The 57671-nt window shown below is 42.3% G+C and carries 50 protein-coding genes, 1 tRNA gene and 2 pseudogenes (2 of these 53 running past the window's edge); 26 read left to right on the top strand and 27 right to left on the bottom strand.

Annotation, left to right across the window (positions count from 1 at the left end; all coding sequences use genetic code 11):
• The 6 genes and pseudogenes from BROSI_RS14130 to gpmA form a co-directional block, all read left to right on the top strand.
• Nucleotides 1-1657 carry the 3' portion of a vWA domain-containing protein gene (locus BROSI_RS14130; protein WP_052564443.1) on the top strand. 473 nt of this gene lie to the left of the window's left edge, so the window shows 1657 of its 2130 coding nt (coding positions 474-2130); its start codon lies off the left edge, out of view; its stop codon occupies nucleotides 1655-1657.
• 417 nt (nucleotides 1658-2074) lie between these two features.
• A complete protein-coding gene (locus BROSI_RS14140) occupies nucleotides 2075-2407 on the top strand; it encodes a carboxypeptidase regulatory-like domain-containing protein (RefSeq protein WP_052564445.1) in 333 nt (110 codons plus the stop codon).
• Nucleotides 2408-2442: 35 nt separating this feature from the next.
• Nucleotides 2443-3030: a Crp/Fnr family transcriptional regulator gene (locus BROSI_RS14145; RefSeq protein WP_052564446.1), complete on the top strand. Its 588-nt coding sequence runs from the start codon at nucleotides 2443-2445 to the stop codon at nucleotides 3028-3030.
• 224 nt (nucleotides 3031-3254) lie between these two features.
• Nucleotides 3255-4112 (top strand): adenylate/guanylate cyclase domain-containing protein, encoded by an 858-nt coding sequence (locus BROSI_RS14150; protein ID WP_052564447.1) that lies wholly within the window; start codon nucleotides 3255-3257, stop codon nucleotides 4110-4112.
• Nucleotides 4113-4126: 14 nt separating this feature from the next.
• Nucleotides 4127-5101: a B12-binding domain-containing radical SAM protein gene (locus BROSI_RS14155; RefSeq protein ID WP_230400695.1), complete on the top strand. Its 975-nt coding sequence runs from the start codon at nucleotides 4127-4129 to the stop codon at nucleotides 5099-5101.
• 154 nt (nucleotides 5102-5255) lie between these two features.
• Nucleotides 5256-5977: pseudogene (gpmA, locus tag BROSI_RS14160) on the top strand (2,3-diphosphoglycerate-dependent phosphoglycerate mutase).
• A 239-nt stretch (nucleotides 5978-6216) separates the two neighbouring features.
• Here gpmA and ispD read toward each other — a convergent pair.
• From ispD to BROSI_RS14190, 6 genes are all read right to left on the bottom strand, one after another.
• Complete coding sequence (ispD, locus tag BROSI_RS14165; protein WP_052564449.1) at nucleotides 6217-6897, bottom strand: 2-C-methyl-D-erythritol 4-phosphate cytidylyltransferase; 681 nt, start codon at nucleotides 6895-6897, stop codon at nucleotides 6217-6219.
• Between the two features lie 44 nt (nucleotides 6898-6941).
• The gene (locus BROSI_RS14170) at nucleotides 6942-7418 is read right to left on the bottom strand and encodes an HIT family protein (protein WP_052564450.1); all 477 of its coding nucleotides are present in this window, start codon (nucleotides 7416-7418) and stop codon (nucleotides 6942-6944) included.
• 72 nt (nucleotides 7419-7490) lie between these two features.
• The gene (locus BROSI_RS14175; RefSeq protein WP_082059220.1) at nucleotides 7491-7721 is read right to left on the bottom strand and encodes an FmdB family zinc ribbon protein; all 231 of its coding nucleotides are present in this window, start codon (nucleotides 7719-7721) and stop codon (nucleotides 7491-7493) included.
• A 78-nt stretch (nucleotides 7722-7799) separates the two neighbouring features.
• Nucleotides 7800-8453 carry a LysM peptidoglycan-binding domain-containing protein gene (locus BROSI_RS14180; RefSeq protein ID WP_162183245.1) on the bottom strand — a complete coding sequence of 218 codons (654 nt, stop codon included), beginning with the start codon at nucleotides 8451-8453 and terminating at the stop codon, nucleotides 7800-7802.
• Nucleotides 8454-9049: 596 nt separating this feature from the next.
• Nucleotides 9050-9562, bottom strand: coding sequence for a nitroreductase family protein (locus BROSI_RS14185; RefSeq protein WP_052564453.1), 513 nt, complete (start codon nucleotides 9560-9562; stop codon nucleotides 9050-9052).
• Between the two features lie 52 nt (nucleotides 9563-9614).
• Nucleotides 9615-10049 (bottom strand): PPC domain-containing DNA-binding protein, encoded by a 435-nt coding sequence (locus BROSI_RS14190; protein WP_052565860.1) that lies wholly within the window; start codon nucleotides 10047-10049, stop codon nucleotides 9615-9617.
• A 138-nt stretch (nucleotides 10050-10187) separates the two neighbouring features.
• Between BROSI_RS14190 and BROSI_RS14195 the strand changes: the two genes are divergently transcribed.
• From BROSI_RS14195 to BROSI_RS14215, 5 genes are all read left to right on the top strand, one after another.
• Nucleotides 10188-11816, top strand: a complete 1629-nt coding sequence (locus tag BROSI_RS14195) for a phosphohexomutase domain-containing protein (RefSeq protein ID WP_052564454.1) — start codon at nucleotides 10188-10190, stop codon at nucleotides 11814-11816.
• Nucleotides 11817-11941: 125 nt separating this feature from the next.
• Nucleotides 11942-12205 carry a Na+ dependent nucleoside transporter N-terminal domain-containing protein gene (locus tag BROSI_RS14200; protein WP_052564455.1) on the top strand — a complete coding sequence of 88 codons (264 nt, stop codon included), beginning with the start codon at nucleotides 11942-11944 and terminating at the stop codon, nucleotides 12203-12205.
• 564 nt (nucleotides 12206-12769) lie between these two features.
• Nucleotides 12770-13300: a hypothetical protein gene (locus BROSI_RS14205; protein ID WP_052564456.1), complete on the top strand. Its 531-nt coding sequence runs from the start codon at nucleotides 12770-12772 to the stop codon at nucleotides 13298-13300.
• A 628-nt stretch (nucleotides 13301-13928) separates the two neighbouring features.
• Entirely contained in the window at nucleotides 13929-14339 is a 411-nt protein-coding gene (locus BROSI_RS14210; protein ID WP_157842548.1) for a cytochrome c, read from the top strand.
• 56 nt (nucleotides 14340-14395) lie between these two features.
• Entirely contained in the window at nucleotides 14396-14776 is a 381-nt protein-coding gene (locus BROSI_RS14215) for a c-type cytochrome (RefSeq protein ID WP_052564458.1), read from the top strand.
• Nucleotides 14777-14897: 121 nt separating this feature from the next.
• On the opposite strand, the gene BROSI_RS14220 is transcribed toward BROSI_RS14215, so the two are convergent.
• The 5 genes from BROSI_RS14220 to mqnE all read right to left on the bottom strand — a co-directional run bounded on the left by BROSI_RS14220 (nucleotide 14898) and on the right by mqnE (nucleotide 20909).
• Nucleotides 14898-15440 (bottom strand): cysteine hydrolase family protein, encoded by a 543-nt coding sequence (locus BROSI_RS14220; RefSeq protein ID WP_052564459.1) that lies wholly within the window; start codon nucleotides 15438-15440, stop codon nucleotides 14898-14900.
• Between the two features lie 31 nt (nucleotides 15441-15471).
• Nucleotides 15472-16239: an MBL fold metallo-hydrolase gene (locus tag BROSI_RS14225; protein ID WP_052564460.1), complete on the bottom strand. Its 768-nt coding sequence runs from the start codon at nucleotides 16237-16239 to the stop codon at nucleotides 15472-15474.
• On the bottom strand, nucleotides 16230-17558 hold the full coding sequence (locus tag BROSI_RS14230; RefSeq protein ID WP_052564461.1) for an alkaline phosphatase family protein: 1329 nt from the start codon (nucleotides 17556-17558) through the stop codon (nucleotides 16230-16232). The genes BROSI_RS14225 and BROSI_RS14230 overlap by 10 nt, the downstream gene beginning before the upstream one ends.
• Before the next feature lie 15 nt (nucleotides 17559-17573).
• Nucleotides 17574-19499: an FAD-dependent oxidoreductase gene (locus tag BROSI_RS14235; protein ID WP_052564462.1), complete on the bottom strand. Its 1926-nt coding sequence runs from the start codon at nucleotides 19497-19499 to the stop codon at nucleotides 17574-17576.
• 282 nt (nucleotides 19500-19781) lie between these two features.
• Complete coding sequence (mqnE, locus tag BROSI_RS14240; protein ID WP_200891755.1) at nucleotides 19782-20909, bottom strand: aminofutalosine synthase MqnE; 1128 nt, start codon at nucleotides 20907-20909, stop codon at nucleotides 19782-19784.
• Between the two features lie 284 nt (nucleotides 20910-21193).
• Between mqnE and BROSI_RS14245 the strand changes: the two genes are divergently transcribed.
• The gene (locus BROSI_RS14245; protein ID WP_052564463.1) at nucleotides 21194-21754 is read left to right on the top strand and encodes an OsmC family protein; all 561 of its coding nucleotides are present in this window, start codon (nucleotides 21194-21196) and stop codon (nucleotides 21752-21754) included.
• A gap of 313 nt (nucleotides 21755-22067) precedes the next feature.
• Nucleotides 22068-23162 (top strand): DUF362 domain-containing protein, encoded by a 1095-nt coding sequence (locus BROSI_RS14250; RefSeq protein ID WP_052564464.1) that lies wholly within the window; start codon nucleotides 22068-22070, stop codon nucleotides 23160-23162.
• Nucleotides 23163-23699: 537 nt separating this feature from the next.
• Here BROSI_RS14250 and metK read toward each other — a convergent pair.
• From metK to BROSI_RS14275, 4 genes are all read right to left on the bottom strand, one after another.
• A complete protein-coding gene (gene metK / locus BROSI_RS14260; RefSeq protein ID WP_052564466.1) occupies nucleotides 23700-24866 on the bottom strand; it encodes a methionine adenosyltransferase in 1167 nt (388 codons plus the stop codon).
• Nucleotides 24863-26116: a 3-deoxy-D-manno-octulosonic acid transferase gene (locus tag BROSI_RS14265; RefSeq protein WP_082059222.1), complete on the bottom strand. Its 1254-nt coding sequence runs from the start codon at nucleotides 26114-26116 to the stop codon at nucleotides 24863-24865. The genes metK and BROSI_RS14265 overlap by 4 nt, the downstream gene beginning before the upstream one ends.
• Nucleotides 26117-26250: 134 nt before the next feature.
• Nucleotides 26251-28866, bottom strand: coding sequence for a preprotein translocase subunit SecA (gene secA, locus BROSI_RS14270; RefSeq protein ID WP_052564468.1), 2616 nt, complete (start codon nucleotides 28864-28866; stop codon nucleotides 26251-26253).
• A 397-nt stretch (nucleotides 28867-29263) separates the two neighbouring features.
• The gene (locus BROSI_RS14275; protein WP_052564469.1) at nucleotides 29264-31027 is read right to left on the bottom strand and encodes a formate--tetrahydrofolate ligase; all 1764 of its coding nucleotides are present in this window, start codon (nucleotides 31025-31027) and stop codon (nucleotides 29264-29266) included.
• A 686-nt stretch (nucleotides 31028-31713) separates the two neighbouring features.
• On the opposite strand from BROSI_RS14275, the gene BROSI_RS14280 reads away from it, so the two are divergent.
• A complete protein-coding gene (locus BROSI_RS14280; RefSeq protein ID WP_052564470.1) occupies nucleotides 31714-32931 on the top strand; it encodes a porin in 1218 nt (405 codons plus the stop codon).
• A gap of 180 nt (nucleotides 32932-33111) precedes the next feature.
• Complete coding sequence (locus BROSI_RS14285) at nucleotides 33112-35268, top strand: tetratricopeptide repeat protein (RefSeq protein WP_052564471.1); 2157 nt, start codon at nucleotides 33112-33114, stop codon at nucleotides 35266-35268.
• Nucleotides 35269-35283: 15 nt separating this feature from the next.
• Here BROSI_RS14285 and BROSI_RS14290 read toward each other — a convergent pair.
• Together BROSI_RS14290 and BROSI_RS19230 are read right to left on the bottom strand one after the other, a co-directional pair.
• Nucleotides 35284-35357: transfer RNA gene (locus BROSI_RS14290), tRNA-Ile, on the bottom strand.
• Nucleotides 35358-35513: 156 nt separating this feature from the next.
• Nucleotides 35514-35636, bottom strand: a pseudogene (locus tag BROSI_RS19230) (ParA family protein); the annotation flags it as partial.
• Between the two features lie 579 nt (nucleotides 35637-36215).
• On the opposite strand from BROSI_RS19230, the gene BROSI_RS14295 reads away from it, so the two are divergent.
• The gene (locus BROSI_RS14295) at nucleotides 36216-37073 is read left to right on the top strand and encodes a sulfurtransferase (protein ID WP_052565863.1); all 858 of its coding nucleotides are present in this window, start codon (nucleotides 36216-36218) and stop codon (nucleotides 37071-37073) included.
• Between the two features lie 1144 nt (nucleotides 37074-38217).
• On the opposite strand, the gene BROSI_RS14305 is transcribed toward BROSI_RS14295, so the two are convergent.
• Nucleotides 38218-39699: an RNA polymerase sigma factor RpoD/SigA gene (locus BROSI_RS14305; protein WP_052564473.1), complete on the bottom strand. Its 1482-nt coding sequence runs from the start codon at nucleotides 39697-39699 to the stop codon at nucleotides 38218-38220.
• A gap of 511 nt (nucleotides 39700-40210) precedes the next feature.
• Here BROSI_RS14305 and BROSI_RS14310 point away from each other — a divergent pair.
• A complete protein-coding gene (locus BROSI_RS14310; protein ID WP_052564474.1) occupies nucleotides 40211-40627 on the top strand; it encodes a Fur family transcriptional regulator in 417 nt (138 codons plus the stop codon).
• A 29-nt stretch (nucleotides 40628-40656) separates the two neighbouring features.
• On the opposite strand, the gene BROSI_RS14315 is transcribed toward BROSI_RS14310, so the two are convergent.
• The 3 genes from BROSI_RS14315 to hslV all read right to left on the bottom strand — a co-directional run bounded on the left by BROSI_RS14315 (nucleotide 40657) and on the right by hslV (nucleotide 43541).
• Nucleotides 40657-41388, bottom strand: a complete 732-nt coding sequence (locus BROSI_RS14315) for a gamma-glutamyl-gamma-aminobutyrate hydrolase family protein (protein ID WP_052564475.1) — start codon at nucleotides 41386-41388, stop codon at nucleotides 40657-40659.
• A gap of 279 nt (nucleotides 41389-41667) precedes the next feature.
• On the bottom strand, nucleotides 41668-43002 hold the full coding sequence (hslU, locus tag BROSI_RS14320; RefSeq protein WP_052564476.1) for an ATP-dependent protease ATPase subunit HslU: 1335 nt from the start codon (nucleotides 43000-43002) through the stop codon (nucleotides 41668-41670).
• On the bottom strand, nucleotides 43002-43541 hold the full coding sequence (hslV, locus tag BROSI_RS14325; RefSeq protein ID WP_052564477.1) for an ATP-dependent protease subunit HslV: 540 nt from the start codon (nucleotides 43539-43541) through the stop codon (nucleotides 43002-43004). The genes hslU and hslV overlap by 1 nt, the downstream gene beginning before the upstream one ends.
• 260 nt (nucleotides 43542-43801) lie before the next feature.
• Here hslV and BROSI_RS14330 point away from each other — a divergent pair, with 260 nt between their 5' ends.
• The 7 genes from BROSI_RS14330 to BROSI_RS14360 all read left to right on the top strand — a co-directional run bounded on the left by BROSI_RS14330 (nucleotide 43802) and on the right by BROSI_RS14360 (nucleotide 49241).
• Nucleotides 43802-44200: a CBS domain-containing protein gene (locus tag BROSI_RS14330; RefSeq protein WP_052564478.1), complete on the top strand. Its 399-nt coding sequence runs from the start codon at nucleotides 43802-43804 to the stop codon at nucleotides 44198-44200.
• 185 nt (nucleotides 44201-44385) lie between these two features.
• Nucleotides 44386-45063, top strand: coding sequence for a hemerythrin domain-containing protein (locus BROSI_RS14335; RefSeq protein ID WP_052564479.1), 678 nt, complete (start codon nucleotides 44386-44388; stop codon nucleotides 45061-45063).
• A 204-nt stretch (nucleotides 45064-45267) separates the two neighbouring features.
• Nucleotides 45268-45855 (top strand): cyclic nucleotide-binding domain-containing protein, encoded by a 588-nt coding sequence (locus BROSI_RS14340; RefSeq protein ID WP_052564480.1) that lies wholly within the window; start codon nucleotides 45268-45270, stop codon nucleotides 45853-45855.
• A gap of 23 nt (nucleotides 45856-45878) precedes the next feature.
• On the top strand, nucleotides 45879-46997 hold the full coding sequence (locus BROSI_RS14345) for an AI-2E family transporter (protein ID WP_052564481.1): 1119 nt from the start codon (nucleotides 45879-45881) through the stop codon (nucleotides 46995-46997).
• A gap of 283 nt (nucleotides 46998-47280) precedes the next feature.
• Nucleotides 47281-47535 carry a 4Fe-4S dicluster domain-containing protein gene (locus BROSI_RS14350; RefSeq protein ID WP_052564482.1) on the top strand — a complete coding sequence of 85 codons (255 nt, stop codon included), beginning with the start codon at nucleotides 47281-47283 and terminating at the stop codon, nucleotides 47533-47535.
• Entirely contained in the window at nucleotides 47486-48502 is a 1017-nt protein-coding gene (locus BROSI_RS14355; protein WP_082059224.1) for a hypothetical protein, read from the top strand. Before BROSI_RS14350 ends, BROSI_RS14355 begins: the two co-directional genes overlap by 50 nt.
• Nucleotides 48489-49241: a thiamine pyrophosphate-dependent enzyme gene (locus BROSI_RS14360; RefSeq protein WP_052564484.1), complete on the top strand. Its 753-nt coding sequence runs from the start codon at nucleotides 48489-48491 to the stop codon at nucleotides 49239-49241. Before BROSI_RS14355 ends, BROSI_RS14360 begins: the two co-directional genes overlap by 14 nt.
• 288 nt (nucleotides 49242-49529) lie before the next feature.
• Here the strand turns inward: BROSI_RS14360 and BROSI_RS14365 are convergent, their stop codons facing one another.
• Entirely contained in the window at nucleotides 49530-50522 is a 993-nt protein-coding gene (locus tag BROSI_RS14365) for a DUF362 domain-containing protein (RefSeq protein ID WP_052564485.1), read from the bottom strand.
• Nucleotides 50523-50915: 393 nt separating this feature from the next.
• Nucleotides 50916-51350, bottom strand: coding sequence for a group II intron maturase-specific domain-containing protein (locus tag BROSI_RS20565; protein ID WP_052564486.1), 435 nt, complete (start codon nucleotides 51348-51350; stop codon nucleotides 50916-50918).
• A 315-nt stretch (nucleotides 51351-51665) separates the two neighbouring features.
• On the opposite strand from BROSI_RS20565, the gene ltrA reads away from it, so the two are divergent.
• Nucleotides 51666-52967, top strand: a complete 1302-nt coding sequence (gene ltrA / locus BROSI_RS14375; protein ID WP_052564487.1) for a group II intron reverse transcriptase/maturase — start codon at nucleotides 51666-51668, stop codon at nucleotides 52965-52967.
• Between the two features lie 113 nt (nucleotides 52968-53080).
• On the opposite strand, the gene BROSI_RS21555 is transcribed toward ltrA, so the two are convergent.
• The 3 genes from BROSI_RS21555 to BROSI_RS14390 form a co-directional block, all read right to left on the bottom strand.
• On the bottom strand, nucleotides 53081-53674 hold the full coding sequence (locus BROSI_RS21555; protein WP_052564488.1) for a reverse transcriptase domain-containing protein: 594 nt from the start codon (nucleotides 53672-53674) through the stop codon (nucleotides 53081-53083).
• A complete protein-coding gene (locus tag BROSI_RS21560) occupies nucleotides 53659-54087 on the bottom strand; it encodes a reverse transcriptase family protein (RefSeq protein ID WP_052564489.1) in 429 nt (142 codons plus the stop codon). Before BROSI_RS21560 ends, BROSI_RS21555 begins: the two co-directional genes overlap by 16 nt.
• 783 nt (nucleotides 54088-54870) lie before the next feature.
• On the bottom strand, nucleotides 54871-55134 hold the full coding sequence (locus tag BROSI_RS14390; RefSeq protein ID WP_052564490.1) for a LexA family protein: 264 nt from the start codon (nucleotides 55132-55134) through the stop codon (nucleotides 54871-54873).
• Between the two features lie 722 nt (nucleotides 55135-55856).
• Here BROSI_RS14390 and serS point away from each other — a divergent pair.
• Nucleotides 55857-57134 (top strand): serine--tRNA ligase, encoded by a 1278-nt coding sequence (gene serS, locus BROSI_RS14395; protein WP_052564491.1) that lies wholly within the window; start codon nucleotides 55857-55859, stop codon nucleotides 57132-57134.
• Between the two features lie 45 nt (nucleotides 57135-57179).
• Here the strand turns inward: serS and BROSI_RS14400 are convergent, their stop codons facing one another.
• Nucleotides 57180-57671: the 3' portion of a hypothetical protein gene (locus tag BROSI_RS14400; protein WP_052564492.1), read on the bottom strand. Its footprint extends 51 nt past the window's final position; only the last 492 of its 543 coding nucleotides appear in the window; its start codon lies off the right edge, out of view; its stop codon occupies nucleotides 57180-57182.

The following is a 57671-nucleotide window of genomic DNA, read 5'->3' on the forward strand; positions in this document are numbered from 1 at the left end:
AGACTTCCTAGAGCAATCACAACCCAGTTATACAGTCACCCAGATTGCACCTGCATTGGATGCGGCAGTTGAAATTTTAGCAACTGCCAGGACATCAGTGAAACGGATATTTCTGCTTACTGATATGACACGAAATGGCTGGGACCCTGCCTGGTTCAAGGGTGGACAAGAAAAATTGAAAAGACATGTATCCAGGATTCATATCGTGGATATATCAGAAGGCAGAAAACTCAAAAACATAGCCATTACTCAAGTTGAACCCAAACTAACCATGTTAGAAAGAATTTCAGAAGGCCGTATCAAAGCAACCGTATCTAATTTTTCACCTGCACAGGCCAAAGATCTTTTAGCACAAGTGTTCGTTGGCGGGGAAAAAGTAACGCAGGGCTTTTTTAATATCGAAGCCAGTGCATCAGACACGAAGGAATTTTTCTTTACCGTAGAAAAAGGGAAGGTTCATCAGGGTTGGATTGAAATTGCCGCGGACAATTTAAGCGTGGACAACAAACGATATTTCACGATAAATACAACACACAAACTGGATACATTGTTGATTGATGGCGATCCCAAAACAAATATCTACGAAAGTGAAACCTTCTATCTTGAGAAGGCATTAAACCCGGGACGTGAGCACGTATCTCCCATCAAACCAGTAATATGTTCAATACACGAAGTCAATAACATTACCTTTGCCAATTTTAATATTATCTTTTTGTGTAATGTTGAAACCCTACCATCTGACAAAATCCGCGAGCTTGAAAAGTTTGTAAAAGAAGGCGGATCGGTTGTTTTTACCCTTGGCAATAAGGTAGATGCCGATTATTATAATAATTCATTTAGCGCCCTTCTGCCCCATCGACTCTACACTACAAGAACTTTTTCCAGTAGCAGCCCGCTATCGGAAGAACAGCCACTTAGCCTGAAGGCTGCAGAACCCATACACCCTATTATACGCATCCTTCCCGAAACCCAAATGAATACATTGTCTTCGGCAAAGTTTTACCGGATATTTTATGTTGACCCAACACCGCAAGGAACTTGTAAAACAGTACTTTCCTTTTCCGACAATACCCCGGCTCTTATTGAACGGCAGGTCGAGCGGGGAAAGGCGGCGCTTTTTACGTCGTCGATAGATCGGGATTGGACGGATTTACCCGTAAGACCATTTTTCCTTCCGCTCATACAGCAACTGTGCAGATTTGTATCGGGAAATGTCTTCGAAGAGGTACAAAATGAAATCCTGGTCAGACACGATTGGCAATCCCCCTGTCCCGGAGATATGAACGCTATAGAAATAACCAATCCTGAAGGGGCAAAAACCGTCCTGCAACCAGGCATCGTGAATAACGAAAAATCCTTTTCATACAACGAGACAAATATGCCAGGGGTTTATGCTGTTACCGTGGATGGGAAGCCGCATCCGCAATTCCCCGCGTATTTTCCTGTGAATATAGATACTACCGAATCTAACTTGGACAAAATAGATCAAAAAGAAATTACGGCCTTTATGGGTGGTACAAACCTCACCATAACAACCTCACATATCGGCGAAGCACACGACGTACTCCTCGGAGAAGCCAAAAAGACCCTTTGGGGCCTCATCCTCTTTCTCACCCTATGCATCCTCTTCATCGAATCATTTGTTTCCAGAAAATAATTTAGCCACAAAGATTATCTCCTTATGCCGTTTTTCGTCGTGTTGATGACCCGCAAAATTTAATTCTTGCCTGTTGTTACTAATCTTGATGTATTTTTCAGTTTGGATCCAATTTAAATTGGATTTATGTTGACTTGAAAGCTGATTGCCTTGATAATATATACATTCCGCTGAGATATCAAAAATTGCCAACCTCTAAAACGACAATTAAAAAGCGAAGAAGATAGCAAGACACCCCAAGAGAGTTATTGAATATCCTGCGTGTTTAAACAGGCAAAGCAAGGTCTTGATAAGACAAAGCTTATTTTGCTTACCTTCCTTTGGTAGCTTCAAATGAAAAGCATTTCTACGAATGATTAAGAATCACGGTCTTATAGTTTTGGCGTGAGGGACAATTTTACAAAAGGAGAACAATCCATGAGGAAATTGATTGTGTTAATGGTTTTGAGTTTATTTACGTGTGGTGTTACAAAAGCAACAGTTGCAGGCGATATTTGTGGGTATGTGTACGATACTAATAATAAAGGTTTGCCTGGAGTTAAGATATCTAGTAAAGACGATTATAAAGTTTATAGTGAAAAAACGTCTGCTAGTGGCAGTTATTACCTTTCTTTAAGTGTTGGAAGTTATACGCTCACATATGAAAAAGAAGGTTACCAAACACAAAGTAGTGATGTAAGTTTATTAAAGGATGAAAAAAAATATTTAGAGATGGTTGTTATGGTCGCAAACCCAATTCCGACTAATTAAAGGCATTTTATTTCAAAATAATTGAAAGGAGTCTTATGGAGCAGTTCATTAGCAGAACGGAGAAGATAAAGGATGGTAGTATCATCCTGGAAGAAGGCAGTTGGGCTTATTACGCTTACGTTTTACAATCCGGTAGGGCCAAGGTCTGGAAAAACATCAATAACAAACCGGCGCTTGTTGGCACGTTAAAGGAAGGGGATATTTTTGGGGAAATGAGTTTCTTTGGTATGGCGAAAAGAACCGCCTCTGTGACAGCAGATGGCGATGTAATAGTAGGCATGATCACCAAAGACACCTTTATGGACGCTGTTAATAAACTCCCGAAAGAATCGCGTGTCAAACTCGACAAAATGACGCAAGACCTCTTATACCTTAACGATGCCTATAACCGTTTGACGAATTGTATACGTGAGATATCGGATATCAAAGGGCGGATGATTGATCCCAAGCTTTTTGAGAAAGAGGTCGAAAACATGCCAGATCTCTTGCGCGAAGTAGTGGGCCGGGCGAGTAAACGTTTTATTTCAGCTATAGACGGAAGTATAAAACTCATGACGCAACTGGAAGAAGCCTCCAGGACTATCGATTCATTATCTACGACACTGATTCAAAGATGTGAATAAACATGCATGAAGCAAAAGCAATTCAAGTGTCAGATATCAGGTAATGTAGTGGATGTTAAAGGTAAATCCGATTGAAGCGGCACGGTTAAGCCTCAAAAAACTTGAAGCAGTAAGCAAAACAGGCTGTCTGGGAATACCAATAAAACACTTATTCTTGGACAGCCTTTTGTTTTGTTATGCCATAGATTGAGAGAGGGTATAAACTCAAATTTAGGAAAAAGGGAATGGAAAACAATACTATTAAATTTCCAACTGAAAAGGCGAAGCGGATTGTTCTGTTTTGCGACCTCAGGAATTCAACAGATATATTGATGGATTTCGAACATGGTATCTACTGTGGCATTGAAAGTTCAGGAGTAAAACCCTTTACCTATGCAGAATTTATTATGGACGTCCATGAAACGTCCTATAAAGAACTCTATTTAGGGCATGAAAACACCTATGCAGAAATATATGGTGATGGTGTGATGGGAATATTTCCGGAAGATAATGCAAAGTACATTTTAGAAAATATTTATAGGCTTACAAAACGCATGCGCATTTATAATGATTCCCAAAGCGAGGGTGTCTTTAAACCCAGAATCGATATCGGTTTTGGCATTACGGTAGGAGGGGTTTCGTTTGTTTATTACCCACTGGATAAACGCCATCATCCGGTAGGACGATGTATTCATGAGGCTGCCAGAATTGAAGGACTATCGAGATTATATGATGCCAGGGTTTTGATTTCTGACCGGTTTTTTAAATTTGCTGAAGGTTACATTCATACTGACCAGAGGTTCTCTTATCGTTTCATTGACCGGATTATACTAAAGGGCTTCAGGGAACCCGTTACCCTATTTGAACTTCTTATTGACAATGACCCCAGATTTGAGATTAAAAAAAACTCCATGAAAGAATATTCGGAGGCGTACTCGAGGTATTGCAGAAGAGAATGGGGAACAGCAGCGGAACTCTTTCAGAAAATCTACCAGGAATATGGATTAGGTATAGGATCGGTTATGGCAAAAAGATGTAATATCCTTTCAAAGAGCCCCTCCAATACAGATTGGAATGGAATATGGAATATGAAGGATAAATAGTAAGCGTTCACAATTTGAACTGGAACGATAAAATATTGTCATGGTACAATATTATTCCTCAATATCCGTTAATTTCATTTAAGTCAGAATTATTGCCCGCACTTATCGAATGGCAACGAGGCAAAGGGCAAACAACATTCAATTGTCAGGTCTCTATAAACCTTGCGGATGATGAGCAGTTGATGAGAATGATGATTGATACCGGATTTGATATCGTTTTTATTGGAATTGAGACGCCGAATGAAGACACTCTGATCGAATGCGGCAAAAAACACAACAAAAACCGCAACTTAATTGAAGACGTAAAACGCATACACCGGGCAGGATTGCAGGTAGAAGGAGGTTTTATTGTTGGGTTTGATAACGATATGCACTCCGTCTTCCAGCAACAAATTGATTTTATTCAGAAAAGTGGGATTGTAATGGCTGTTGTTGGGATGCTTCAAGCGCTGCCTGGCACGAAACTTCCCAAACGTCTGAGACAGGAAAATCGTGTGCTAGGTCAAATATCCTGGAACAGTATAGACGGTGGAACAAATATTATCCCTGCGATGAGCCTTGATGTCCTACGGGAGGGATACAAAAATATCCTGCATCACATTTATTCTCCAAAACACTACTATCACCGCCTCAAGACCTTCTTCCGGGAATATAACCCTCAAAAAACTGAAACCCCACAGAACTTCGGGTACATCCTGGCATTGTTTCGTTCAATCTACCACGTGGGAATCATAGGCAAGGAACGATTCCATTATTGGAACTTCTTGTTATGGACATGCCTTAACTATCCAAAGTTGTTCCCGCTAGCCATCAGACTTGCAATTTACGGTCACCATTTCCATAAAGTCTGCGAACTACACATCTTTAAGAACTCGTCATTGCCAACCAAATACCTGAAAAATAATTCCGGGATAATTCACGATTATACGGACAGGTTGTTTGAAAGACCTCAGGTAGTTACTCAAAACAGGATACAAAATGGTGATTAAAAAAGCCGGGAACTACGTCTCAATACGAATTATATTTAGCGATTTTTAATGAACAAAAACTTCTAAAACGAAGTCGTCGGGAGAATGATTCTGGTATTAAAACGCCCGAAAAACGGTGATGAAATCATTAAAACGGGAGAAAGCCTTTTAATATATGATAAAGCTGATAGTAGTAAGGCATGGAGAAAGTATATGGAATTACGAAAATATATTCACAGGATGGACGGATATTGATTTATCAGCTCGTGGAGTTGCAGAGGCAAAACAAGCAGGGAAAATTTTAAAAAAGAGGGATATGTTTTTGATATAGCCTTCACTTCCATACTTAAAAGAGCAATTAAGACTTTGTGGTATATTTTAGATGAAATGGATTTAACGTGGATACCTGTATACAAAACATGGAGATTGAATGAAAGGCACTATGGCGCATTGCAAGGTTTAAACAAAGCAGAGGTGGCTAAAAAATACGGAGAAGAACAAGTCCTTATATGGAGGAGAAGTTATAATGTGCCTCCTCCTTCCCTTATGTTAACAGACGAACGTTATCCTGGCAATGATATAAAATATCAGGATATTGATAAAAAAGAAATACCTTTAACAGAGAGTTTAAGAGATACGATTTTTAGGTTTTTACCTTACTGGAATGAGGCAATATTACCTGCTATCCATGAGGGAAAAAGGGCTATCATTGTAGCTCACGGAAATAGTTTAAGGGCTTTGGTCAAATATCTCGATAATATACCAGACGACAAAATCACGGAGTTAAACATCCCTACAGGTATACCCCTCGTGTACGAACTTGATGAGAGATTAAAACCAACCTCGAAATATTATCTTGGAAATTTAGAAAAGATCATTCAAGCAAAAGAAGCGTAGGATAGTCATGAATTTCCTCCTGAAAGTAAACACGATACCAATCAAGTGTTTATCAAATTACCGTTTGTATTGTTGCTCCCGTGATTCGTCAATTGATTAAGTTAGTAGGGCGGAGAGGCTCTTCGTCCTACAGTTACAATTCAAAATTCCACGTCGGGCATGGACGTACTACCTTGCGTTTGCTGGTTTCGTGCCTCAATCCAACACAAACTTTGGTCCACGGTAGCTTACAACCCCACTTATTTAAGCAATGCTTCAGCGATGCGCATATCTTCTGGTGTGGTAATTTTAATATTTTCATCTGTACCAGGCACAATATACACGGGGTACCCTGCCTTTTCCACCATTTGCGCATCGTCCGTAAATTCTCTATCCACGTCCTGAAATTGATCGAAGACTTTTAGGATGAGTTCCCTTTTGAATCCTTGCGGTGTCTGGGCCATCCAGAGATTATTTCTTGGGACGGTCCGCTGGATGCGCAAATCACTTCCTGCCTCTTTAACGGTAGCCTTCATAGGTGCGGCAAGGATAGCGGCGTGGGATTCTCTTACCTTGTTTATAACCGCTTCGATGTGTTCTTTTCGTACAAGGGGTCTGACAATATCGTGGATCAATACGATTTCGGCATCAGCCCTCGTCTGGCAAAGCCCATTATAAACACTATTCTGACGTTTTTTGCCACCGGCAACGATTTTTTTTACCTTGCAGGCATCCAGGACATCCTGCCATTGTTCACGAAGGAATTGTATCTCAGCCTCACCAACAACAAGGATGATTTCACCGATCACGTCAGTTTGAGAAAACCGTTCAATCGTGTGGAGAAATATGGGTTTGCCATGAATCGGCAGGAAGGGTTTTTTGACAGACCCACCCATACGTAAGCCAAGACCCGCTCCAACTAAAACAACTGATACTGCCATTTTATATTCATTCGTACCATTTATGCTACTTCGTGGTTAAGGCATTACAAACGTTTTTTAAATTCTTTATACAGGTCTTCCAGAGACTGTGGAATAATCTTCACATCAGAGATAATAGGCATAAAGTTTGTGTCTCCATTCCATCGTGGCACAATATGGAGGTGGAAATGACCAACAAGCCCCGCGCCGGCAGACCTTCCCAAATTGATGCCAAGATTAAAACCCTCGGGTTCCATCATGGCCATAAGAAGCTCTTTCATGTCTCGTGTCAGCTTCATAATCTCCAGCATTTCCTGATCGGTGAGGTCCGAAATATCCGGCTTGTGCTTGTTCGGTACAATCATGAGATGGCCGCTATTATATGGATATTTGTTCAGGATACAGAAACACTCTTTGCCCCGATAAACAATGAGATGTTTTTCGTCCTGATTACTCTGAAAAGAGTTACAGAGGAAACAACCGCTTTCTTTCGGTTGTTCCTGAATATATGCGATACGCCATGGCGCCCAGAGATTTTTCATAGGATAATAGCCTGGATAAACCAGGATCAAAAAGGTTAAAAATCATAAATCAGGGTTTAGGAAATAAGGTTACTATCCACACCCGGCACAGGTAGAGGCTGTGCAACTTCCACAACCACCTGAACCGCCATCAGGAGTACCACTGCCACTTCCTCCCACAGATACCCCAAATACCGAAAATATCTTTTGAACATTACCACTCTGGCAGGACGGACAAAACAGTTTTTTCCGCTCTGATGCACTCCTGAAATATTCGTCAAATTTTGTATTGCATTGGTTACATTGGAAGTCATATATTGGCATAGTAAATTACTCCACAACTTGATATTTAAAGATTTCTATTTTATCTGAGATTCCAAAAACAAGATTTCGGCCTTGGTTTCATGGCAAATAAGACATGGGATTAACAGGCTTGTCTTTAACATAGATCTTAAAATTGACTTCTTGTGATTTGCCTGTACCCCCCGGATTCGCATTTGCTATGGGCTGTCCCTGCTCCACATAACTGCCTTCCCCCACAACCGGATTACAACAGCATCCGTATATGGTGCGGACTCCTCCCTCGTGTTTAATCACGATGGCACGCATGCCGTCATCCGCATCGGTGACGGCCTCGACGGTACCCTTTTTAGCGGCCACAACCTTTTGGCCTGGTTGTGGCAATATATAGATACCTGAATTTTTCACTCCATTCCTCGTTTCACCGAATTGCGACACAATTTGTCCTTTTACAGGCCAGATAAAACCACGGGCAGACACACCACCAGTAACATTACTTGTTGTTGATGCACAACTTGAGTGCGATGCAAACGATGTATAAGATTTTCCAGCGGTGGGGATGATAAGCTTCTGCCCCACTTTCAAGTCTTTTGTATTACCGATATGATTGGCCCGAAGAATTGTATCAACGGATACTCCGTAGTTTTTCGAAATGCGCCACAAGGTATCCCCTTTTTTAACTACATAGGTCGTCTTTTCGCCTGAAATGGAGGGTTGATAAGAAGCCCCTGACTTTTGACCTTCGATGGATCTCATTTCGCTCTCCAGAGGCGTCGGTACCTTTGACTTTTTGGGTTGTGAGGCACAGCCTCCGATGAAAGGCGATAAAAACGCAGCACATATGACAACAAAGTGTAGAAGATGATATTTTTTCATAGTGTATGGCAAATCAAATTTGGTTCTTTTTCGGTATTTTTCGGAAACTATACGCTTTGGAGCATGCCCTTTTGCGCAGATTCAAAAGTTGAAAAACCTGCATACTATTTTACAGACATGCATAACTAGTGAATTTTATCAGTGGTCATAGGCAAATTCAAGTGATATTAGTGAACAGAAAACCGGTTTGTTACCTTTGTCAATGAAGAACCTCCCTATTTTCAAAGCAAATCGACAGACAATTGGACTTACGCAAAACAGCGCCGTCACTGGGATGAAAAAAGTGTGGCAGGTCTTGCAGGTTGTAAAGCATAAAGATTGAATGATGCAGCGCTGCATCACTCAGTAACATCTTCAAGGTCATCCAGATTTATGTATAGGAATTGCCAGGCTGCGGGTAGAGAGCGAAGGGTCTCTTTGCTCTCCATCGGGAGAGTAACGAAGTTCTGATTTTATCACTATCCTGGAACATTTGATTATCGAAACTCCACTGCCTCATGTTTTGATACCCGCGGAGGAGGTGGCGGAGTCACGAGGGGATAGCCAACAGGTACTATGGCAACAGGACGGAGATTTTCAGGTAAATTCAGGAGATTGAATACCTCTTCCTCATCAAATGCGCCCACCCATACCGTGCCGAGCCCGTTTTCATGCGCTACCAGCATCATGCCCATAATACTGGCTGCGACGTCCTGAATGGAGTAAAGATATACACCCCTCTCTCCATATCTGCCAGAGATCCTGCTATCTGTGCAACCAACGATTACAAGGGGCGCTTCGGCAATAAAACTTTGGCCCAAAGCAGATGAGACAATTCCCTTTTTGAGTTTTGCATCTTTCACAAAAAGGAACTTTCTTGCCTGCAGATTCCCTGCACTCGGCGCCCATATCAGGGCATCTATGAGTTTATCAACAATTTCCCCGGAAATGTCCTTTTTCTGGAAACTCCTTATGCTCCTTCTCTCCTTAATTGCTTTTAAAATCTCCATAACCTTTTCCAGGTTAAAATTACATTTATATTCAGGATGGAAAAAACCCTTGTTAAAGCTTCAAAATGTTTAATCCTGACACAGGATCAAGCTCCCTTGCCGCATTGATTCCGCAGAGTTCGATAATTACAGCCTCAAGGACGAGAAATGTGCTAGAATTTTCCCTGAGGCATCCGACCTTTACCGCATCCTTTTTGCCGAATGCTGCATGTAAATGGACCTTTGGCTCGTTGTTCTGGTTAAATATGGTTCCGAATCCGACGACTTCGTGGCTTTCGCCAAGATCTCTCCACACGGGGGCAGGGGGAATCTCATCTTTTTCAGGCCCTACCACAATCTTCCCTTCACGCATGCCGCCTACCAGATAAAATGCAGCAGCGCTTATACCCTCTTTTTTTGCTATGCTACTGAGATTTCCAAGAACATCCTCTTTGTCTTCAAATCTTGCGACGACAACCCTTCCTGTCTTACCTACCTGATATTTCATCCCCAAAACCTCCATGCATAACTTTTTATCACCTCGATGCCCGCTCATCTGTTTTTCTGAACGTTAGCTTAAATAAATAACTTGAAAGCCCCGAAAATGCAAGTAAAATCAATAACAAAAAAGATCCGGAGGTGTATTATGAAAATAAATGATTTTAAAGATGCAATATCCTGCTGGAAGTTTATACTTTCAGACGTAAAACGAAACGCAGGTCTTCTCAAAGAAATTAGAAGATTTGCAACAGAAAATACTGCGCCTGTTGAAATCGTTTTTGGTACATCAGGCTGGAGGGGTGAAACGGGCACCGATTTTACCTTTCATAACGTGCGCATAGTAACTACTGCGATTCTGGAAATGTTCAAGGCTGGCGGGCAGGAGGTGATGGAATCACTTGGAGTAAAGAATTTTGATGAGGTTAAAAGGCGGGGTGTGATTGTAGGCCATGACAACCGGTTTTTAGGGCCTGAATTCGCAACAGCCGTAATGGGATTGCTTGCGAGAGAAGGAATAAAGGTCTACTATGCAGGTGAGGCCACTACTCCGGAATTTTCCGCTGCCATTGATATGTTACATGCCGCCTGTTCTATAAACCTTACCCCTTCGCACAATCCGGCGAATTATTCAGGATTTAAATTTAATCCATCTGATGGAGGGCCCGCCGGTTCAGAGATAACAAAGGTTATCGAAAAAAATGCAAACAGGATGATGGCTGAGAAGACGATGATACAAGAACCAAAGGGAGGGGATTTCCACAAAATTGATACGATAAAACTCTATGAGGGCTTTCTGAAAAAACGTGGCACCCTAGACCTTGAGAGGATAAGGCGTTTTATAAGAGAGGCGGACTGTTTTGTTTGTATCGACCATGTCCATGGCGCTACGAGGAGAAGGCCGAATATACTCCTGGGTGAAAGTCCGAAAATAAGATATTTAAGGGCGGATGATGACTATCTCTTTGGAGGCATACCACCAGAACCTTCAGGAAAGAATATGAAGTTGGTTATGGAGGTATTAGGAGAGAAAGAAAACAGATTTAAGTTGGGCGCCATAATGGATCCGGATGGTGACAGGATACGATTCACGGATGGGGAAACAGACATTACTATGAACCACTTTGGAGCCATGGCGTTACATTTTTTGCATACATACAAGCATATTCCGGGTGTCCTGGTAAAGTCTGTAGCCACGAGCAACTTTGGAAATGCTATTGCCGGAAAACTCGGCGTTCCTATAAAAGAGACGGCAGTTGGTTTTAAAAATTTCAGACCCTATATGCTTCAGGACGCAAAAGAGAGGGCTATCGTCTCATATGAGGAAAGCGACGGTATATCAGGCTATAATAATACGCTTGAAAAGGATGCCTTATTCGGGCTTTTGCTTGCAATTGAAATGATGGCAGTTACCGGGAAAAATATTGGTGAGTATCTCTGTGAACTTGAGAAGAAATTTGGGGCTTATTTTCCCGAAAGGGCCGGTGTGGAGGTTGACCGTTCTTTGGCAGGTGCGCCACTTCTTGAGAAGCTTTCGAGACTTCAGACAAAACTGACTGTCGGAAGCAAAATAACGGTTGGCAAAAATAGTAAAAATATCAAAACAATAATAAATAGAGACGGAATAAAGGTTGTATTCGATGATGATTCGTGGTTTTTGATAAGGCCGTCAGGCACTGAGCCGAAGGTAAGATTTTATGTGGAGACACGGTCTTCAGAGGATCTGAGAGATATGATCGGGGCAGCTGAAAGGCTGACGAGAGAAGCACTTGCATAGGGGGGATACATGATACTGCGTCTGCTCCTTCTGCCGATCTATGTTCAACAGATTGCAGATTGTTGCCGTGTCATCTGGTGCATCATGATGAAGAGTACGTTCTCTAAAAATAAGGGTAAGGGAAAATGATTATTCAAGGTGTCCTTGGAATACTGGCTTTGATCACTATAGCCTGGTCCATGAGTGAAAACGAATGGAAGGTTAACTTGTACAATGTCATGGTACGGCTTGCAATACAATTCATACTGGCTGCGGTTATGCTGAAACTTCCCGTGTTCAAAGAGATCTTTCAGGTGATGAGCAAAGTTGCTGTGTCTCTGGAAGAAGCTACGAAGGCGGGGGGCTTCTTCTGTGTTTGGCTATCTTGGCGGAGGTTCACTTCCCTTTGATGAAAAATCACCGGGTTCGAGATTTGTCCTATGAGATAGTCTCTTTGTGGGTTAAGTCCATTATAGCCGGAACCCTTGCTACCTGCATGACCGGCGCAACCGTGGGAATTTTTGCGATTAATGTTTAAGTTTGTGTTGTAAAAATACCGGTTCATTTCGTTATCGGCTAGGAGACTATTCTCACGGATAAGAAGCGTCGTTTCTGCCCTTGAACAGGTTATGGTTCTCAGGTAATGACCTGAATTAATATTTGACATATGGAATATTTTTTTATAATAACCTCTCTTTTGTTTTTCCTGTAAATTTTGGTACATGTTTCTCGCTTGGTGGTTAATTTAAACCAATGATTTCCTTTTAAATAGTTCATGTATTTTATGCGTGATGTAATAACTCATTGATTTTGGAGAGGTTGCCTCTTTTGTTTGTTTTGGTACGATATATGCTCTGCTGTACGTGACAAAAATGGTTAAGGTAACCGTTTGAGTTGACACGCCGGCGATAAACAGGCAGCAGTTCGTATTGATAACAGTATAAACTTTGGTTCATTGGCGGAGGTTAAAGAAGTTGATAAGAAAGAGTTTTTTTGCAGGACTTGTTGTTGTCGGATGCATTATAGCAACTCAGGGGTTTGCCGATGAGGCGCCGAAGGGTGAAAAAGAAAAAAGTGAATTAGCAAAGATTATGGGTGAAATAGACAAACACTATAAGGCCGTTGAACAAATATCTGGTTATTACAAATATACCAGTAATGATTGGAAGGTTATATCCGAGGCGAGTGCAAACATTACCCAACTGACTAAGACAATTATCAGTAAATTTCCTCGTCCTGATGATAAAAAATACCAGGACTTGAACAAGATAATGTTGTCAGAGGCAGAAAAGATGTTAGAAGTTGTAAACCATAAGGACGAGAAAGGGGCACTGGAAGATGCCCAATGGCAAGTAAGACGGTTAAGGCAAACGTGTGCTTTATGCCATAAACATTTAGGAATTCATATTTACCCGCAATTGTATCCTGGTAAAAAAGAGGAATTACAACCTGGACAACAAGAAATACCCGCACCAAAGGAAACGGGCGTTCCAAAAGATTGGTAGAGATTTTCTCCAGGGAGCATCGTTGTTAATACGGCAAGAAATCAGATTTTTACCGTTTCTTGCTTAATCGACCATAAAATTTTTCCTTGACTCATTTTGTCTTCAATGATATATTGCCGGGAATCGGGGTTTTAAAATCAATCTCGCTGTGGTCTCGTCAGATTTTTGGTAGCAGCGACAGAGAAACTGGCTACTACCCGCTATGCCCCTTTTCCCATACGTTTTTTCTGCTTCAAGTACATAAAGAGTCTTGGTTCCTAAAATAATCTTGATCTCCCGGACGTTCTTCCTTATATAAGAAGAAAGAACGGTATGGTTTCGCGCAGTTTGCAAGGTACATGCCGTTGGGAAATGCAAGGGTTGTTGTGTTTTTATATGCCGGGTAGATTGTTTATATTACGACATTTGCACTATGCATTCAATGTTTTTTAGTTATGAAGGGAGGTGAAGTGAAAGTTTGAAGTTTAGGGGCTGGTTGCTAAGTTCGAGGGATGCCGATTAAGGAATAAAAGCCCTTTTATGCTAAGGCGTTTTCTTGTTTATCAGGAGCAGATGTTTTGTTGTAATTCCATAAGTGGTATGTACGTTTATAAAGTTATTTAGAAAAAAGGAAAGTGAGGAGGGGAAAATGAGGCTAAAAAAAGGTATTTTCGCCGGAACGATTACATTATTCATTGCTGCGGTGTCATCAGTGAGTTATGGACAGGCAAGCCAGGGCGAGTTATGTAAAAAAATGTGGGATAACTTTCAGACAATGAGAGCTATGACCGGGCTTTCCGCTGCAGATGATAGTCAATTTGCGAAATTTTCGGCAGCTGCAAAGGCAATTAACGCAGATACTGAGACTTCCAAGGGCAAATTTGCAACCGATAAGAATTATAACGTTTTGAATGACGAGGTTCTCTATCATTCAACCGAGATTGATAAGGCAGCATCAAACAAGGATCTCGAAGAAATTCAGGTGCAGTTCAGAAGGCTAACGATTGCCTGCAGGAATTGTCATAAGATTTATAGATCAGAGCTAAAGCTCGTTCCGTAATAAAATACATTAGACATCCTACATACATTATAAAATAAATGAGGAGGAATTGAATCATGAAATTGTTGCGTTTATCATACATAATACCCACCGTTGTAGGTCTGGGGTTATCTATAACCAGTTCAGCATGGGCATTGACTCATCACACCCCTGGCGATACGACAAAGAGTCCATATACGATTTTCGCTGGTCTTGGTTTTGCTGTACAAGAGAGCTGTTATTTTTGCCACGGAAATGGTGGTAAGGGTACCGCTAAGGGGCACGAGTACGGAGTTCCTGATTTTACCGATCCAGCTTTCCAATCGTCAAAAACAGATGAACAGCTGGTAAAGCACATCAACGCGGGTAAGGGAAAATGCCCTGGTTATCAGGGAAAGATGTCACCTGAAATGATCGAGAAGATGGTAGAAATTGTGAGAAATTTTGGTACAAAATAACCATAGCAGTTATTTTCGCAATCTCAAGATCAAAATAAAGAGTGAAAAATAGAAAAAGGGGGTATATAAAATATACTGTTTTATATACCCCTTTTGCGTTTTTGCGAGGAGTTCAGAGATTTTACAGTATCTCCGCATGGAAAAGCCGCTTTATTTGCTGCAAGGCAAATTGGTGTTCACTTTCGGTAAGCGCAGCAACGCAATCCTGAGGGATAATAATTTTATAGCCTCTCATATAGGCATCTGCTGCAGTATATAAAACACAAATGTTTGTTACTACTCCGGTAATTATGAAATGCGTTATGCCTAATCTTTTGAGCAATTTATCCAGAGAGGTTTTATAAAAGCAGGAGTAGCTTTTTTTTGCCACCACAAAATCTTCTTTCTGTGGTTTCAGTTGTTTGATAACGTCCGCACCTTCGGTTCCTTTTACGGCATGCCTTGGCCATAGCTGAAATTCTGGGTCTTTCTCTTTATGTGTATCGCAGCAGTAAATAATGGGAATATGCTTCTTCCTTGCCTTTTTTATTTCTTTCCTGATGTTACCGATTATCGCTCTTGCGGTGGGAACTTCGAGAGAAGCTCCTTTATTAACAAAATCGTTTAACATATCAGCGATGAGAAGGGCATACTTTTCTTTGCCGGGTTGTTTTGCATTTTCCATATTTTAATCTCTCGTGAGAGATGTATACCGGTTAAAGGGTAAATCTTGCAAAATCCTCTGCAAAAATGACCTCACCATGATAAATATTTTTCAGTTCCCCTGGTAAGCAGGTATTCTTCTTTATGCTGAAATCACAGACTGGATAAAAGTGCGACAATAGTAATCTGTCGCATTGTGATTCCTTCGCAATTTGAGCGCAAAGTCTGGGGGTAAGATGGCCTTCAACCTTTTGGCCATCTGGAAAAGAGCATTCAAGAATCAGGGTATTAACTTTTCTGGCTAAACGCAGGATGCCTTCACAATAATCCGTATCACCTGAGTACGTCAGAGTTTTACCCTCTAAGGATTCTATGCGGAAGCCGATACTATGCATTGAATGTTGTGTGGGCTCTACGATAACCTTCCAATCACAATAGACTATTTCCCCTTTGTCGATTTCTTTTAGATGCAGATCAAAGGTTTTGGGTTTTATCGTTTCTCCAAATACCCATAACAAGCCTTCATGAAATGCCTTTAAACCCGTGGGACCTGTAATAGAAAGAGGCTTGGTTCTTTTCGGCTCATTATATCGCATTGCAAAAAGGAATGAAACAAGGTCCAGCGAGTGGTCTGGGTGGAAATGGGAATAGTAGATGTGGTCAATATCCAAATAGGTAATACCTGCAAGGAATAGTTGCCTTAAAGAGCCGGGGCCGGTGTCAAAAATAAGATGTTTGTCTCTTATCTTTAAGAGGGTACATGGATATGCCCTTTTCTCCGATGGCATGCCTGTGCCAGAACCGATAATCGTTAGTTCCATTTTACAAAATTTACACCGTCCATATCACCAGGTAGCGGAATATCCAGCGAATGTAAGATAGTTGCTGTAACATCGGTAATCGCTAAAGAATGCTGGGTGATATTTTTGTGATTCACATACACAAAAGCATTGTCGTAGGTATGCATACCGCTAAAAACTCCCTTACCCAAGAGCGCTTCCTTATAGATAGCCCCTTTTAAATCGTAGCCATGCTTGGGTTCTATCACCAGGTCAGGCGCTCTGTCGAAATATTTTCCATGATATATTTCTTCCCGTTTGTGGATTTTATCAATTATGGTTGTTTTTGTGACAGGGTCTTTCAACCCAGTAAGTTTGGATATGAGCATGTTCCTCAATTGTTCATAATCATTGCCTGCCTCTACACATCCATGTGGTTCCCGTCCTTTCAGATTGATATAAATTCTTCCGGGGTCAAGACAGTAAGCCCTTGATCCCTCGCCCATATCAGCTAAGGATTTAGGCGGAGTCGTTTTGAAATGTAAAAAACCCTCCTCCTTTAACCAGTGATTAATATATACCTCCTGTTGTAAAGCACAAAATCCGTGGTCAGACAGAAGAATAAGCGTGGTGTCGTTGTCAATATTTTCCATAATTTTGCCGATAGCGGCGTCTATTTTTTTATAATAGTCCAGAAATAAAGGGCTGTATTTGGGGTCGTTTCTTTCCGTAAATTCCCAGAAGAAGTGGTGCAGTCTATCTGTCTCTGTAAATATTCCAATAAAAAGGTCCCAGACTTCATTCTTCATGAAATGGAGAATTGCCCTGGTTCTCTTTTCCAATGTCAGAAATAAATCGTCAAACAACTTGTCCTTTGACTCATGAATGAGTTGTGTTTCAACATCGATTTTGTATCCCATTTCCTTCAAAGCGGGCACAATTGAAGCTGGAAACGATGCCCGACCAAGGTCTATTGCAACGAATCCCGCTATAAGGATACCATTCATTTCTGAGGCAGGGTACGTCGATGGCACGTTAATCACGACAGACCGCTTGTTATAATTGCTGAGGATATCCCAGATCGGTTTACCCTGTATATGTTTTGAATTAGGGTAGTACATATCGTAGGTGTTGGGAATTCTGTCCATGAAGCCAAAAACGCCGTGTTTGGCCGGGTTTTTCCCTGTCATAAATGACGTCCATGCTACTGATGATACTGCAGGGTGTGTGGACTTCATCTCCCGGAGTGAACCCGCGGAGAGTAATTTGGATAAATTTGGGCAGATACCTTGTTGTGTTAATTTATGAACGAGGCTGTAAGGAGTTCCATCCAGGCCAATGACAATCGTTTTTTTCCCCATGCGATTTCTCGTCCTTTATATTTTTATCCCGATTTCTACACCTTCAGCAACGGCTTCAAGCGCTGTACGGCCTGCCACTGCATCACCGGCAGTATAAACCTCAGGAACAAAGGTTTGAATAGATGCTGCAAGGGTACTGTTGGGTTGATGAAGCGTGGGAATAACGATCGTATCAAACCCATCAAGTTTCTGATCTGCTTCTCTTCGGCGGCTGATGACGAGGTAATTGTGCCCAATCTCAGTGACCTTTGCGTTGATATGTAATTGAGCGCCCATTTTTTTCAGACGTTCGCAAACATGATAGCGGGGATGCGCAACCAAACCTAATCCAAGGACACGCCGCATTTCTATAAGGGTAATTTTTTTGCCCCGGGATGCGAGGAAGTCGGCAAGTTCGCAACCCTCCGGGCCCCCGCCAACAATGGCTATGTTATTTCCCATGGTATCAGCAGACAGGAAGGCTTTCGTAACATTCAGTACGCCGTTGTTTTGTGTGCCATTGATTTCAACGGGAACGTTTCTGGCTCCATGCGCAAGAACGACTGCATCGGCCGAAAATTGTTTGATAGATTCAGCAGTTGCTTCTTTGTTGAGCAGAATCGTAGTATTTGTCTTTTTAACCTGGCTTATTAAATAATCGAGAAATTTTCCCAAGGACTCTTTCCTGGGCGCCAGGGATGCATAACGAAAACTTCCGCCAAGCTGTGACTCCTTTTCCCACAAAGTAACATTATGTCCACGGCTGGATAGTAAATGAGCAGCAGAGAGCCCGGCAGGTCCACCCCCAATGATAAGTATTTTCTTTGGTTGTGTGGTTTTTGTTGTGCAGGAAATGCCTTCTTTGCCAATGTAAGGGTTAACCGTGCATACAAGCTTTTTCTCGGAGATACTTTCGATACACCGGTTACAGCTTATGCAGGTTCTTACCTCATCAAGCCGGCCTTCTTTTACCTTGTTGGGGAAGTATGGGTCAGCAATAAGGGTGCGCCCCAATACAATGAGGTCGGCCTTGTTTTCTTGCAGTACGTTTTCGGCCATCGTGGGATTAACAATCCTGCCAACAGCTAATACGGGTATTTTTACAACAGACTTGATCCCTTCTGCAAGATGGATAAAACAGCCTTCTTCTAAATAATAACAGGGTATATTAAAAAAGGCGGATGCGTAGTTGCATGCAGAAACGTGAATGGCGCTGGCGCCAGCCTTTTCAAGTATCCTGGCTATCTCTTTACTTTCCTCCAGTTTGAGTCCAGAATTGGTGTACTCGTCTGCGCTGATACGGCATATTACCGGATAGTCTTCGGGTACATGTTTTCTGATGGTTTCGACAATCTCCCTGGCAAATCGTGAACGGCGGGCTGTGTCTCCCCCGTAATCGTCTGTTCGTATATTCGATTCCGGGGAAAGGAATTGATTCGCCAGATATCCATGCGCCATGTGGATTTCGACACCATCGAATCCTGACTTTATGGCACGGATGGCACCATCGGCGAATTTATTGATTATAGCCTTGATTTCTTCACCCGTTAATTCCTTGGGCATTTCCTTGGTTAAAGGGCTCGGAATGGCAGAAGGGGCTACTGGTTTCAGACCGGTAAAATAGGACAACGCCTCTTTGCCTGCATGGCTTAATTGTATAACAATCTTTCCGCCTACTGTGTGGATGCTGTCCGTTAGTTTTTTTAAACCCGGAATAAATTTGTTATCATGTATGCATAGCATACCGTCATTAACCCTGCCAACGGGATCAATAGCAGTATTTTCCAGGGTAATGTATCCCACTCCTCCCAAAGCACGCTCTCTGTAGTAAGCGATAATCTCCTCTGTTACAAAGCCCTCTTTATCGCATAAATGGGTTTCCATAGGGGACATCACCATACGGTTCTTTACGCTGAGTGAACCTATCTTAAATGGGCTGAAGAGTTTCGGAAAAGCAGTCATTAATTATAAATACCTCCTAACCTGGACAAGCTAAAATAAAAATATTTTAAATTTACGAATTATGATTTGGGATTTGAAATCATAATTCGCGAATCGTGATTTGTAATTTCTCTTCAAAAATGGTAATTAACAACAAATTAGGCATAGACAACACCCTTTAATCGCTTGACTGATCTCGCACGAAATTCCCCTTAATAAAAGGGGACCGAGGGGGGGCTCATGCCGCTGTTAACTTCGAAATTCCTCATCGTCAAATATAAGGTACTGACTTCCATCGTGTACTTATGCCTTTTGAAGCATGACATCCCGTTGTTTTCTTCTTACCGGATTATAAAGTGTGTCCCTCTCGACGGGTTCGCGGCCAGCCTCTTTGATCAGCTTGATGATTTCGCGGACGGATAATGCCTCCGGCGTTTCTGCACCAGCAGCATGGGTTATTTTTTCTTCCTGTACGGTTCCATCAATATCGTCCACGCCGAAGCTGAGAGAAACCTGGGACAGCTTGATTCCCAGCATAATCCAGAATGCCTTTATGTGGTCAAAGTTGTCGAGCATCAACCGGCTTATTGAAATGACCTTTAAATCCAGCATGGCTGTAGTACTGGAACGGTTTGATAGTTCAGTGTTTTTCGGATGGAATGCCAGCGGGATAAAAGACATAAATCCGCCCGTTTCGTCTTGAAGTTCTCTCAACTTTATGAGATGGTTAATCCTGTCCTCATGAGTTTCCACATGACCATAGAGCATTGTTGCATTGCTCCGTAATCCCAGGGTATGGGCCTCACGCATTACCTGTAACCACCCATCGCCGCTGAGTTTTTCCGGACATAATTGCTCCCGAATCTTTGGAGAAAATACCTCCGCGCCACCTCCCGGCAATGAGCCCAGCCCGGCCTCTTTAAGTTCCTTCAACGTTTGATGTACGGAAAGTCTTGCTATCTGAGACAGGTGTTCGATTTCTACTGCGGTAAATGCCTGGATATGTATATCAGGACAGCTTTCGTGAATTTCACGGAGCATCTTTATATAAAAACCGAATGGAATATCCGGATGCAATCCGCCGACGATATGGAGTTCCGTTGCACCTTCTTCAACCGCAGCTACGGCCTTTTCGAGGATTTCCCCCATATCCATCTCGTATGAACCGGATTCTTCTTTGTCCCTGCTAAAGGCGCAGAACTTACAACGATTCTTGCAGATATTGGAGTAGTTGATATGTCGATTGGTAATATAGTATGCCGTATTGCCGTTTTTTTGTTCACGGACGATGTTTGCGATATGACCAATAGGGAGAATATCATTGGACTTGAAAAGCCGCACACCATCCGCAAAGTTTAGTCGTTCACCCTGTTCCGCCTTTTGAAGGATATCGTATATGGATAATGATTTTAATAATTTTTCCATTTTCATGAAAATATCAGAATTTGACGTCAAAATCAAGGAATATGTCCCAGTCAGGATAGCATGCGAATTTTCATTTTTGACAGGATTGAGAGGATGAAAAACGGAAATTCCATTAATTTCATGTTTTATATAGTATATCCTTATTGACAAAATTATCTATTTTATTATACCTTAGTAAGATAGATTTTATAACATCCCTAACATACGACCGCGTACAGGTAGTGTATTCTAGTGTTAGGGGAATTGTATAATTAAAAGATATTGGACCATCAGGAAAAGAGGAGAACGAGATGACACAGGAAAAGAAAGTCAACGGAGTAGATGTCGGCCAGTTGTTTAGTACGATAGAAAATATTAAGAAAAAACCTGAAATTGCGAAGTTCAAATTCCGGGCAACCAATAAATGGGTCGACGGCACACACAATCGTGCAACTATAAAAGATTTTTATGGTGCTGGCAAGGAGGATACTTCCCGGGAGCCTATGGTATTTGAACTGGATGAACCTCCTGTTCTTTTGGGGAAGAATAAGGGCGCTAATCCTGTCGAATATCTTCTTGTTGCCTTGTCTGGTTGTCTGACGACAAGCCTGATTGCTCATGCATCTGCCAAAGGAATCACAGTAAAGGCAGTTGAATCCAGATTAGAGGGTGATTTGGACCTCCGGGGATTTCTTGGAATATCGCAAGACGTGAAAGTCGGCTATGAGAATATCCGCGTGTACTTCAAAATCGATGCGGATATAGCTGAAGTACAGAAGGAGGAACTCATCCGTATGGCTCAGAAATACTCACCGGTATTTAATTCTATAGCAGCTCCGGTGCCTGTCTCTGTTCTACTGGACAAGAGATGAGCGCCACAAAAAAAGGTCATCCGTGAGATTGTCAAGAGTCGGAAACGTGAAGAGAAACTGCTTATATACTCAAGAGACTTACAATTTGTGATTTATAAACTTGATACAGAGTAACCATAATCTGACGGGGTGTTGTTGTAAAACTGCTTAATGCTTTGTACTTGCAAGGGTCAGGCTTGTATTGTCTATCCAAATTTCAAATGGATAATTCATAAACAACGTCGTGGAAGTTCAACACGGACAAACGGAGTTTGTCCGTGCCACCCCATTATCGATGTATAATTCACAATAATTCAAATTTATGGAGAAAAAGATGAAGAGTAAGGTCTATTTTATCAAGGTAGAAAATGGTGAGGATGTTTCTTCCCTTGCACAAAAGACGAATTATCTCTTTGATTTTGCTGGTTTTGCGGATGAAATTCAGAAAAATGACATGGTGGCAGTAAAAACCAGCTTCGGCGAAAAAGGGAATATTGGATATCTCAAGCCACCTGTCGTTAAAGCGGTAGTTGACAAGGTAAAGGATTGTAAAGGAAAACCCTTTTTGATAGAGACGAATACCCTGTATGTGGGTCGTCGCACCAACGCCGTTGATCATCTCTCACATGCCCACGAGCACGGTTTCAGCTACGAAAGCGTTGGAGCCCCCATTATTATTGGGGACGGGCTCTTTGGCGAACATGACGTGCAGGTAGAGATCAACCAGAAACTGTGCAAATATGCTTACGTAGCCGGTGTCGCTAAGGCGGCAAATGCCATTGTCTCAATCGCTCACGTAACAGGGCATCTGGCAACCGGTATGGGAGCTACCCTGAAAAATATTGGGATGGGACTCTCCTCTCGTGGCGGAAAACTGGCACAACACTCCGGCGTAATTCCTCAAATTCTTAAGAAACGGTGCAATACCTGTGGCGCATGTGGCAGATGGTGCCCGGTGGGAGCGATTACGATGGGTGAGCAGTATGCCATTATCGACCCGAAGATATGTATTGGTTGCGGGGAATGTCTGGCCGTTTGTCAGTTTGATGCGGTAAAGATTGCCTGGGATGAGAGCACGGTCAACCTGCAAAAAAAGGTTGCGGAACACTGCCTGGCTATTTTAAAAGGGAAGACAGGTAAGGTGGTCTTTTTCAATTTCCTGACCCATATTACCAAGCACTGCGATTGTATGGATAAGCCTTTTAATCAGGATATGAAAGATATCGGCATCGTTGCGTCCAGAGACCCTGTCGCAATTGAAAAGGCAACAACGGACATTATCAAAGAACGTATTGGAAAAGACTTTTTCAAAGAAGCCTGGCCTAACATTGATTACACGATTCAAATTTCTTACGCACAGGAGATTGGGCTGGGCAGTATGGATTACGATCTGGTACCCTGTGGACAAGAAGACGACATCGTAGTTTAGACTAAATATCTGGTATCAATAACCTTGCATCCCGTATGCTTTGGATGACCACACGAGAGTTTTCTGGGGATTTGGAAGCACGGTATATGGCTAAAGAAGAATCAGAAGGCACGGGATAAGCGCCGCAGCCCGTATTGCCGAAGTAACAGTTCGATATATACGGGCAGAATTGAAGCCTCAGCCCTGTTTTAAAGAGACACCTCCGATATCCCTCTGGATTATCCATGTGAAAGAAGAGCATCCCCCTGCCGGTACGAAGGCAGTAGAATGGTTTTTGCTGACGACAATTGACATAAAATCACAGAATGATGCGCTGAATTGCCTAGAATGGTATCGCCTGCGCTGACGCATAGAAGATTGGCATCGTGTGTTGAAATCCGAATGTGGTGTTAAAGTACTGGCGCATAAAACTGCCGAGCGGCTCAAACGGGCGACAGCAATAAATTCAGTATCAATTTGTGGATAAAGGGTAGGACACTGCCTTGGCATCAAGGGGCATGTTGCAACATGCCCCTTGATACTGCAAATTGCTTACTTTTAAATGTCAGCAGCATTTCTCAGGGCATCTACCATATCGGTCTTTTCCCACGTAAAGGTGTCTTCTGGACGACCGAAATGTCCGTGTCTGGCGGTAATCTTGTATATCGGTCTTCTGAGTTTTAACCGATCAATAATACCCTTTGGGGTCATATCGAAAACCTTTTCACAAATTTGGGTAAGCTTTTCATCGGGGATCTTGCCTGTGCCTTCCGTAGCGATGTGGATGGCAAGGGGCTTTGCCACACCAATAGCATAAGCTACTTGTGCTTCGCACCGTTCTGCCAGGCCGGAAGCTACTACATTTTTTGCGATGTGTCTGGCAGCATAGCAAGCGCTTCTATCAACCTTCGTTGGGTCTTTTCCTGAAAAAGCGCCACCACCGTGACGCCCCCATCCACCATACGTATCCACGATAATCTTTCGCCCTGTCAAGCCGCAGTCCCCCTGGGGACCACCGATCACGAAACGTCCAGTGGGATTTATATGATAAATCGTTTTACCATCCATGAGGTTTACTGGTATCACCTGTTTCGCAATCTTTTCAATCATATCATCTTTTATGGTCTCATATTTTACATCCGGCGCATGTTGGGTAGAAATAACTACGGTATGTACCCTGACAGGCGTATGATCCTGATATTCAATGGTAACCTGAGATTTTGCATCGGGGCGGAGATATTTTAATGTCCCGTTTTGCCTTAGTTCGGCGAGTTTTATAATAATCCTGTGAGCTAGCATAATAGGAAGCGGCATGAGTTCAGGGGTGTCGTTACAAGCATAGCCAAACATCATTCCCTGATCACCAGCCCCGTGCTCCTTATAGAGGCCTTCGCCACTCACCCCTTGTGAGATATCTGGTGATTGTTTGCCTATGCTGGTAAGAACCGCACAGGTATTATAATCGAATCCCATTGAAGCATCATTGTAACCGATTTCTTTTATGGTATTTCTTACAATATCGGGAATGTTTGCATTGGCCTTTGTGGTAAATTCTCCCGCTACAAAGGCAACACCTGTCGTCACCAATGTTTCACACGCTACCCTGCTCATCGGGTCTTGCTCAAGCATTGCATCCAGCACCGCGTCAGATATCTGGTCAGCGACCTTATCTGGGTGTCCCATGGATACTGATTCTGAGGTAAATACATGCCTTCCCTTCTTCATACTGATACTGTCCTCTCCTTCAATAAAATTTTCCTTAACACTTTTAAATTACGATCGGTAGCACCCCGTTGTTTTATTACAACCGATTGTGCCCTCTTACCTATTTCCTGTGCTTCGTCCGGATGCTCCAATAAATACATCATTTCTTTTAATAGTGACGGTTCATCCTGAACAACCTTTATGGCATCAGCTTCTCTTAATAACTGAACCGCCTCAAGAAAATTAAACGTATGCGGACCAACAATAACTGGCTTGGCAAGTCCTGCTGGTTCCATCATGTTTTGTCCACCAAGCGGCACAAGACTTTTCCCGACAAAAACACAATCGGCAATGCTATATGTTGCAAGTAATTCCCCGACGGTATCAACAAGAATAACTGTTTCATATCTAGATTCGCCTATTTTATTTCCTTTGTCGAGTGCGGTCTTCTTTATCCATCTAAGCCCCATGGACTCGATAAGCTTGCCTATAGTGTCGGCCCGTTCGATATGTCGTGGAACCAAAATCAGTCTTAGTTTTTTAATTTTTGTGCAAAGGTGTTTAAAGATTTTTAAAATAACGCGCTCTTCCCCCCCATGAGTACTGCCACAAACAACGACCTTATCGTCTTTGTCAATTTCCAAAAGGCACATTAACCGTTTTTTCGTGTCTTCCGGGACGTCAGTTACCATATTATCAAATTTCATATTGCCTGTAATAAGGATTTGTATCTCGGATATGCCTAAATTCATAAGACGAGTTGCATCGGCCTCGGTCCTTGCACAAAAGGCATTGTCCCTCGTGGCTAAACTTTCAAAGAATCCCTTTGATAGTTTCCTGACCATACGATACCATTTGAACGATTTTTCTGATATTCTGGCATTCAGTAAAACAACTGGAATATGCCTTTTTGCCGTTGCTATTAAAAAATTAGGCCATATTTCCAATTCGATCAATATCACGCAAATGGGTTGTATGGTACTCAGTACCTTCTCAGTCACCCAACTCAAATCGAGAGGGAAATAAAAAGTCTTTTTGTCATGAAAGCATTGTTTCGCAACAGACAAACCCGTATTGGTATTGGTAGTGACAACGATATCTAAATAATTAAACTCTTTTTCGATAGATTTTACAAGTGCTTTTGCTGTTAAAACCTCTCCAACGGAAGCGCAATGAATCCATACGCATGGTTTTTTTCTTTCCCTCGTTTCAATCCACCCCAAACGTTGAGGCAAACCGGAACGATAGCGCTTGCTGGTTATGAATTTCAAAAAAAATAAGGCGAGCCAAAAGTGAGCGCTGTTATATAAACGGCATCAAAGATTGTCGACATGCAGGGTTGGATGGATTTTTAGGTTATTCATGTGACTTTCGCAAGTATTATTCAGAGAGTAAAAAACTCAAATCAACTTACCCTGCCACAACACTGCTTGAACTTTTTGCCACTACCGCATGGGCAAGGTTGATTTCTGCCTACCTTAATCCCGACTTTGATAGGCTCAATCTTTCGCTCGGTTTGTTCTTCTGAGTTCGCATTTGTACCCTGAATGGCAGCAGCAACTGGCGATTCCTGAATCGTTTCCAATCCCGAGACTTCCTGGTGAACATAGTGGTCTGGGTGCCATATATCTTTTCTCTCCGCCTCTTTGCCTAATTGCAATTTGAATATAAGGTCGGTTACTTCGTCTCGAATCGATAAATTCATGCTTTCAAACATAGACAGTGCTTCTCTTTTATATTCTATTCTTGGATCCACCTGTGCATAGCCGCGGAGGCCAATGCCTGACCTCAGATGGTCCATGGCATAGAGGTGATCTTTCCATTTTGTGTCGATTTTTTCCAGCAGGAGTATCTGGGCAATTTTTTCCATTTCGTCTTTGCCAATGGCGTTTTCCTTTGCTTCGTATGCCTCTTCAGCTTTCTTTATCAAAAAAACTTCCACATTCTGACGCGTCTTTTCCTCAACCTCGTTGAGATCAATAGACAAGCCGAATTTTTGCCTGAACCAATCTGCAATATCAAAGGGTTCTTCCTCATCTCTTCCGCTCTTTGTGCCAAAAGCAAAAGCTGTTACCTCCTTAATACCATCCTCCATCATTTGGAAAATATAATCGCGGATATTCTTGCCTTCAAGCACATCCTGCCGCAGAGAATAAATCATTTTTCTCTGCTGGTCCATTACTTCGTCATATTCGAGCAGGTGTTTCCGTATTTCAAAATTGTGCTCCTCGACCTTTTTCTGTGCCCTCTCAATGGACTTTGAGACCATTGAGTGCTCAATCGCCATACCCTCTTCCATCCCAAAGGTCTTCAAGAGTGAACTAACGCGCTCAGAGGCGAAAATACGCATCAGATCGTCTTGAAGCGATACATAGAAGCGGGATGAACCGGGGTCCCCCTGACGGCCGGCACGTCCACGAAGCTGGTTGTCAATGCGCCGAGCCTCATGCCTTTCGGTGCCTACGATATGAAGGCCTCCAAGAGATGCAACACCCTCACCTAAAACAATGTCTGTACCCCTTCCGGCCATATTCGTTGCAATTGTCACATTCCCACGCTGCCCGGCTTTTGCAACGATATGTGCCTCCCTTTCGTGTTGCTTGGCATTTAACACCTCATGTTCAATGCCTTCTCTCATGAGTTTCTCACTCAGCAATTCTGATTTTTCAATGGAAACTGTTCCGACCAGTGTTGGCCTGCCTGTTTTATGTACCTCTGCAATCTCTTTAATGATGGCATCAAACTTTTCCTTTTCAGTCCGATAAACCCGATCCGGGAAATTTGTACGACTCATAGGTTTGTTTGTGGGAATAGCAACAACTTCCAGTTTGTAGATCTTGTCGAATTCTGCAGCCTCAGTCATTGCCGTTCCTGTCATCCCGGCAAGTTTTTTATACAATCGAAAAAAATTCTGAAGGGTAATCGTAGCCAGTGTCTGGTTTTCTTCCTTGATGCGTTGATGCTCCTTTGCCTGTACTGCCTGATGAAGTCCATCGCTCCATACACGACCTTCCATTAAGCGCCCGGTAAATTCATCTACAATGACTACCTCACCGCTTTTGACAATATAATCCCGATCGTTTTTGAACAGGTGGTGGGCCCTAAGCGCCTGCTCTATGTAGTGAGGCCACTCCATATTCCTGTCGGTGTAAATACTGTCAACATTCAGGAGTTTCTCTACTTCTTCAATACCCTCCTCGGTAAGATGAGCCATACGCTCTTTTTCTTTTATTTCAAAGTGTTTCCCGGCTTTTAAACGTCTGGCAACTTTATCTGCTATATAATATTTTTCTGTAGACTCTTCTGCAGGGCCAGAGATAATTAAGGGGGTACGCGCCTCATCGATCAATATACTATCAACTTCATCGACAATGGCATAATTCAGACCGCGGCTAATCTGCACCTGTTCTTCCGTCCTGACCCTCATGTTATCACGGAGATAATCAAAACCAAATTCGTTGTTTGTTCCATAGGTAATATCGCATAAATAAGCGGCTTTCTTTTCTTCGTATGGCTGATTTGACTGAATGGCACCAGTTTTTAGCCCTAAAAATTCGTATAAGGGGCTCATCCAATCCCTGTCGCGTTTTGCCAGATAATCATTGACGGTAACAATGTGGACGCCTTTTCCTGAGAGTGCATTCAGGTACGCGGGAAGGGTAGCAACCAGTGTCTTGCCTTCACCAGTTGCCATTTCGGCAATCTTTCCCCCATGCAAAACAATACCACCAATAAGCTGAACGTCAAAGTGTCGCATAGTGCGATTGGGACTGTCAGGGTTGGGAGCAATAAGAACCCTCCGGCTCGCTTCCCTCACAGTGGCGAATGCTTCTGGCAGGAGATTGTCTGTGGTTTCCCCCTTGGATAATCTTTCTTTAAACGCATCCGTTTTCTGTCGGAGTTCAGCATCTGTTAATGACATCATCTTGGGTTCGAGAGAATTGATCTGTTCTATAATAGGTTTTATCTTCTTAAGTATCCTCTCATTTGATGTTCCAAATATTTTCGTTAGAAAACTCATAGGTAATTATGCCTTTTGTATTTTTTTAATAATTTACATAAAACAAAGTGATACGTTTCATTGTACACTTGAATGATACATACAATTGCCCCGCGGGCTTTTTCAGTGGCTCCAGCGAAAAATTCAAAGTTGAAGAATCCGCAATTATGTAACTATTGTAAGCAAATATAGATATATATGTCAAGGTAATGTTTGGGAATAACAATGAAAAAGAAGGCTGTTGATCCCTTTTGTGTTCAACAGCCTTCTTTAAACGATAGCTTCTGTTTACAGAGTAAAAACTGGCTTAATCCAGGTTGAAAATGTTTCGATTGGTCTATCGAACTCTTTCCGGGAAACCCGAAATCTTTTGGTATCCGGAGAAGGTGTTCCTTGTTTTGTCTGAGTAGACAAGAAATTAGAAAAGTCCCTTTACTTTTCCTGTGTTTACGTCAACATCCACACGTCGGAATGCGGGATCGGAACTTGTTCCCGGCATGAGTTTAATATCTCCTGCCATTGGTACGACAAACCCAGCACCTTTAAAGGTCAATATGTCACGCACGCGGAGTCTCCAGTTTTTCGGAGCGCCTTTTAATTGCGGGTTATCCGTGACAGACAGGTGTGTTTTCACCATGCAAGTCCCCATTTTTGAGATATCAGGGTCGTTGTCCAATGCCTTGATTTTTGTCAATGCCTCCTGGGTAAAATCAACCCCGTCGGCGCCATAAACTTCCTTTGCAATCATTTCAATACGCGTCTTTAAAGGGGTACTTAATTCATAGAGAAACTTGAAATTAGTGGGATGATTGCATGCATCAATCACGGCATCGGCTAGTTCCAGGGCGCCCTCTCCGCCTTTCAGCCAGTGATAAGACACGGCTACGCGGGCTCCGGCCGCATCTGCTATTTTGCGAATTACATTAATTTCAGCTTTTGTGTCTGTATGGAAATGATTGATACAAACTACAGGGTTGATTCCTGCTTTCCTTACCGTTTCGATGTGGTGGACAAGATTTTCTGTACCTTTTTCCACCCATGCAACATTTTCTTCTTTATAGCACGAGTCAAGAGGACGTCCGGGTACGGGGATGGGAGCGCCGCCATGACATTTCATACCACGGACAGTGGTGACAATTACTGCCGCATTTGGGCTATGCCCGGAGTAACGGCATTTTAAGTTCCAGAATTTTTCGAACCCAATATCTGCCCCAAATCCCGATTCGGTTACCACATAATCACCCAATTTTAAGGCGATCCTGTCTGCGATAATCGAGGATTGGCCGATGGCAATGTTGGCGAAAGGACCAGCATGAACGAATACCGGCTGCCCTTCGATGGTCTGCATGAGGTTCGGATTGATGGCTTCCACCATCCATGCGGTCATGGCGCCGGCCACTTCAAGATCGCTCGTCGTTACCGGTTTGCCTTTTTTGTCGTAAGCGACAACCATCTTGCCGATTCTTTCTCTCATGTCTTTTAAATCTTTGGAGACGGAAAGAATTGCCATAAGCTCAGAGGACACTGCTATAGCAAAGCCAGACTCCATCATGAAGCCATCCATCCTGCCGCCAATACCGATGATAATTTTTCTCAATGCCTGAGCACAAAAGTCAATGATCCACTTAATTTCAATCCTGTCGGTGTCGATGTCAATCCGTTTTAAATTACTTTTTTTTAGCCTCTCATCGTCATAGTTGAATTCATGTTGTATTCTGGATGTAAGAGCGACCATGGCAAGGTTATGGGCATTTATAATGGCATTGATATCTCCTGTTAATCCAAGAGAAAACGGGGTTAGGGGGATACACTGGGAAAGTCCGCCACCAGCAGCAGAACCCTTTATATTCATTGTAGGTCCACCTGATGGCTGGCGAATTGTCCCGATTACATCTTTTTCTCTCTTCCCCAAACCCTGCACCAGTCCGATGGTCGTAGTAGATTTTCCCTCACCAAGCGGAGTTGGGGTGATAGCGGTAACATCAATAAATTTTCCATCGAGTTTATTTCCGACACGGTTCAGCACCTTATTGAAATCAATTTTTGCTACATGGTGTCCATGTGGAAGTAATTCCTCTTTCATGAGACCTAACCCATCAGCTAATTGATACACTGTTTTCATTCGGGCTTCAGCATCTTCTGCTATTTCCCAATCTGCATGCTTGGTGGGATCCAGCGCCATAGTGTTCCTCCTTTAATAGGTTATTTTAAATAAAATTCAAATGCACTACAAACGAATGACTGCTTGGCCTGGAACAGGTAAAGGATATGGTCTGTTCCTGGATATCAGAATTGGTCAATTATACTGAGAAAATTTTTAAGGTCAAGAAAAATGATTTGTGGATTGTCTGGATTTTTTCGATTTATTTTGGGATTTTTATTGACAAGGATTTTTATAAATATACAATGCAGCGTGTCATAAGGCGTCTTTAACTAAATTAACTGTCTCATATCGTCCACTTTATCGTTAAATCTTTGACAGTGGAAAAGGATGTAAATGCCATTTTCCCATCAGGGTGTCTTTGAAATACAGGGCCTATAATTTTTTTTGTCAAAAGTTGATTTGAAATTGGTGGTATTGTAAGTAGTTGTTGTTCTTGCGTTTATTTCTTTGCGTGTTGTGTTGTAATCATAATTCAGTATTGATAAAAATTTTATTCGTACCGTATATATAAGGTGGTGGTATATTTTTTGCTTAATTTTATTGTGAGGTGGGAGAAAGGGGGGTAGATTTCAGAATTATATAAATATGTATGTTAAGTAAAGCAGATCTAGTTGATTGTTTATTTTTATTTTTTTGACCTTGGAAAATCTGAAACAGGTAACTTAAAACACTAGATCCTTAGAAAGGAAAGGGGGAAGTTTTAAATGAAGAATGTAAAAAATTGGGGATTGGCTGGCATATTGTGCTGTGCGCTGACAGGTTTCGCTTCATCGACTTTTGCGGAAGAAGTGGCGCCTTTAGCGATGGCTTCCTCGGAAGAGGGCAAGTTAGCCAGCTTTTTCAAAGGCGTAGAAATAAGTGGTTTTATTGATACGTATTATAGTTATAATTTCTCAAAACCGGATGATCAGCGGGGTTCTGCCGGTGGTTTTGCCCGCGACGGGGCACAGGGGGACTGGATAGATGTCAGGGCATTCGATAGAGAAAACAATTCCTTTACCCTGGACAATATTGAAATCTCCGTTTTCAAGCCATCCACAGAAAAAGACCCCATCGGCTTTGGGTTTACCACAAATTATGGTGAAATTGCACAAAGGTTGACATTCCTACCGAGCGATGGCAGGGTTGATGACGATGATTTTACTGTAAGTCAGGGTTTTGTGACGTACAAGGCGCCTGTGGGAAAGGGCATTGATTTTAAATTCGGTAAATTCGCCACCTGGATCGGGGCAGAACTCTGGGAAAGCGTTGATAACCCAAACTTTTCCCGTTCACTCCTGTATCAGAATGCAATCCCGTTTACCAATACGGGCTTGGCCGTAAGCTATCCTGTATTGGATAGCTTAACCGTGACAGGTTATCTTGTGAATGGCTGGGATACCTTTGTCGACAATAATGATAGCAAAACCTTCGGGTATCAGTTCAACTGGAAAATAAGTGATAATACAAACTTTATCGTTAATGGTAGCCACGGAGCCGAACAAGATGAAGACATTGCGCCAGACGCCGATGGAAATATAAGGCATTTCTGGGATTTGATTCTGGCATTAAAACCTTTTGAAAAGACGGCTTTTAACCTTAATTTTGATTTTGGTACAGAAGAAGGTGCCGCAGGGTCGGCTGGCGGTTTCTTGCCAGGAGAAGGCAATGGTAAATGGTGGGGTTTCTCTGGTATTATTAATCAGGATATTACCGACTACTTTGGCTTAGCGCTAAGAGGTGAGTATTTTGATGACCATGATGGAGCCAGGATAGGAGTTGCTGCTCTTCATCTCTGGGAAGTTACCGTTACAGCCAACTTTAAGATCAGGGAGAATTTACTTGTCAGGCCCGAAGTTCGTTATGACGAAGCCAGCGAAGATATATTTAACGGTCATAACGATGAGCTTACAACCGCAATTGATCTTGCCTATTTGTTCTAATAAATTTTTTATTTAGACCAGAAATGCATTCACGCTTATTGTGAATGCCAGAAATTACGCAATCCCCCTATGCCATCTTTTACAAAGGTAGGTATAGGGGGATTTGCATTTATAAGGAAATGATTTTTTTCAGGTTATTCTGCGTTTGCAAAATCACCAAAAATTCAGTATTGTAAAATAATGAAAAACGGATCAATTTATAAGGAGAATCAGTTTTTTGTATTTACTCTCATCTTCATATCCGCATTTTCCTTTTTGCTTTATTTAAATGCAACGCACGGCAGGTTTGTCTATGATGATTTTAAGATTATTGTGGAAAATTCCTTCGTTAAGGAATGGAGGTATCTGCCCAAAATCTTTACGAAAGATTATTTTTCTCTTTCAGGGGAGATGAGTTATCGCCCCCTTGTCACAATCTCATACTTTCTTGATTATGCCATCTGGCGCTTAAATCCCCTTGGATTTCACCTTACCAATGTCATCTTGCATACAGGAAATTCGGTACTTTTTTATCTTTTCCTTCGTACCATTTTAGACAACAATAAGATTGTTTTATTTTCAATTTTTTTCTTTGTCACACATCCTCTACTTGTGGAAACCGTAAATGCCGTCGGCTATCGGGAAGATCTCTTATCCGCAACCTTTCTCCTTGTCTCTCTTACTTATTTTATAAAATCCGATACCCTTCTTTATCGGGAAACCGGCAAAAAGAGTCGATTTATAGTTTATTATGCAATTTCTCTTGTAGCATATCTGTGCGCCCTTTTTTCAAAGGAAATGGCCATAACCCTTCCTAGCCTGCTTATGTTGTTTGTGGTATTTTCCGATCAAAGGCCATGGCCAGCCCTTGCGAGAAGATTTAAAGGAATCTATATAGGGTATCTTGCGATTTCCCTATTCTACATTGTAATTCGATTTATGGTATTCAGTAATCCGGCATTAAAAACTGCCTATCAACCCGGTGGTTTCTGGGTCAATGTCTTCACCATGATTACAATACTGGCGTCCTATATCAAACTATCATTCTTTCCGCTAAATCTTAATGCGGACTACATAGTCCCTCTTGCAACACATCCACTGGAAGCGTCATCTGTTATTTCCGTAACCTTCCTGATATCAATTTTTACCATATTTGCGATATTGTGCAAAACAAGGAATATGTTTGCCTGCTGGATGGTGTGGTTCTTTGTCACAATGCTGCCCGTTATGAATATCATTCCCATAGGGAACATCATGGCAGAGAGATATCTGTATATTCCGGTAATGGGATTTTGTGTGTTAAAGGGGATTCTCATTTATCGGATTACAGACCGTACCTTATCTACACGCGCCATTCCATTGAGGCAAATAGTACAGCTGGTCCTGGTGACCTTAATGATCGGGGGATATGGGGTTTCTATTATCTGGAAGAATGGGAATTGGCGGGACGAACTTACATTGTGGACGAAAACCATCGCCCGTTCCCCTGACAGCTATCGTGCCCATTGCAATTTGGGAAATGTATACATGGAAAGAGGTCTTATAGAACGGGCACAAATGGAATATCAGACTGCGTTAAACATAAACCCTAAAGATGCCAGTATTCATAGCAACCTTGGCGCAGTCTATAGCAAACAGGGCCTTATTGATAAGGCCTTTATAGAATACAAAGAAGCCATTCAACTGGACAGAAATTATGCGCAACCTCATAATAATCTGGGCAACATTTACTATAATCAGGGCTACCTTGACAAGGCAAGATCGGAGTATGAGGAGGCATTGAGGATAAAGCCGAACTATTCACATGCCCATAATGGGCTTGGCAGTATCTATGATTCAACTGGAGAACACGATAAGGCCATGGAGGAATTTCAGAAGTCCCTTTATTACGACAGCCGATACATACTTGCCCGGAACAATTTGGGTGTAAATTATGCAAGAAGAGGGCAGATATATGAAGCCGTTGCTGAGTTTAAAAAGGCTCTTGCGATTGACTCAAATCAGCCGCAAGGCCATTATAACTTGGGGCTTGCTTATGAAAAATTGGGAAAACAATCTGAAGCCATCAATGAATATAATATCGTAATTCGGCTCGATCCCAACAATCTCAATGCTCACTATGCACTCGGCAGTTTATACCGCGGATTGGGCCTGGCAGACAAGGCTATAGACGTATTCCAGAAAATTCTTATACGTAACCCAAACATCGTAAATGTTCACAAAAATCTCGTTTTTTTATACCTCGATAGCAAAAATGATAGAGAAATGTCTCAATATTATCTTAAGGAATTATTAAGGATTGATCCCTCTCAGGTGGAAAAAGAGGACATCAGGCAGGTCTTGAATCGTTTAAAATGATCATGTAAATGAATGTGGGCCCACAAGGATTCGAACCTTGGACACGCGGATTATGAGTCCGCTGCTCTGACCAGCTGAGCTATGGGCCCGTGCAGATAATGTAAAATTATAACAAAATCTTATCCCTTTTCAATTTCATTTTCAAATAGCCCATTCTGGCTTGTCTTTACCATGGCAAAATATCGGTAATGGTCATCTTATACCATGCTGGATCAATTCCCCCTAAGCCTATGGTGGTGTGGGATCTGTGGGTCTAAATCAATAATCAGCACCTTTTTCCCTTCCATAGCCAGTCCAGAAGCCATGTTTATGGTGGTAGTTTTACCTACTCCGCCCTTTTGGTTAATAATAGCGATAATTTTATTCAAAGATTAAGACATTTTTTACTATTTCATAAAGCGGAATCTCTTGAACAAACAACGGATTTGATTTTTGCAATGCCCTCGTTTCTATGCCATAAAGTAGATTTGTGCTTTCATATGTTCTTGTGTTTGACAGCATGGAATAATCCGTGCTTTAAATCAAACTGCGACCAGCAGAAGTACATAAGATCGGAAACTCTCAAGTCGTGCGATAAGCAAGTAGAGTTACAGTCGCGTTTCGGTGTTCACCCCTGGCGGTCTCAATCAGCTTATCAATCTCGGCACTTGACAAAAATTCACAACTCCTACGTTCTTGTTTTCACATTGCCGTTTTTTACACTTTTAATGCCAAACACCATTGGCCATACTACCACTCCAGAGTTTTATCTTGACCCTGACAAATCCTGGTGTATATTGTTTGCAGTTATAAAATATTGCGTTCCTACACACATGGAAATCCGGAAAAGTAGCAAAAGGCTGGATTCCTGTTCCCCAGGTTTCATGAGGACAAGTTTCGCAGAGATTGCCCCGTACTTGATACGGGGAATGATAATTCAGTTTTTTCACGATAAGTATCTTTCTCTAATGTCTTACACAACTCTTATATCCGCTTCCGAACTTTTCGATCAGATTGCTAATCCAGATTGGGTGATTATCGATTGTCGTTTTTCCCTGGATGATACGGAACGTGGCCGCCGGGATTACCTTCAAGCCCATATACCCGGCGCCGTCTATACACACTTAAACGAAGACTTGTCTGGTCCGATCATTCCCGGCAAGACCGGCCGCCATCCACTGCCAAAGCCTGAAACATTTGCCCAAACCTTGTCAAATTGGGGAATAGATGCTAAAGTTCAAGTTGTAGCCTATGACGATAAGGGCGGTGCAATGGCGGCAGCCCGACTATGGTGGCTGTTGCGATGGGTTGGTCATGATGCCGTTGCAATCCTGGACGGCGGTTGGCCACAATGGCAAAAGAAAGGTTACTCGGTAACAAGCGGTATTGAAACCCGAAAACCAAGGGTCTTTACCCCCAGAGTTCGAAACGACTTGTTGGTTAGTTCCGCTGATGTTTTGAAGATACTGCACAATCCAAACTTTCGTTTAATTGACTCACGGAGCGCAGACCGCTATCGTGGTGAAAACGAGACAATTGATCCGGTAGCTGGTCATATTCCAGGTGCTTTCTCTGCTCCTTTCGCCAATAATCTGGATTCGAACGGGTTGTTTATTTCCCAGGAAGATCTGAAAGACCGCTTTCAGGATTTGCTTGGTAATATACCACCTGAGCGTGCAGTTTTCTATTGCGGTTCAGGTGTCACCGCATCACACAACCTTCTTGCCTTAGCTCATGCAGGTTTTGGAGACGCCCGTTTATATGCTGGTTCATGGAGCGAATGGATCACCAACACGGATTATCCAATCACAAAGGGCACAGATTAAAAATCCCCGAACTAAAGAGGGGCCAATGAAACTGGATAGGCCTGTCCTTATTGAGGGACGTCAAAAAAACACACTACTGGTTTCTATCGATTTAATTATTAAAAACACCCGAAACAAGGTATTGTTAGGTTTGCGAAATGATGAATCCGTCAGAAGTTGTTGGTTCGTTCCTGGTTCTCGGATTTGCAAGATTGAATTTTATTTATTCGCATATATAATATTTTATTGAATTTTGTCTTTATTGTTGATATTATCTCTTTTTCGTTTTTATATACACATCTTAACATTTTTGGAGGATTCTATGGCAAATGGTTTTGCCGGGAAAAAGAAGCATCGGTTAAATAGGAAAAAATATCTCTTAAAAAGGCGCAGAAGGAAACACGAGAAGGTTTGATATGGAATTTATTTTCGCTTTTTGTGTAGGAATTCCCGTTATGGATTTTAGGGTTACAGGCGAACACGGGTTATTGTGGTTATTATGAGCTAGCAGAAAAGAAGGTAGATGTATAATTCATACCAACTCATCAATAAACATGGGCGGTAACATTCAGATCAGATAAATCACTTTTTTTCATTTGACAACTTTCCCTTACCATTGTTGTTTCCGTGCTGCTCTACTTGTATACTATCGGAAACAATTTTGTCTATGACGATAAGTTTATCGTTGTAAATAATTATCTGATAAGGTCGTGGCATAAGGTGTCTATAATCTTTTCAAGTGATTATTTCACGGGAGATGGTGGACTCAGTTATCGCCCATTTGTAACAGTATCCTATTTCTTGATTACTCCTTTTAGCGCCTCAATCCTGCTGGATATCATCTTACAAACCTATTTCTCCATAGCCTTAACACCGTCCTTTTATTCTTCTTTCTTTCTCGCCTCTTGAGCACGCTCGGCGGAACATACAAAGAATCGGGGGTTTTGCTCAATCATATTCCCAACCTAAGTCCAAAACATAGTATCGTAAATTCCTGTAATTTTAGCTTCATCGGAAATGTATATTTTAAAAAGGGCGCCCTTGATGCGGCTGTTCTTGGCAAAGGGAAGCTATCAATAAGATGATTGAAAAAATCGGGATAAAAAAATAGGGGCTTCATGACTTGCACGAAGCCCCCCTCTCGGTCACTCCTTGAGGAGTTGTATTAATTTGTCATCACCCCTTCGAGAAATCCTTCTAATTTCCTGCTTCGCAGTGGATGTTGCAGTTTGCGAATGGCAACGGTTTCGATTTGTCGTATGCGCTCCCTTGTTATGTTAAACCGTTCCCCAATTTCTTCCAACGTGTGGGTGTACCCGTCACCAATACCAAATCGCAGCTTAATCACCTCGCGTTCCCGATGATTCAGTGTGTTAAGTACTTTTTGTAACTGATCCTTAAGCAGTGATTGGTGAACAGCGGAGATTGGCGATTCCATCTTTTTGTCCTGGATAAAATCCTCAAACATCGTTTCACCATCGTCGCCAATTGGATTTTCTAATGATATAGGCTGAGACGCAATTCGGAATACCCGATAAACCTCTGAAACTGGAATTTTCGCTTCTTTTGCGATGGTCTCTAGTTTGGGTTTTTTGTCAAGGCATTCCTGCGAGTTCCTCAACACTTTGTTCGTCTTGTTGATTACATCCGTCATGTGTACCGGGATGCGTACCATCCTTGCCTTGTCATCTATTGCCCTGATAATCGCCTGCTTGATCCACCAAGTGGCATACGTGCTAAATTTAAAACCCATACGATAATCGTATTTATCAACAGCCCGCATCAGACCCGTGTTTCCTTCCTGAATAAGATCGTGGAAGACCATGCCGCGCTTCCTGTACTTTTTTGCAATACTCACCACCAGTCTCAGATTACCCTCAGAGAATCGATTCCTGGCAGATTCGTACTCATGGTAAATGGAATTCATAGAGTGAATAGCTTTCTTTGTTGCTTCGACGGTTTCCATTAACAAGATTTTTGTTTCGCTAGAATCGTGCAAAAGTTTCTTGTAGACTTCTTTTTTATAATGCGAACCTTGCGGGCTTTCTTTATACGATACTACTTCTGACAAAACGCTTAATAACTCCTTCATAACCGGCAATATCGTTTCTGCGCGGATGTGCATAGCCTCTAACTCTTTGATCGCCTTCCTCTTCCTGGAAGCTGCTTTTCTCAGGACTCTGGATTTTAAATTTTTGGAAACAATTCCCTTGTTCATTTTTTCATAGTCTTTTAGGTTTTTTTCAAGTGCGTCTTTGATTTTTTCAGCAACGCAATGAAGTTGCTCGACCGTTTCGTTTTTGCTTTGCTCTTTTGTTACCGCAGTCTCGACAAATTGGACAAGGTCCGATTCACTATCCAACTCCTCAAGTATACGTACGTATTTTTCCAGGGCATAATCAAATCCCAGTACCCTCCTGTGAAGCAACCGGCTCGTAATCTTTATCTTCTTTGCCAGATAGAGTTCTTCTTCACGAGATAACAATGGTAGGGATGACATCTCTTTCAAGTAAAGACGAACCGGGTCGTAATCCTTATATTTTATCCTTTGTTCAAGGACTTCCCCTTCGTTATTGTCCTCTTCGGCAACATAATTTTCATTCATTTCATCGGCTAGATGGTCGATTTTATATTCAAATTTATTCATAGGTAAATTTTCCTAGTTTGAATTGAGTTTTGTAAAATATCATATTTCCAACACATATAACACATATTACACACAAAATGTTTACACAAAGTAAATATTTTTGAGATAAATCATAAGTAATTATTGTTAATTGACTTATTGATGGTATATGTGCGTTTGCAAAGCCTGGCTGCGAAATTCTTTTGGCCCCTCATTTGCTAACTATGAAATCGCAGCAAAAAACGGGTTAGTCTACCTTATGAATAAAGACGAAGGGGTTGACTGTGTCCAAAGGGTGTCGCCAGAATCACAAAGTAATGTCTGTACATGTATTTTTGAACCCAACAGGCCCTCCTGCCTGTCGCTAAAATATTTTTATAGTATTAAATAAAACGTCATATTTTAAAAAGCATTATCTAAAAAATCTATTCAAAAATTAATAATCTACACTTTTTTATTGACATGTATGAATTATTTACATAATATTCTTAGGTTATTAACAATCATTTTTTATTTATAATTATAATAAATTATGGAAACTGTAGAAAAACTTACGAAAACACTGAGAAGCCACGGCATGAAGATTACTCCACAGAGGCTAATGATCTTCAAGATTTTAGAGAATAACACTTCCCATCCATCAGCGGAAGACGTTTATAAAAAGGTAAAAAAAATTTATCCTGCGGTATCGTTTACCACTATCTATAAGACTCTGGAAACGTTAAAGGAGTTGGGAGAAGTCAAAGAACTCACTATTGATGAAGACCGTAAGCATTACGACCCCAACACCAACATCCACCATCACGTAATCTGCTCTGCCTGTAAAAAAATACTCGATATTTTTGAGGATTTCTCATCGCATATCCAATTACCTGACTTCGTCAACAAGGATTACACAGTTACCGGGTTCCAGATATCCTTCTACGGCACCTGCAAAAAGTGCAACTAAGAATCGCTTCATTTTGAAATTCCTGAGCATTAAATCACGTTCGTACCACTATGAGAGTATTGCTTGGAGGCAGTAACAAGGCTACGAAACAGTGCAGCGTGGCAGGGATGCTCTGTCATACGTTCAGGATGCCACTGGACACCCACAAGAAATGGATGATCTTTGAGTTCGAAGGCCTCTGTTATGCCATCCTGGGTATGGGCTGTAGCTCGCAAACCCTTGCCCAATTTATTAATAGCCTGATGATGGACACTGTTTGTCTCGATACGCTCTGTCTCAACAATCTGATAGAGGAGAGAGTCTCTTTCTATAGCCACAGGATGGCTATAATGCACATTTTGCGAATCTTTATGGATAATAGTTGATATGCCCACTGATGGAATATCTTGTACAAGAGAGCCGCCTAAGACAACGTTTACAAGCTGAGCGCCGTAACATATGGCCAGAATGGGTTTTTTCATCTGCATGGCGACACGTACCAGGATATTATCGGAAATATCCTTGTCAGGATGAACACAAATGGTCTTTTTGTGTTGTTCCTCTCCATAGCGTTGAGGGGGTACGTCATTTCCACCGGTAAGGAGCAAGCCGTCCATCTTTTCCAAAAGGAGCCTCACAGTATTTTTGTCTTTAACAATAGGCAATAATAGTGGGATACCCTGCGCTGCAATGATAGCATCGCTATAGTCTCTATATGTAAAAGAGTACGGACGCTTACCTTCCTCTTCGTAATCGCAATTGATGCCAATGATTGGTTTCATATTCGAAAAAGTCTTTTGTGTTGAGAACCAGGTGATTGCCTAATGTACCCTATCCCGCCATGAGAAACGCATTCGTTTGAATTGTGCTCTGTTAGGGGAAATAGGAATTGTTTTAAACCGGTTGCTTGCATAGTGAAAGAGTTGAATTATTCTAGGTCTTTACCGGAAGGCGTGAAAATATAAGGACGTCAGATAGTCCTGGATAGTTATGGTATTGCGTGCAACTATGGATTTTACAGGAAACAACCAGTTCCATCTTTGATTTTCTGAGGTTTATTTCTACAGAATATATCGACTCAAATCCTCGTCTTTTGCTATAGCTTGTAATTTGTCCTCCACATACTTTGCATTGATAACTATCTCTGCGCCATCCATATCAGGGGCATCAAAAGAGGCATCTTCCACAAGTTTTTCCATTACGGTATGTAATCTTCGTGCACCAATATTCTGGGTGCGTTTGTTAACCTGTACAGCAATCTCCGCAATTGACTCAATAGCGTCATTCTCAAATCGTACCTTAATTCCCTCAGTTTCCAGAAGCGCCTTGTATTGTTTAACCAAGGCATTTTTGGGTTCAGTCAGGATACGTAAAAACTCCTCTTTTCCGAGATCTTCTAATTCAACACGAATGGGGAATCGTCCCTGCAGTTCAGGAATCAAATCCGAAGGTTTGGAAACATGAAATGCACCTGCGGCAATAAAAAGAATGCGGTCAGTCCTGACCATTCCGTATCTTGTATTTACCGTAGTACCATCCACAATCGGTAACAAATCTCTTTGTACACCCTCGCGGGATACGTCAGGGCCGTGTGCGGATTCTCTGCCTGCGATTTTGTCAATCTCGTCCACGAAGATAATTCCAAACTGTTCTGTTCTGCGAATCGCTTCCTGAATGACTTTTTCTCGGTCAATAAGCTTTTCTGCCTCTTCCTGTGTCAAAATCCTTTTTGCCTCAGCTACGGGGACCTTTCGTATTTGTGTGCGTGGCGGGATCATCTTTTCCAGCATGTTTTGGAAATCCATGCCCATTTCCTCAACCCCCGCAACAAAACCCTGGAGCACATAGGGTTTTTCGTGAGTGGTAAGTTCTACTATACGGTTTGAAAGCTCTCCGTCTTGCAATTTTTTGCGGAACTTCTCTCGTGTGCTTAAACGTTGTTCCTCGGCTTCGACATTGGTCGGTTCCGTACTTTTTGGCACTGGTGGCAATAACAAATCCAGGAGTCTCTCCTCCGCCATCTTTTCAGCCTTTTCCTGGACGGATTGTATCATTTCGGCCTTGACCATATTTACACCGATCTCGGTAATATCGCGTACCATAGATTCCACATCGCGTCCGTGGTAACCAACTTCCGTGTATTTTGATGCCTCAACTTTAAGAAAGGGCGCCTTGACGAGGGCCGCCATGCGTCTTGCAATCTCCGTTTTCCCTACGCCTGTGGGCCCTATCATGATAATATTTTTTGGTAAGACTTCTTCCCGCAATTCATCGGAAAGTTGGTGTCTGCGCCATCGGTTCCGGATGGCAATTGCCACGGCACGTTTAGCATTTTTTTGTCCGATGATGTATTTATCGAGTTCTTCTACGATCTTACGGGGTGTTAGTTCCTTCACTACCTGACCTCCTCCACCTTGATATTTTTATTGGTATATACACAAATGTCTGCCGCAATATTGAGGGACTCCGCTACGATCTCTTTTGCAGACAATGAGGTATGTTTCATCAATGCTCTGGCTGCTGCAATTGCATAAGAACCGCCGGAACCGATACCAATAATGCCGTCATCCGGTTCAATCACATCTCCACCACCCGAAATCAAAAACGAGTATTGTTTATCCACCACAACAAGCAGAGATTCCAGCCTCCTGAGTACCTTATCTGTTCGCCACTCCTTGGCTAGTTCGTGGGCACTGCGCAGGACATTTCCCTGATACTGTTCAAGTTTGGCATCAAATCTTTCCATAAGGGCAAAGGCGTCCGCAGATGAGCCGGCAAAACCCACAATGACCTTGTCATGGTAAAGCCGCCGAATCTTTTTCGCGTCCTGTTTTACTACTGCGGCATTCATGGTGACCTGACCATCGCCACCAATGGCGACATGCCCATTCTTTCGTACCGCTAAAATTGTTGTAGATACAATGACTGGTTTCAAATTCAAATCCTTTTTTATAATGACCGACTTAATTGTGATTACCGGGGAATTTCATTTTTGAATTAACCCACAAATAGTATCAATTTGCCTGAAAGTTATCAAGGCTTTTCTCATTTCTTAGTGTTTGACAAACAGCGGATCGGTCGTATAATAAAATCAGAATTACTCAATTATCTGACCTAAAAGTGACGTGTATCGTTAAAGGGATAAATAAGGGGCTGTGCGTCAATCCAGATTCGTTTTGAAAGGAGGTATGAGTCATGGTAGCCAAAGACATTATGAATAAGATAGTCACCGCGGCGAAGCGAAAGACGATCGGCAGGGATTTGGCCGTAAAATTATTGTCTGGCATGTATAGCGGATTGCCTGTTGTGGATGATGATGGAAAGGTCGTTGGGGTGGTAAGCGAATTTGATCTTTTGAAGGTGATAAGAACCGGGAAGTCGTTGGAACAGGTAACAGCAGGGGATATTATGTCAAAAAATCCTATATGCGTATCCGAAAATACTCCTGTCGAAGAGGTTATAGATCTTATGACTAAGCACAACATTATTCGCGTCCCTGTGGTGAGAAATGATACCCTGGTTGGTGTTATCTCCAGATGCGATATCCTCAGCAGTGTTGTGGAACCCGAGTTCGTAACGATTTATGCCGATTGAGGCAGATGGGGAACAAGGGGAAATTTTCGCAACGTTGCATTGCCGCATCACAAAAGAATTACTTCAGATTTTGGATTTCGAATCTGGTATAGAGAAATCATTCGGAATAGCAATCAATTCCGAAAACTTACAAAAAAGAAGTTTTTACAACGTAATACGGTAACCTTGCCAAGCAAAGATCAAGCATGAAAAGAATCTTCATACCTGTTAGTATTATTTTTTGTGCCTGTATTTCAGCCTGTAACTCCTCGAAATACAGGATTTATCAGGATTGTAGGCACATCGAAAGCACGCCTTCTTCCGTCACTGAGATATTGCATTATGACATTGATGTTGTAAAAAGAATGATGCAGGTCTTGGAAAGTGCTTCGAATTGTCTTGATAAAGACAGACCCGTTTCTCAAGAGATTTTTGCTGATATTGTAGAAGTCATTTCCGGATTTTCTGATAAACACCATCAGGAGAAGGAAGATAAAGTACTTTTCCCTGTGCTAAAGGTAAAGGATGAAGGTAAAAAGAAGGATTTCCTGGGGAGGTTACTTATGGAGCATGTATCCGCACGTGATGAAATAAGAAATTTGGCTAAAGCAATCAATACTATCCATCACGGTACAAAGGCAAAAAAGAAGATCGCCAAAATAGCCCGTTCCTATATCAGGCATATGGAAAAGCACATAGAAATGGAGGAAAGAATCCTTTTCCCCTGGATAAACAAGACCTTGTCCACCGATGAGCACATGATGTTAATAAAAAAATTTGAAGCTATGGAAAAAGAAGATATTGAATCTGGTGTACATGAAAAATATACCGTCATGATCGAAAGGCTTGAGCAACAATTGATGTTTTGCTCGGATAGAGAATAATAGGGAGGCGTTTACAAGTGTACGAAAGATCGGGAATTACTTGAGCGAATTACGGTCAATTCCGAGGTCATGGTTGGCAATTCCGTTCGCAGGGAAGGTGTTAGACGGTTGAGTATGCTCTGAACCCATTATTCAAAGAAAGGCCTGGTTTAGATTCTTCATGCAATGGAGGTTTAGAGATTTCAAATTCAAAAGGTTCATGTAATGATGAACGGTTTTTGGGAAAACATATTTAAGAAGGCGGGGGATAACGAAGACAACGTCCTCAAATTGCTCAGGGAAATCCCGATTCTCGATGATCTTTCCGACGAAGAACTCAGAGAATTTGAACGTATTGCTCATCACCGGTATTTTGAAACCAACGAGCATATTTTTTGGGAAGGCGAGCCGGGCGTTGGAATGTATATTGTCAAAAAGGGCGTGGTGAAAATTTACAAGGCATCGGCAGATGGGAAGAATGATGCCCTTGCAATCCTGAAGGATGGTGACTTTTTTGGCGAGTTGGCGTTACTAGACGAATCACCGCGCAGCGCCTCTGCAATTGCTATGGAAGTATGTCATATCCTGGGATTTTTCAGGCCAGAATTTTTTAGTGTGCTTGAACGGAAGCCGCGGCTCGGCCTCAAAGTGGCAATGAAACTTGCCAGAATTATCGGCAAGCGCTTGCGTGTTACCAGCGCTGAACTTCAATCCATCACCACCAGATTGCATAAGCCAGAAAACCTGACGAAGATAATTCTAAACGGAATAGAGCAATCAGGCAGAGGTGGAACCAAAGAAACTAAAAAATAAATTTTTAGGGACAGTACGCTATCATGAAGTCCTCTCAACGTACTATTACCATCCACATAAACGGGCGTTTTTTCTCTCAATTAATCAAGTGGTTTCTTGTTCTTCTGGCACTTGGGTTTGCCATCACATCTTTTATTGTAATGAAGCACTTGTCAGTCGCATTTATTGTCTCTGTTTTACTGGCATTTCTTCTGGAGCCGATCGTCCTTGCTATTGAAAACCACGATGTCAATCGCACCTGGTCTGTTGTTATTGTCTTTGTTTCAATTGCAGCAATTACTGCGTTTGGAGTTGTATTCTTGTTGCCGGGCATATCGGCTGAATTTCAATCCATATCCGCGTATCTGCAACTGAAGCCTCCTTCTGTTCTTACCGCTGAACTCGAGGCGACGATTGATAGCAAATTTCCTCTTATGAAACGGCATGGGTTGTCTCACGAAATAGCTGTATACCTCCAGCACGGTCTTGATGATTTGATCAAGGAAAGCATTGATATCCTTTTTGAATTTGTCCATATCGTCTCCATGATTTTTATCGTCCCCGTCTCCACTTTTTTCCTCCTCAAAGACGGTCGTCAAATTAAGAAAACTTTCATACAATTCGTGCCAAATCGTTATTTCGAGATGACGCTAAGTGTGATTCACAAGATTAGTCAACAAGTGGGTTCGTACATTCGCGGTCAGCTCCTTGACGCGCTCATTGTCGGCATTCTCTCAAGTATTATCCTACACGTATTACATGTTCGTTATGCTTTTCACATTGGCATTCTCGCAGGCTGCGCTAATATCATTCCACACTTCGGACCAATCTTTGGCGCTGTTCCTGCTATATTCATTGCACTTATGGACACGGGTTCGCTTGGACAAGTTATTGTGGTGACATTCTGCTTTGCGGGCATTCAACTATTCGACTATCTCTTCATCTCACATATGGTGATCTTCAAGAGAATCCACATACATCCCCTCATTGTAGTTGTCGTTGTTCTTGTTGGCGGCTATTTGATGGGGGTCATAGGGATGTTTGTATCTTTGCTGCTTTTCAGTATTTTGAAAGTAGCCGTGATGGAACTCGTGTGGAGTTTCAGGCATTATCACATCTTCGGACGTTCTCAACGGTTCCTGTCAGAGAACAGCAATGAGTGACAATTTCCATAAGAAGACAGGGGAACAACAACCCATTTTTAATCATAATAAATCATGGTCTCTTTGGAGAATTCCTCTTTAAAATAATCCTAGAATTTGACAAAAAATACTGCTAAACTAAAACAAGTAAATCCTTGTTTCATAAATTTTGATTCCTTGCCCGGTAGTCAGAATTGTAACAAGAGTCATAAAACCGCCATGAATCCTGCCTTGAAAGAAGGATTCACGGTTTTTTTGGAGCAGACAACCATTTTCCCTTCTATCAGGGAAATTCAGAAGACCCGTGCCTGAAGAAAAAACTCGAAAACGAAAAGGGATCGTACATATTAATCATGAATACTGCAAGCGTTGCGGCATCTGTGTGAATTTCTGCCCTGTCAAAAATCTGGAGATTCGACAGCAGAAATTAACGGAATTAGAGAGGTGTATTGCTTGCAGGATGTGTCAGCGATACTGTCCTGACATTGCTATTGAAATTGAGGAGATAGATGCCGAAACAGTTATTACAGGGAAATCAGGCAATCGCAATGGCGGCTGAGGTCGCTGGACTAAAATTTTTTGCAGGTTATCCCATTACGCCTGCTTCTGAGATTATTCATGAAATGGTCAACAAGAAGCACATCAAAGTACTCCAGATGGAGGATGAAATCGCCTCCATCAACGCTATTATCGGTGCTTCGCTGGCTGGCCTCAAGGCAATGACAGCAACCTCCGGACCGGGCTTTTCCCTGATGCAGGAAAGTATCGGACTTGCCCACATGATGGAAGTGCCGCTCGTGATCGTCAATGTTCAAAGGGTAGGCCCGAGCACCGGCATGCCCACCTTGCCGGCACAGGGAGATGTTATTCAATGCATACACGGTAGTCACGGAGATTACTTTCCTATCGTATTTTATCCCAATTCCGTTTTAGAACTCTACAAATACACTATTGCAGCATTCAATGCCGCAGAAGAATCATTGAGCCCCATTATTCTCCTGAGCGATGGATATATCAGCCACCTTTACGAAACCATTATTCCTCATAGGGATTTTGAGATCAGGAAACGTAACCGTCCACCTCTGGGCACAGGTAATCGGCATTTTACGGGACTATCCCACGAAGACTCTGTGCCAAAGACTTCTGATGTTGATAATTACAGGCGGCTGATTACCCGTTTACAAGAAAAACAACAACTGGCGGCCCAACGGTACAACCACTATGAATATCTCGAATGTGGTAAGGAGACCGACACACTTCTCATATCGTACGGAGCGCTTTCCCGGATAGCTTATTATTTTAAAAATAATTTTGCGCTCTACAGACCCGTGCGTCTATTTCCTATTGTTGAAGAGATCAAGATTATCGCATCCAGATACAAACGAATCCTTATTATGGAGATGAATACAGGACAATATGCCCACGAAATCGAGCGCATATTACATCGTGAGGTGGAGTTCATACCGATTCTGGGTGGCCGCATTGACCTGAAGGAAATAAAGCAAAAAATATATGAACAAAGATAGCCATTTTAAACGTTATCTGAAGCTCGATTTGCTGCCAACGCCATGGTGTCCGGGTTGCGGGAATGGAATTGTTCTGAAAACTATATGCCAGGCCTTTGATGAACTTGACCTGCCCAAGGAGGGTACCGTAGTCATTTCTGGAATTGGATGTTCGGGCAGGAGTGCCGGTTTCTTCGATCTGGATTCGGTTCATACCGCACATGGCAGGGCTATCCCTGTAGCCGAAGGCATTAAATATGCAAACGATGCCCTGAATGTCGTTGTAGTAAGCGGGGATGGTGACTTGCTTGGTATCGGTGGCAACCACTTGTTACATGCTATACGAAGAAATACACACATTACCGTCATCTGTTACGCAAACGAAATTTATGGTATGACAGGCGGCCAGGTCTCACCAACCACTCCCCACAGCACAAAGACCCTGACCACACCCGATGGCAATCCGGATTATCCTGCCGATGTACAGTTTCTGTTCAAACACTATAATGGTTATTTTGCCCGCACCACAGCTTATCACCTGAATCACATGAAGAAATGTATTGTGGAGGCATTACAATTCAAGGGCTTTTCTTTTGTAGAGGCAAGGACGATGTGCATCGTCAATTACGGGCGCCGCCTGGGTTACAAGAACTCCAACGAAATGCTTGTGCACTACAAGGAATTTTACAAGATCAACGACTACGCGGAAGAGCTGGCTCAAGATGAGATCGGGATTTTAAAAAGTACTCCGGTATCTTGAGCGTAAGGAATTTTAAAAGCTGCGGTTGTAGAGCGACGGCCTCGTCTCTCTACATTGAGAAAATCGAATGCCTAATTTAAGTATATATTGGCTGGATGACAGATTCCCAAGTCCTGGTTTTGAAAATTGCTTGGCAGCAAAACGGGCGTCTTGTGAAAAATTGCAGTCACAAATAGAGTTTAAGAACGAGTTGTAAAATTATACGTGGATTTCTTCGCTGGTTTAATCTGCAAGATTAAACCAGCCTTGAAGTTGTTGAAACTAGCTTAAAAATTCCTAACAATTAAGTTATACCTGTATTTCTTCAAACCCCTTTAGTCGATAATTAATCTCCCCAAGTCCCTGTTCATGGGATTCCCTGATGTAACCTACATCCGTAGGTTGCATACCAAACAAGGTGGCACCGTAAGCATCCGCAGCGACTGGGTCTGTACTCACGATGATGCGACGTGCACGTTCTGCAGAATTATCAACGTCATCCAGCCTCCCTCCGGTAGGCCCGTGATTTTTCAGTATTCGAAAGGCATCGAGTACGGTCAGGTCTACTTTAAGGAATTTATTGAGATCGGCAATCTTGGGGTGTATATCGGTATGGAGACTGCCCCGGTCACCTCCGATCATACCAAAAACATTTTTGAGTCCCATAGAAAGCCTTGAAGTGCCGTGTTGTTTTGCAATGGGCACATTGATAAGCACATCTACTTCATTGGCATAGACCATTTCTTCGTAAAAAGGCCAGGATTTTAAAATCTTGCCATCAGGAATCGTAAATTCCTGGAAACGGTTCTTGTCAAGATAGGTAACCTCAGCACCGGCATGGCGGGCAGCTGTGGCAATACCGCTGTTGTTGTAAGAAGGTTCTGGATTCGAGGAACAGGTATGGTCCATGATCTTTACCCGACTTGCCCCGGCCTCCCGGCACAATTCCACAAGGGCTGCCACTACATAAGGGTTGGTGTTGGCGGCAAATTCCGGCCTTTGATTCCAGGCAATATTGGGCTTAATAATTACCCTGTCACCTTTGGAAACGAGTTTGTCCATGCCGCCCAGGGCATTCATGGCACGACGTACCATCTCTTTTATGGTAACGGGTTCGTCTGCAAGGTCAGAGACGTTTCCATGCACCACAACCAGTCCCGGTTTTAAGTGGTGTTCCTTGAACTTTTTTACGGCTGGACTTCTCTTGATGGCACCTAAATAGGATACACCATAAATACCAGCGCCCACCGCAATACTAGTCTTGAGAAAGGTCCTGCGGGAAATTTTGGTATCACTGGGCATAGTTGAATCTCTATAATCAGAAATCAAAAAAACAAAGAGGATGTAAAGAATCATCGATAAAAATTTTTAACTATATCAATTCGATTTAGTCTTTATTATCTCAAATCTTATCGCAAAAAATCAAATTTTTTACTATCAAACAAAATACTGCGCACATTGAGTAAATTCTGTAGCCACTGTGTCACATAGGTTTTTTTGAAAAAAGGTCTCCGCATCCCTGTATTCCTCAGTGCCTCTGTTCTGATACAAGCTGGTAGACTGGAGGCAGTGCCTCCAGCCCCCAGTCGTCGCCAGATACATTGGACAACGACCAATGCATCCTTTTAAACCATACGTCTTTCTCGTAGTTGGCGACCCCAATAGCGTTGCTCTATACCAGAGAAAAGTAAAGTATCATGCCTTAGCGCACACCTTAAGAAATTCTCTTTCAAATGAGAGTAACCCCAATTTGAAGAAACGGTGAGTAGGGAAACGTTTGTTGTCAGTTCTCCACTTTCTTGAGAACTTGAAGCATCGAAGCCTCATCCGTACCCAACAGTCTAATGAGCGATCAAGTTTCTTCACATCGCCCAGTCGAAAGTAATTGACATGTCCCCGTATCACAGGGTTTAATCTATCAATGAGCGTGCCCAACGAAGGGTAGTGCCTACTAACGGGTGCAAGTCCCGTCATGGCAAAAGCCGGAAGCCATGTAGCTTGGATGGCATGGGGTGATGGAAACGTTACCTTTTGAAGCCCATCGACAAAGTGTCGCAAGGCGGCATGAGCAACTATCCGGGTTGTAACGAGAGTGAACGTAGAAGTAGCCTCGTAAAGATTGATATCCACTGGCCGAACCTCTTCAATTTAGGTGAAGGCAGAACCGATGTATTGATACTGGCGTGACGATACAAAGGCGGTGGCGGGGTAGCAGCGGCGACACGGATGGAAAGAGGAGCTATCAACTGGGGAAACCCTCCTTGTCCCTTGCGGAAACGTAAGGAGCAAATGTATGCCTTATAAGTTAAAAGGCGAAGTGGGCAGAAAGACAAGAGGGTGGTGGATGAGTCCGTAGTAGTGAAGATGGCAAGGACAGCATAACCTTGCCGGAGCGAAGGGGCTCTGCTGTATCTAAATCTTTCTTTAGAGGTGAGGCAGGGAAGAATGACAAATGCTTCCATAAGTCTGCAGGAACTGAGGAGGAAGATATACATCAAGGCGAAGACCGACAAGCACGGGAGGTTTTGGGGATTATACTGTCATATCAGCAAGGATGAACTTCTGAGAGAAGCCTATCGACTGGCAAAGGCCAACGATGGAGTACCTGGAATCGATGGGAAGGACTTTGAGGACATCGAGAGGGAAGGACTGGAAGGATTTCTGGAAGGGATAAGGCAGGAACTCCTCGAACGGACGTACCGGCCGTTGCCCAACAGACGGGTAGAGATACCGAAAGGCAACGGCAAGACCCGAACCCTTGGAATACCGACGATAAGAGATCGGGTAGTCCAAGGGGCACTGAAGCTCATACTTGAGCCGATATTTGAGGCAGATTTCAAGGACTGTTCCTATGGGTACAGACCGAAGCGTCATGCACATCAGGCGATAGATCGGGTGACAAAAGGCATACTCCACGGATTGACCAGAGTAGTGGATGTAGACTTGAGCGGATATTTTGACAACATAAGGCATCACAAACTGTTGGAAAAAATAGCCAGGAGGGTGCAGGATGATGACATTCTGCATCTTTTAAAACTCATCCTCAATGCGAACGGGCGGAAGGGAGTGCCGCAGGGTGGAGTGATATCTCCGCTACTATCGAACATCTACCTGAACGAAGTGGATGAGATGATGGAACGGGCACGGGAAGTAACCCGACGTAAAGGATATGATAACCTTGGCTTTATACGGAGTGCGGACGATATGGTCATACTCGTGCACGGGCATCCGAAAGAGGACTGGTTGCTCCAGAAAGTACAGAAACGACTCAAGGAAGAGCTGGACAACTTAGAGGTTGAAATGAATCTGGAGAAGACGAAGGTAGTAGACCTCAAAAAGGGAGGTAGTTTCAGCTTTTTGGGATTTGATATACGCCTGAACCGCAATTGGAAAAGCAAGATCTATGTCAGCAAGACGCCGCGGAAGAAGAAGTGCATTGAAATCGGCAAGAGAATAAGAGCAGTGCTCAAGGCAAACTGGAACAAGCCTTTAAAAGAAGTAATTCAGGCAGTAAATGCAGTAATACGAGGTTGGGTGAATTACTTTCGGATAGGCAATAGCAACAGTACTTTCTGTAAAGTGAGGAATTATACTGAGAAGAAGGTGAGACGGTTTGTCACGAAGAGGAAGAAACGCAAGGGCTTCGGCTGGAAGCGGTGGAGTAGGGAGGTAATATATCAGGAATGGGGATTGTATAATGATTATCGAATACAATACTTACACCCGAAAACAGCTTCATGTCGATAGGTGTATAATGCCTTGCTGAGAAGGGAACAGGAAAGCCGTATGAGGGAAAACCTCACGTACGGTTTGACGAGAAGATGCTGGAAATAGGGTATGGTTGAGATATTGTGACACTCTCAAAGGAAACGGAGAGAAACGGGGAACACTAACTTCAGCCTGTAGCTACTACGCCAGTGTTTTACTCTACCGGCTTGCAGGTTGACGCCTTGTGTGCGTCTGGTGATGTCTCTGATGGCGCCCTTGAGTTTGTCCAGTGATTTCGTGCTTATACCCTTGTATTTGCCAGAAAAATCGTATCCGAGAAACCTGAAGCCTCGTTTGAAGTTAGTGAGCTTGGTTTTATCCTCGCTCAGCTTCATTCCAAGCTTATTTTCAATGATATCTTTGACACAGCAAAGGGCGGCAGGGAGTGTTTCTTGATTTTTAGTCATGACAATGAAGTCATCGGCATATCGGACAAACTTATATCCAGCCTTTTCAAGCTCCTTGTCAATGATGTCACCGACAAGGTTGGCAAGTAAGGGGAAAATGACGCCTCTTTGCGGAGTGCCTTCGGTTGTCTTATGCACGATGCCATCTTCCATGACACCTGCCTTAAGCATATTTTCAATACTGTTCAAAACCCATCCATCAGCGATCTTTTCACGCAGCCTATCCATGATAAGCTTATGGGGTAGAGTGTCATAGAATGCTGTTATATCCGCATCCAAGACTTCTTTATACCTTCCTGCTTATACTGTTCAAGCCTCTTTATAGCATCATGGCAGCATCGGTTCTGACGAAATCCAAAGCTATTATCCGAGAAATCTTTCTCGAAAATAGGCTCTATGATTTGCCTGAACGCCTGCTGTACCACCCTGTCTTTCACAATGGGTATGCCAAGAGGTCTCTTGTCATGCTTGCCTTTGGGAATATATACCTGCAGTACAGGCGAGGGTTTGTATACGGTGGTTTTTAGCTCCTTGTGAATATTCATGATATTATTTTCAAGGTCACTTTCAAACTGCTTAATACTTACCCTGTCGAGACCGGCTTTCCCTTTATTCTTCTTTACGTGCTGAAAAGCAGCATAAAGGTTCTTAAGACCGAACACCTTATTTCGTAATGAATGATACTTAAGCATCTCTCGATAGTTTCCTTTTGATTGATTTCCGAAACCATACTTCTCAACCGTGTTTCCTGAGTGCTAATACCCTATGCCATAAGCACAACAAGAGAGGTTCTTATTACTAACGTGCTTTATACAAAGAGTATCCGTCCTCACTGAACGTATTTAATCTACCACTTTCATCAATTCCACTACGGTTATGCCCCTTCATCCTGAAACCAATTCATGACTATTATGAGCAATGCTGACGGCTTTAAAGATAGTCGTTTGAGAGAAACGGTCTATCACCATCTCATACAGATTGGATTTCGGATTCCCTTATACCGCACTGTTAGGGACTCATGTCCCAAGATGTAAGCGCTCTCCCTCGGTCATATGGATTACCCATCCCCGTTTTCACGAGGACATATTTTCCCTTCGTGATGCATGTTCTAATGCATTATCCAGAGATGTATTCGCCTAATCTCTTTCGACATCTTCCGCAAGGACATTGCTTGTGCTTCACCAGGGAAGGGAGGTTGGCACGAATAATACGCCATACTCATACACCCCAAAAGGTCATCTGCACCTCGTAACTCCGTCATATCACCTCACGGTGGGTACGCTATCTTTCTACGCATACGGATTGCTCCATTGTATGTGCATAGGTACAAACTTCTCTACGAGGAATTAGGCTCGCAGAGGTGGTATTTTCAACCACTCAGGTATTCCATACTTCAAGGCACGCCAACCCCCTGCATTCCCTTTTCCAGGGGGACTTGGGTGTTGCTATGCTACGATATGCGTTAAATTTTCGCTTTACTCTAACTCCGGTAGTTCTTCTGTTGGTAATAAGGTGCTTATTGAACGTGGTTTGCCCGGTGTTTTCTCAATTAATCCACGTCTTTCCAGGGATAAAATCATTTGATGTACACTCGGTGGGGTTACCTTAAAATATTTCTGCATATCCGCTTCTGCAGGTGAATAGCCGTTTAATTTCGTGTAATAATGGATAAACGCCAGATATTGGCCTTGTTTTGGTGTGTATTTATGTTTTAATGTAGCATGGGGTTTTTTGATCATAAATTTTTATTCCATAAGTATTATATTTACTACGAAGATCGCGAAGGACGCGAAGTAAGATATTTGTTGATATATTGAATTACCAAAAACATTTAACATAATTATGATGCCGTTTTAAAAATAACTTGTAATAAAAAAGATATACTTATTCAATGATCGTCTCTTTTGTTTTCAAACTTCATGCCCTTCGTGTTCTTCGTGGTTAAAACCTTTGTCATTTTTCCATTCTGCTAAATCCCATATTATGGCAGGAGAAACTGGCTTTGTTTCTGTTTCAGAAACATAAAAACCAAAGAGCCTTTTCCTGGGTTGATATAATTCATTCAATTCCCGGTTTTATTAATACTTACTTAAAATGTATGGTTTAAAGGTTTGATTTGCATATTAGATCAATGGCCGTTAAGAAACTGCTTTAGAAGATTAATAATTACCTATGCTACACATACGTGTTTTCTTTCTTGCTGTTAATAACAGTGGTATAGTATCAATTTCACTTATTTGCGTCAATTAACATCCATCTCATGAAACCGCGTATTATTGTACCAACTCATCATATCGTACCTTCTTTGCTTTTATATAAAATTTAGCACACCAAAACAAAAAATAATTGAATTCCCTTGAACGCTTTAAAATTACTAGTAAAATAAAAACAATTAAAATGTAGCGCTTAATAATTGGGTACAGATTAAACGTATTTAAACATTCGGAGGCATATCAAACTCATGCTTGATATAAATTTTATCAGGAATAATCCTGACAAGGTAAAACAGGCCATTGCCCATAAACATGAAAATGCAGCCAACATTGACCAGATTTTAGAGTTGGACACACAACGCAGGTCTCTGATACACGCCTGTGAACAACTGAAAAGCAAACGAAACGAAAAATCAAAAGAGGTCAGCGAACTGAAAAAAAGGGGACAAGATGCCTCCGGTATTATTGAAGAAACGAAAAAGATTGGTGATGATATAAAATCATTCGAGGAAAAACTGAAGGAACTGGAACCCCAAATCACCAACCTGCTCCTTCGCATCCCAAACATCCCTGCAGCGGACGTACCCATTGGTAAGGACGAGAATGACAATGTCGTCGTCAAGACATGGGGACAGCGAAAGACGTTTGATTTTAGCCCTTTACCTCACTGGGAACTTGGACGTATTTTAAATATCCTGGACCTGGAACGCTCTTCCAAAATCTCAGGTTCGGGTTTTATATTACTAAAAGGTCCTGGTGCAAAACTTGAGCGCGCCTTATTTTGCTTTATGCTAGACACCCATACCAGAGAACACGGCTATACTGAATTGTTTCCTCCGTTTCTCGTTAACCGCACGTCTATGACAGGCACAGGCCAATTACCAAAGCTGGAAGAGGATATGTATCGAACTGCTATAGATGACCTCTTCCTTGTTCCCACGGCAGAAGTTCCTGTCACTAATATCCATCGAGATGAAATACTCTCTTACAAAGACCTTCCCATTTACTATACAGCCTATACTCCTTGTTTTCGGAGAGAGGCAGGCTCTTATGGTAAAGATACAAGGGGTATTATACGGGTACACCAATTCAACAAAGTAGAACTGGTTAAAATCGTAAAGCCGGAAGCATCTTATAATGAGATTGAGTCTTTGCTTGGCAATGCGGAAAGGATACTCCAACTCCTGGGACTTGAATATCGGGTAGCTAAATTATGCACGGGCGATATGAGTTTTGCAGCAGCAAAGTGCTATGATATTGAGGTCTGGGCTCCTGGTACGGGCAAATTCCTGGAAGTTTCTTCCTGCAGCAATTTCGAGGATTTCCAGGCAAGGCGCATGAACATACGTTTCCGGGATGAGGATGGGAAATTGCGATTTGTGCATACCTTAAATGGCTCTGGATTAGCCCTGCCAAGAACGGTTATCGCACTTCTTGAAACCTATCAGCAAAAGGACGGAACCGTCATAATCCCTGATATCCTCAAGCCATATATGGGGGGAATGAAGGTTATTGGCAGACGATAATCTCCAGTTGTTTCTGTTTCTTTCCCAGTTTGAATTCGTATCTTATTATTTTAGAGAATAGCTCTTTCCAAACATCTCGATGCCAAACCACTTTCCTTCTGAGCCAATCAATAACCTGCCCTTGCCGGTAATAAGCAGGAATAATACGAGGAGGGGAAATAGCACGGGAAGCGCAATAATTAAAATGGATAAGGTTACAAAAACGGCAGGCACCGATGCGACCAGCACAACTGCCAGTAACGGAAAGATGAGCATGAACATAATAACAAGAATGCTTAAGGCAAATACCAGAATGGGAGGCATGACCAAGATAGACAATATGCCCCAAAAACCCTTTCCAAAAAGACCAGAGATCTTCTTTCCATACAATATTACACCACTACTTAAATCTTCCTGGATCGTTTGAGAAATTTTAATTTCGGGTAGTTCTTCTGGGGTAGCATCTTCTTGTCTGGGTTGTTCTTTTGTAATGGGTGTTTCTATGCTTGTAACAGAAGAAACATCGCCTGCCAAAGCTTCTTCCGCCCCTTCTTTCGG

This window comes from Candidatus Brocadia sinica JPN1, assembly GCF_000949635.1.
Taxonomy (GTDB): Bacteria; Planctomycetota; Brocadiia; order Brocadiales; family Brocadiaceae; genus Brocadia; species Brocadia sinica.

What these genes read in the sequence shown, in the direction of transcription:
- BROSI_RS14140 (WP_052564445.1), top strand. Translation starts at nt 2,075, where the DNA reads ATGAGGAAATTGATTGTGTTAATGGTTTTGAGTTTATTTACGTGTGGT.
- BROSI_RS14145 (WP_052564446.1), top strand. Translation starts at nt 2,443, where the DNA reads ATGGAGCAGTTCATTAGCAGAACGGAGAAGATAAAGGATGGTAGTATC.
- BROSI_RS14150 (WP_052564447.1), top strand. Translation starts at nt 3,255, where the DNA reads ATGGAAAACAATACTATTAAATTTCCAACTGAAAAGGCGAAGCGGATT.
- ispD (WP_052564449.1), bottom strand. Translation starts at nt 6,897, where the DNA reads ATGGCAGTATCAGTTGTTTTAGTTGGAGCGGGTCTTGGCTTACGTATG.
- BROSI_RS14170 (WP_052564450.1), bottom strand. Translation starts at nt 7,418, where the DNA reads ATGAAAAATCTCTGGGCGCCATGGCGTATCGCATATATTCAGGAACAA.
- BROSI_RS14175 (WP_082059220.1), bottom strand. Translation starts at nt 7,721, where the DNA reads ATGCCAATATATGACTTCCAATGTAACCAATGCAATACAAAATTTGAC.
- BROSI_RS14180 (WP_162183245.1), bottom strand. Translation starts at nt 8,453, where the DNA reads ATGAGATCCATCGAAGGTCAAAAGTCAGGGGCTTCTTATCAACCCTCC.
- BROSI_RS14185 (WP_052564453.1), bottom strand. Translation starts at nt 9,562, where the DNA reads ATGGAGATTTTAAAAGCAATTAAGGAGAGAAGGAGCATAAGGAGTTTC.
- BROSI_RS14190 (WP_052565860.1), bottom strand. Translation starts at nt 10,049, where the DNA reads ATGAAATATCAGGTAGGTAAGACAGGAAGGGTTGTCGTCGCAAGATTT.
- BROSI_RS14195 (WP_052564454.1), top strand. Translation starts at nt 10,188, where the DNA reads ATGAAAATAAATGATTTTAAAGATGCAATATCCTGCTGGAAGTTTATA.
- BROSI_RS14200 (WP_052564455.1), top strand. Translation starts at nt 11,942, where the DNA reads ATGATTATTCAAGGTGTCCTTGGAATACTGGCTTTGATCACTATAGCC.
- BROSI_RS14210 (WP_157842548.1), top strand. Translation starts at nt 13,929, where the DNA reads ATGAGGCTAAAAAAAGGTATTTTCGCCGGAACGATTACATTATTCATT.
- BROSI_RS14215 (WP_052564458.1), top strand. Translation starts at nt 14,396, where the DNA reads ATGAAATTGTTGCGTTTATCATACATAATACCCACCGTTGTAGGTCTG.
- BROSI_RS14220 (WP_052564459.1), bottom strand. Translation starts at nt 15,440, where the DNA reads ATGGAAAATGCAAAACAACCCGGCAAAGAAAAGTATGCCCTTCTCATC.
- BROSI_RS14225 (WP_052564460.1), bottom strand. Translation starts at nt 16,239, where the DNA reads ATGGAACTAACGATTATCGGTTCTGGCACAGGCATGCCATCGGAGAAA.
- BROSI_RS14230 (WP_052564461.1), bottom strand. Translation starts at nt 17,558, where the DNA reads ATGGGGAAAAAAACGATTGTCATTGGCCTGGATGGAACTCCTTACAGC.
- BROSI_RS14235 (WP_052564462.1), bottom strand. Translation starts at nt 19,499, where the DNA reads ATGACTGCTTTTCCGAAACTCTTCAGCCCATTTAAGATAGGTTCACTC.
- mqnE (WP_200891755.1), bottom strand. Translation starts at nt 20,909, where the DNA reads ATGAAAATGGAAAAATTATTAAAATCATTATCCATATACGATATCCTT.
- BROSI_RS14245 (WP_052564463.1), top strand. Translation starts at nt 21,194, where the DNA reads ATGACACAGGAAAAGAAAGTCAACGGAGTAGATGTCGGCCAGTTGTTT.
- BROSI_RS14250 (WP_052564464.1), top strand. Translation starts at nt 22,068, where the DNA reads ATGAAGAGTAAGGTCTATTTTATCAAGGTAGAAAATGGTGAGGATGTT.
- metK (WP_052564466.1), bottom strand. Translation starts at nt 24,866, where the DNA reads ATGAAGAAGGGAAGGCATGTATTTACCTCAGAATCAGTATCCATGGGA.
- secA (WP_052564468.1), bottom strand. Translation starts at nt 28,866, where the DNA reads ATGAGTTTTCTAACGAAAATATTTGGAACATCAAATGAGAGGATACTT.
- BROSI_RS14275 (WP_052564469.1), bottom strand. Translation starts at nt 31,027, where the DNA reads ATGGCGCTGGATCCCACCAAGCATGCAGATTGGGAAATAGCAGAAGAT.
- BROSI_RS14280 (WP_052564470.1), top strand. Translation starts at nt 31,714, where the DNA reads ATGAAGAATGTAAAAAATTGGGGATTGGCTGGCATATTGTGCTGTGCG.
- BROSI_RS14285 (WP_052564471.1), top strand. Translation starts at nt 33,112, where the DNA reads ATGAAAAACGGATCAATTTATAAGGAGAATCAGTTTTTTGTATTTACT.
- BROSI_RS14295 (WP_052565863.1), top strand. Translation starts at nt 36,216, where the DNA reads ATGTCTTACACAACTCTTATATCCGCTTCCGAACTTTTCGATCAGATT.
- BROSI_RS14305 (WP_052564473.1), bottom strand. Translation starts at nt 39,699, where the DNA reads ATGAATAAATTTGAATATAAAATCGACCATCTAGCCGATGAAATGAAT.
- BROSI_RS14310 (WP_052564474.1), top strand. Translation starts at nt 40,211, where the DNA reads ATGGAAACTGTAGAAAAACTTACGAAAACACTGAGAAGCCACGGCATG.
- BROSI_RS14315 (WP_052564475.1), bottom strand. Translation starts at nt 41,388, where the DNA reads ATGAAACCAATCATTGGCATCAATTGCGATTACGAAGAGGAAGGTAAG.
- BROSI_RS14330 (WP_052564478.1), top strand. Translation starts at nt 43,802, where the DNA reads ATGGTAGCCAAAGACATTATGAATAAGATAGTCACCGCGGCGAAGCGA.
- BROSI_RS14335 (WP_052564479.1), top strand. Translation starts at nt 44,386, where the DNA reads ATGAAAAGAATCTTCATACCTGTTAGTATTATTTTTTGTGCCTGTATT.
- BROSI_RS14340 (WP_052564480.1), top strand. Translation starts at nt 45,268, where the DNA reads ATGATGAACGGTTTTTGGGAAAACATATTTAAGAAGGCGGGGGATAAC.
- BROSI_RS14345 (WP_052564481.1), top strand. Translation starts at nt 45,879, where the DNA reads ATGAAGTCCTCTCAACGTACTATTACCATCCACATAAACGGGCGTTTT.
- BROSI_RS14355 (WP_082059224.1), top strand. Translation starts at nt 47,486, where the DNA reads ATGCCGAAACAGTTATTACAGGGAAATCAGGCAATCGCAATGGCGGCT.
- BROSI_RS14360 (WP_052564484.1), top strand. Translation starts at nt 48,489, where the DNA reads ATGAACAAAGATAGCCATTTTAAACGTTATCTGAAGCTCGATTTGCTG.
- BROSI_RS14365 (WP_052564485.1), bottom strand. Translation starts at nt 50,522, where the DNA reads ATGCCCAGTGATACCAAAATTTCCCGCAGGACCTTTCTCAAGACTAGT.
- ltrA (WP_052564487.1), top strand. Translation starts at nt 51,666, where the DNA reads ATGACAAATGCTTCCATAAGTCTGCAGGAACTGAGGAGGAAGATATAC.
- BROSI_RS21560 (WP_052564489.1), bottom strand. Translation starts at nt 54,087, where the DNA reads ATGCTTAAGTATCATTCATTACGAAATAAGGTGTTCGGTCTTAAGAAC.
- BROSI_RS14390 (WP_052564490.1), bottom strand. Translation starts at nt 55,134, where the DNA reads ATGATCAAAAAACCCCATGCTACATTAAAACATAAATACACACCAAAA.
- serS (WP_052564491.1), top strand. Translation starts at nt 55,857, where the DNA reads ATGCTTGATATAAATTTTATCAGGAATAATCCTGACAAGGTAAAACAG.